The sequence below is a fragment of the Pollutimonas bauzanensis genome (assembly GCF_900129885.1).
Taxonomy (GTDB): domain Bacteria; phylum Pseudomonadota; class Gammaproteobacteria; order Burkholderiales; family Burkholderiaceae_B; genus Pollutimonas; species Pollutimonas bauzanensis.
The window spans coordinates 512837-562909 of the sequence record NZ_FQXE01000003.1 but is presented as its reverse complement, the minus strand read 5'-3'; the positions used below and the strand labels follow the sequence as shown (position 1 = coordinate 562909).

48 protein-coding genes and 1 tRNA gene (1 of these 49 running past the window's edge) are annotated in these 50073 nt (G+C 63.1%); 20 read left to right on the top strand and 29 right to left on the bottom strand.

Annotation, left to right across the window (positions count from 1 at the left end; all coding sequences use genetic code 11):
• Positions 1-120: 120 nt before the first annotated feature.
• Complete coding sequence (locus BUB23_RS08515; protein WP_218598908.1) at positions 121-1272, top strand: ISL3 family transposase; 1152 nt, start codon at positions 121-123, stop codon at positions 1270-1272.
• 115 nt (positions 1273-1387) lie between these two features.
• Here the strand turns inward: BUB23_RS08515 and BUB23_RS08510 are convergent.
• The 8 genes from BUB23_RS08510 to tyrS all read right to left on the bottom strand — a co-directional run bounded on the left by BUB23_RS08510 (position 1388) and on the right by tyrS (position 7384).
• Positions 1388-1478 (bottom strand) — tRNA-Ser (locus BUB23_RS08510).
• Between the two features lie 73 nt (positions 1479-1551).
• Positions 1552-1719: a hypothetical protein gene (locus BUB23_RS27000; protein WP_178372286.1), complete on the bottom strand. Its 168-nt coding sequence runs from the start codon at positions 1717-1719 to the stop codon at positions 1552-1554.
• A gap of 79 nt (positions 1720-1798) precedes the next feature.
• Positions 1799-2470: a riboflavin synthase gene (locus tag BUB23_RS08505; RefSeq protein ID WP_073102648.1), complete on the bottom strand. Its 672-nt coding sequence runs from the start codon at positions 2468-2470 to the stop codon at positions 1799-1801.
• Positions 2471-2482: 12 nt separating this feature from the next.
• Positions 2483-3631, bottom strand: coding sequence for a bifunctional diaminohydroxyphosphoribosylaminopyrimidine deaminase/5-amino-6-(5-phosphoribosylamino)uracil reductase RibD (ribD, locus tag BUB23_RS08500; RefSeq protein ID WP_281255549.1), 1149 nt, complete (start codon positions 3629-3631; stop codon positions 2483-2485).
• Complete coding sequence (nrdR, locus tag BUB23_RS08495; RefSeq protein WP_073102647.1) at positions 3628-4089, bottom strand: transcriptional regulator NrdR; 462 nt, start codon at positions 4087-4089, stop codon at positions 3628-3630. Before nrdR ends, ribD begins: the two co-directional genes overlap by 4 nt.
• 39 nt (positions 4090-4128) lie before the next feature.
• The gene (gene glyA, locus BUB23_RS08490; RefSeq protein WP_073102646.1) at positions 4129-5373 is read right to left on the bottom strand and encodes a serine hydroxymethyltransferase; all 1245 of its coding nucleotides are present in this window, start codon (positions 5371-5373) and stop codon (positions 4129-4131) included.
• Between the two features lie 119 nt (positions 5374-5492).
• Positions 5493-6128: a YbhB/YbcL family Raf kinase inhibitor-like protein gene (locus BUB23_RS08485; protein ID WP_073102645.1), complete on the bottom strand. Its 636-nt coding sequence runs from the start codon at positions 6126-6128 to the stop codon at positions 5493-5495.
• 26 nt (positions 6129-6154) lie between these two features.
• On the bottom strand, positions 6155-7384 hold the full coding sequence (gene tyrS / locus BUB23_RS08480) for a tyrosine--tRNA ligase (RefSeq protein WP_073102704.1): 1230 nt from the start codon (positions 7382-7384) through the stop codon (positions 6155-6157).
• A 249-nt stretch (positions 7385-7633) separates the two neighbouring features.
• Between tyrS and BUB23_RS08475 the strand changes: the two genes are divergently transcribed.
• Entirely contained in the window at positions 7634-9007 is a 1374-nt protein-coding gene (locus tag BUB23_RS08475) for a M23 family metallopeptidase (protein WP_073102644.1), read from the top strand.
• A 27-nt stretch (positions 9008-9034) separates the two neighbouring features.
• Complete coding sequence (locus tag BUB23_RS08470) at positions 9035-10141, top strand: anhydro-N-acetylmuramic acid kinase (RefSeq protein ID WP_073102643.1); 1107 nt, start codon at positions 9035-9037, stop codon at positions 10139-10141.
• Positions 10142-10186: 45 nt separating this feature from the next.
• On the opposite strand, the gene erpA is transcribed toward BUB23_RS08470, so the two are convergent.
• The 7 genes from erpA to pmbA all read right to left on the bottom strand — a co-directional run bounded on the left by erpA (position 10187) and on the right by pmbA (position 16588).
• Positions 10187-10555, bottom strand: a complete 369-nt coding sequence (gene erpA, locus BUB23_RS08465; protein WP_073102642.1) for an iron-sulfur cluster insertion protein ErpA — start codon at positions 10553-10555, stop codon at positions 10187-10189.
• Positions 10556-10615: 60 nt separating this feature from the next.
• Entirely contained in the window at positions 10616-11401 is a 786-nt protein-coding gene (locus BUB23_RS08460; protein WP_143160913.1) for a DUF6776 family protein, read from the bottom strand.
• 72 nt (positions 11402-11473) lie between these two features.
• Positions 11474-12538, bottom strand: a complete 1065-nt coding sequence (gene argC / locus BUB23_RS08455) for an N-acetyl-gamma-glutamyl-phosphate reductase (RefSeq protein WP_073102641.1) — start codon at positions 12536-12538, stop codon at positions 11474-11476.
• A gap of 176 nt (positions 12539-12714) precedes the next feature.
• Entirely contained in the window at positions 12715-13107 is a 393-nt protein-coding gene (gene rpsI / locus BUB23_RS08450; protein ID WP_073102640.1) for a 30S ribosomal protein S9, read from the bottom strand.
• Between the two features lie 9 nt (positions 13108-13116).
• Positions 13117-13545: a 50S ribosomal protein L13 gene (gene rplM, locus BUB23_RS08445; protein ID WP_073102702.1), complete on the bottom strand. Its 429-nt coding sequence runs from the start codon at positions 13543-13545 to the stop codon at positions 13117-13119.
• 469 nt (positions 13546-14014) lie between these two features.
• On the bottom strand, positions 14015-15115 hold the full coding sequence (locus tag BUB23_RS08440) for a TRAP transporter substrate-binding protein (protein ID WP_073102639.1): 1101 nt from the start codon (positions 15113-15115) through the stop codon (positions 14015-14017).
• A gap of 105 nt (positions 15116-15220) precedes the next feature.
• The gene (gene pmbA, locus BUB23_RS08435) at positions 15221-16588 is read right to left on the bottom strand and encodes a metalloprotease PmbA (protein ID WP_073102638.1); all 1368 of its coding nucleotides are present in this window, start codon (positions 16586-16588) and stop codon (positions 15221-15223) included.
• A 60-nt stretch (positions 16589-16648) separates the two neighbouring features.
• On the opposite strand from pmbA, the gene yjgA reads away from it, so the two are divergent.
• Together yjgA and BUB23_RS08425 are read left to right on the top strand one after the other, a co-directional pair.
• A complete protein-coding gene (gene yjgA, locus BUB23_RS08430; RefSeq protein ID WP_073102637.1) occupies positions 16649-17218 on the top strand; it encodes a ribosome biogenesis factor YjgA in 570 nt (189 codons plus the stop codon).
• Complete coding sequence (locus tag BUB23_RS08425) at positions 17215-17886, top strand: alpha/beta hydrolase (RefSeq protein WP_073102636.1); 672 nt, start codon at positions 17215-17217, stop codon at positions 17884-17886. Before yjgA ends, BUB23_RS08425 begins: the two co-directional genes overlap by 4 nt.
• 3 nt (positions 17887-17889) lie before the next feature.
• Here the strand turns inward: BUB23_RS08425 and BUB23_RS08420 are convergent, their stop codons facing one another.
• Entirely contained in the window at positions 17890-20361 is a 2472-nt protein-coding gene (locus BUB23_RS08420) for a bifunctional acetate--CoA ligase family protein/GNAT family N-acetyltransferase (protein WP_073102635.1), read from the bottom strand.
• Positions 20362-20470: 109 nt separating this feature from the next.
• Here BUB23_RS08420 and gltX point away from each other — a divergent pair, with 109 nt between their 5' ends.
• On the top strand, positions 20471-21880 hold the full coding sequence (gltX, locus tag BUB23_RS08415; RefSeq protein ID WP_073102634.1) for a glutamate--tRNA ligase: 1410 nt from the start codon (positions 20471-20473) through the stop codon (positions 21878-21880).
• A gap of 15 nt (positions 21881-21895) precedes the next feature.
• Here gltX and BUB23_RS08410 read toward each other — a convergent pair whose 3' ends face one another.
• Positions 21896-22393, bottom strand: a complete 498-nt coding sequence (locus BUB23_RS08410; protein ID WP_073102633.1) for a hypothetical protein — start codon at positions 22391-22393, stop codon at positions 21896-21898.
• Positions 22394-22653: 260 nt separating this feature from the next.
• On the opposite strand from BUB23_RS08410, the gene BUB23_RS08405 reads away from it, so the two are divergent.
• On the top strand, positions 22654-23094 hold the full coding sequence (locus tag BUB23_RS08405) for a CopD family copper resistance protein (RefSeq protein ID WP_073102632.1): 441 nt from the start codon (positions 22654-22656) through the stop codon (positions 23092-23094).
• Here the strand turns inward: BUB23_RS08405 and BUB23_RS08400 are convergent, their stop codons facing one another.
• Positions 23095-23547: an Lrp/AsnC family transcriptional regulator gene (locus BUB23_RS08400; protein ID WP_073102631.1), complete on the bottom strand. Its 453-nt coding sequence runs from the start codon at positions 23545-23547 to the stop codon at positions 23095-23097. It lies immediately after the preceding gene.
• 114 nt (positions 23548-23661) lie between these two features.
• On the opposite strand from BUB23_RS08400, the gene BUB23_RS08395 reads away from it, so the two are divergent.
• From BUB23_RS08395 to BUB23_RS08375, 5 genes are all read left to right on the top strand, one after another.
• On the top strand, positions 23662-27153 hold the full coding sequence (locus BUB23_RS08395) for an indolepyruvate ferredoxin oxidoreductase family protein (RefSeq protein WP_073102701.1): 3492 nt from the start codon (positions 23662-23664) through the stop codon (positions 27151-27153).
• Positions 27154-27448: 295 nt separating this feature from the next.
• Positions 27449-30364, top strand: coding sequence for a ribonucleoside-diphosphate reductase subunit alpha (locus BUB23_RS08390; protein WP_073102630.1), 2916 nt, complete (start codon positions 27449-27451; stop codon positions 30362-30364).
• 22 nt (positions 30365-30386) lie between these two features.
• Positions 30387-31553 carry a ribonucleotide-diphosphate reductase subunit beta gene (locus tag BUB23_RS08385; RefSeq protein ID WP_073102629.1) on the top strand — a complete coding sequence of 389 codons (1167 nt, stop codon included), beginning with the start codon at positions 30387-30389 and terminating at the stop codon, positions 31551-31553.
• Positions 31554-31708: 155 nt separating this feature from the next.
• Entirely contained in the window at positions 31709-32449 is a 741-nt protein-coding gene (locus BUB23_RS08380; RefSeq protein ID WP_073102628.1) for a histone, read from the top strand.
• Between the two features lie 197 nt (positions 32450-32646).
• Positions 32647-33210 (top strand): YggT family protein, encoded by a 564-nt coding sequence (locus BUB23_RS08375; protein ID WP_073102627.1) that lies wholly within the window; start codon positions 32647-32649, stop codon positions 33208-33210.
• Positions 33211-33226: 16 nt separating this feature from the next.
• On the opposite strand, the gene BUB23_RS08370 is transcribed toward BUB23_RS08375, so the two are convergent.
• The 8 genes from BUB23_RS08370 to BUB23_RS08335 form a co-directional block, all read right to left on the bottom strand.
• On the bottom strand, positions 33227-33652 hold the full coding sequence (locus BUB23_RS08370) for an outer membrane lipoprotein (RefSeq protein WP_245801209.1): 426 nt from the start codon (positions 33650-33652) through the stop codon (positions 33227-33229).
• A 134-nt stretch (positions 33653-33786) separates the two neighbouring features.
• Positions 33787-34728 (bottom strand): carbohydrate kinase family protein, encoded by a 942-nt coding sequence (locus tag BUB23_RS08365; RefSeq protein ID WP_073102625.1) that lies wholly within the window; start codon positions 34726-34728, stop codon positions 33787-33789.
• An 8-nt stretch (positions 34729-34736) separates the two neighbouring features.
• Entirely contained in the window at positions 34737-35975 is a 1239-nt protein-coding gene (locus tag BUB23_RS08360; RefSeq protein WP_073102624.1) for a zinc-ribbon and DUF3426 domain-containing protein, read from the bottom strand.
• A 24-nt stretch (positions 35976-35999) separates the two neighbouring features.
• Positions 36000-36932 (bottom strand): 50S ribosomal protein L11 methyltransferase, encoded by a 933-nt coding sequence (gene prmA / locus BUB23_RS08355; RefSeq protein ID WP_073102623.1) that lies wholly within the window; start codon positions 36930-36932, stop codon positions 36000-36002.
• Positions 36933-36994: 62 nt separating this feature from the next.
• On the bottom strand, positions 36995-38341 hold the full coding sequence (gene accC, locus BUB23_RS08350; RefSeq protein WP_073102622.1) for an acetyl-CoA carboxylase biotin carboxylase subunit: 1347 nt from the start codon (positions 38339-38341) through the stop codon (positions 36995-36997).
• A 3-nt stretch (positions 38342-38344) separates the two neighbouring features.
• On the bottom strand, positions 38345-38776 hold the full coding sequence (gene accB / locus BUB23_RS08345) for an acetyl-CoA carboxylase biotin carboxyl carrier protein (RefSeq protein ID WP_073102621.1): 432 nt from the start codon (positions 38774-38776) through the stop codon (positions 38345-38347).
• 85 nt (positions 38777-38861) lie between these two features.
• Complete coding sequence (gene aroQ, locus BUB23_RS08340) at positions 38862-39296, bottom strand: type II 3-dehydroquinate dehydratase (RefSeq protein WP_073102620.1); 435 nt, start codon at positions 39294-39296, stop codon at positions 38862-38864.
• Positions 39297-39475: 179 nt separating this feature from the next.
• A complete protein-coding gene (locus tag BUB23_RS08335; protein ID WP_073102619.1) occupies positions 39476-39985 on the bottom strand; it encodes a TlpA family protein disulfide reductase in 510 nt (169 codons plus the stop codon).
• Positions 39986-40101: 116 nt separating this feature from the next.
• On the opposite strand from BUB23_RS08335, the gene mpl reads away from it, so the two are divergent.
• The 8 genes from mpl (at position 40102) to BUB23_RS08295 (ending at position 48593) form a co-directional block, all read left to right on the top strand.
• Positions 40102-41466 (top strand): UDP-N-acetylmuramate:L-alanyl-gamma-D-glutamyl-meso-diaminopimelate ligase, encoded by a 1365-nt coding sequence (gene mpl / locus BUB23_RS08330; protein ID WP_073102618.1) that lies wholly within the window; start codon positions 40102-40104, stop codon positions 41464-41466.
• A 9-nt stretch (positions 41467-41475) separates the two neighbouring features.
• Positions 41476-42069, top strand: a complete 594-nt coding sequence (locus BUB23_RS08325; RefSeq protein ID WP_073102617.1) for a YqiA/YcfP family alpha/beta fold hydrolase — start codon at positions 41476-41478, stop codon at positions 42067-42069.
• Positions 42070-42130: 61 nt separating this feature from the next.
• Positions 42131-44017, top strand: coding sequence for a ribonuclease catalytic domain-containing protein (locus tag BUB23_RS08320; RefSeq protein WP_073102616.1), 1887 nt, complete (start codon positions 42131-42133; stop codon positions 44015-44017).
• 25 nt (positions 44018-44042) lie between these two features.
• The gene (locus BUB23_RS08315) at positions 44043-44924 is read left to right on the top strand and encodes an energy transducer TonB (protein WP_073102615.1); all 882 of its coding nucleotides are present in this window, start codon (positions 44043-44045) and stop codon (positions 44922-44924) included.
• Positions 44921-45775 (top strand): shikimate dehydrogenase, encoded by an 855-nt coding sequence (gene aroE, locus BUB23_RS08310; RefSeq protein ID WP_245801202.1) that lies wholly within the window; start codon positions 44921-44923, stop codon positions 45773-45775. The genes BUB23_RS08315 and aroE overlap by 4 nt, the downstream gene beginning before the upstream one ends.
• A gap of 3 nt (positions 45776-45778) precedes the next feature.
• Positions 45779-46501 carry a monofunctional biosynthetic peptidoglycan transglycosylase gene (mtgA, locus tag BUB23_RS08305; protein ID WP_073102613.1) on the top strand — a complete coding sequence of 241 codons (723 nt, stop codon included), beginning with the start codon at positions 45779-45781 and terminating at the stop codon, positions 46499-46501.
• An 80-nt stretch (positions 46502-46581) separates the two neighbouring features.
• The gene (lptG, locus tag BUB23_RS08300) at positions 46582-47760 is read left to right on the top strand and encodes an LPS export ABC transporter permease LptG (RefSeq protein WP_073102612.1); all 1179 of its coding nucleotides are present in this window, start codon (positions 46582-46584) and stop codon (positions 47758-47760) included.
• Positions 47757-48593 (top strand): symmetrical bis(5'-nucleosyl)-tetraphosphatase, encoded by an 837-nt coding sequence (locus tag BUB23_RS08295; protein ID WP_073102611.1) that lies wholly within the window; start codon positions 47757-47759, stop codon positions 48591-48593. The genes lptG and BUB23_RS08295 overlap by 4 nt, the downstream gene beginning before the upstream one ends.
• Before the next feature lie 42 nt (positions 48594-48635).
• Here BUB23_RS08295 and BUB23_RS08290 read toward each other — a convergent pair whose 3' ends face one another.
• The 3 genes in view from BUB23_RS08290 to BUB23_RS08280 are tightly spaced (at most 30 nt apart) and all read right to left on the bottom strand, a layout consistent with a single transcriptional unit that may run on beyond the window.
• Complete coding sequence (locus tag BUB23_RS08290; protein ID WP_073102610.1) at positions 48636-49397, bottom strand: lysophospholipid acyltransferase family protein; 762 nt, start codon at positions 49395-49397, stop codon at positions 48636-48638.
• A gap of 30 nt (positions 49398-49427) precedes the next feature.
• Positions 49428-49832 carry a Holliday junction resolvase RuvX gene (gene ruvX, locus BUB23_RS08285; RefSeq protein WP_073102609.1) on the bottom strand — a complete coding sequence of 135 codons (405 nt, stop codon included), beginning with the start codon at positions 49830-49832 and terminating at the stop codon, positions 49428-49430.
• Positions 49825-50073, bottom strand: the end of a protein-coding gene (locus BUB23_RS08280) for a YqgE/AlgH family protein (RefSeq protein WP_073102608.1). It continues 345 nt past the right edge of the window; 249 of the gene's 594 nt are visible here — the last part of the coding sequence; the start codon falls outside the window, past its right edge; its stop codon occupies positions 49825-49827. Before BUB23_RS08280 ends, ruvX begins: the two co-directional genes overlap by 8 nt.

Sequence of the window (50073 nt, the reverse complement as noted above, 5' to 3'; positions counted from 1 at the left end):
GGCTCTTCATCATTAACGGGGGACACCGACATTCATTAGACTTGTTTTTGCGACGAAACACGTTTAATGGAAGCAATGCCGATGTCCCCAGTAAATTCTATCCTAGGAATCAGAGATTTATTGATTGATCGAGTGGAAAGAGGCCGAGAGATTCATGTCTGGGCCAGGCCAGCCAAGCGCTTGGCGTGCGTACATTGCCAGCAAGAGTCGGTACGTATTAAAGCCACGCACCAGCGAACGCTCAAGCACACGCGCCAGGGCAACCAGTTGATGGTGCTGCACCTGCGCGTGCCCAAGTACCACTGCACCGATTGCAATCGCTATTTTCGCCACCGCTTCGCGGGCATCCGGCCGCGGCGCCGAGCCACCGAAGCGTATCGCCTGGAGGTCTTCGAGGCCCACGACGGGGGCGTGAGCCAGCACCAACTAACTCGCACGCATCGGATCGGCAGCGCCACCGTCGAGCGCTGGTATCAATCGTTTGTCAAGCAACGGGTCTCGGAGCTGTCGGGTCGAACCTGCCCCCAGGTGCTGGGCATTGATGAGCACTTTTTCAGTCGTAAAAAGGGCTACGCCAGCACGCTGGTCGATTTGAAGCATCACAAGGTGTTCGATGTGGTGCTGGGGCGCTCAGAAGCCAGCCTGCGCAGCTATTTGAAGCGTTTGCCGGGCAAGGAGCACGTACGGGTCATTGTGATGGATCTGTCCGAGACCTATCGTCGTATTGCACAACAGTACTTTCCCAACGCCATGATCGTGGCCGACCGCTTCCATGTCGTTCGGTTGGTGAACCAGCATTTGCTCAAGCTGTGGCAGCAGCACGACCCTGAGGGGCGCAAGAACCGAGGATTACTGAGCCTGATGCGCCGCCATCACTGGAATCTATCCTCGGTGCAAAAGGAGCGACTGCACCAGTACCTGGCACAGTCGCCCGTGCTGGGGGCGTTGTATTTCGCCAAACAGCAACTGAACGGCTTTCTGGTCATGAAGCACTTGAAGGCTAAGCGAGCCAAACAGATGTTGCCCAAGTTCCTGGCATTGATCCGCCAGTTTGAACAAAGCCCGGCCAGGGCGTTGGCCGCCACGTTAACATCATGGCTTGAGCCCATCGTACGAATGTGGCGATTCACCAAATCAAATGGGATCACCGAAGGATTCCACACCAAAATGGAAATGCTCTCACGCAGAGCGTACGGATTCAGGAATTTTGAGAATTACCGTATGCGGGTCTTGGCCCAGTGCGGTTGGAACGGTGTGATTAACCGAGTGTGATGAGTGCCGATCCCCCGTTAATGGGGAAGAGCCTGAGATTTTATGAGCCGAACGGTGTGATTAACCGTGTTTGATGTATGCCCTTCCCCCGTTAATGGGGAAGAGCCGCTGTTCTTGGCGGACAGAGGGGGATTCGAACCCCCGATACGCTATAAACGTATACACGCTTTCCAGGCGTGCGCCTTCAACCGCTCGGCCACCTGTCCTGATCTGGGCTTTATATTTACAAAAGCGAAGTCCGCCATTCTAACAGAATCTTTTTGTCTTGGTTTTTGCCGCTCAGCCGAAGACTTCGATGGCCTTGTTGATGATGGCGAACAGGGTGGCGAGGAAGCCTATGCCCATGAGCACCATGCCCGGATTGTGGTCGCGCAGGCCGAAGCCTATGATGGAAAAGATAATGCCGATGACGAACATCACCAGCAGCGTGGTATTGCCGAAGAACATGGCTATCTCGGGCTGTCAAAAGCCCACTATAGGCCGGAGGCGGCCGCGGCAAATTGATATGGATCAATGCTGATCCTTGTCAGCTATCGATGCGCCCCACAGCGCCATCGCGGGCATCCGGGACGGGCGCCGCCACATGCTGCAGTCCGACCATGCGCTCCACATACCTGGCGATCATGTCGATCTCCAGGTTCACCCGGTCGCCGGCCTCGATATGCTTGAGCGTCGTCACCTGCACGGTGTGCGGGATCAGGTTGATGCGGATTTCGCAGCCGGCGGCGTGGTCGTCCACCTGGTTCACCGTAAGACTCACGCCATTGACGGTGATGGACCCCTTGTAGGCAAGATATTTGGCCAGGTTCGCCGGGACATGGATGCGCAGGTCCCACGATTCGCCTGCGGGCTCAAAGAGGCGGACTGTGCCGAGGCCGTCCACATGGCCCGACACCAGGTGGCCGTCCAGCGTATCGCCCATGCGCAGCGCGTGCTCCAGGTTGACTTCGCCAGGGGCGTCCAGGCCGGCGGTGAGATTCAGGCTTTCGCGCGAGACATCGACGCCGAAGCTGTCCGGGCCCAATTCGACAACAGTCATGCAGGCCCCTTGTATGGCGATGGAATCGCCCAGCTTGGAGGAGCCGCGCAGAAAGCCATCCGCCTGGATGACAAGGTGAACGCCGGAATCTTCCCTTCCGTGGTTGAAGGGGGATACGCTGACGATTTTACCGACCGCGGCGACGATGCCTGTGAACATTTCAATGTTTCCTCATTCGATATTCCCTGTCTGCACGGTTTGCAGCAAGGCTTTCCAGCGCTCTATGTGCCGGGCGCGCAGGCGCAGGTCAGGGGCGACGCTTTGCGTGTCGATGAATTCGAAGCGCTGCGCCTGGGCCAGGTCTTCCAGGGCCGGCAGGCAAGCCATGCCCATTCCGGGGCCCAGCAAGACCGGGGCGGTGTACACCAGCAGTTCATCGACGCATTGCGCCTGCAGCAAGGCGCCGCTGAGCCGCGAGCCGGCTTCGACGTGCACTTCGTTGACCTCATGCTCGCCCAGCCAGCGCATGACGGACGGCAGGTCGACACGCCCGCCGCTTGCGGGCATCTCGACGACCTGGACATTGCGATCGGCCAATCGCGCCGCCTTGGCCTTGTCGGATAGCTTGGTGAAAACCCAGGTTTTGGTGCCGTCGAAGATCCGGGCGTTTTCGTCGACTTCGAATCGCGTATCGATAATCGCCTTTGCCGGCGGGCGCGCTGTGTCGACGTGGCGTACATTCATCTGCGGGTCGTCGGCCCTTACCGTGCCGGACCCCGTAAGCACCACGCAACTGCGGGCGCGCCAATGATGGCCGTCGGCGCGCGCCGCCGGGCCGGTGATCCACTGCGACTGTCCATTGTCCAGCGCTATCCTGCCATCGAGGCTGGCGGCCAGCTTGAGCCACAGCCATGGGGTCTTGCGCGTCATGCGCGCCACAAAGCCAGGATTCAGCGCCAGGGCCTGCGCGGCGCAGACCATGGTCGTCACCTCGATGCCGGCGGCGCGCAGCTTGGCGATGCCCTGCCCGCCGACCAGGGGGTTGGGGTCGCGCATGGCCACCACGACACGAGCCGGCCTTGCCGCGATCAGGGCGTCGGCGCAAGGCGGCGTGCGCCCATAATGGCTGCAGGGCTCCAGGGTAACGTACACCGTTGCGCCCGCCGCATCCAGGCCGCGCCCGGCCGCCTGGCGCAGGGCCATGACTTCGGCGTGCGGGCCGCCCGCCACCTGGGTGGCGCCCGATGCCAATAATTGGCCGTCGCGCACGATCAGGCAGGCGACGCGGGGGTTGGGGGCCGTGATGTACATGACGCTTTCGGCCAGCGCCAGGGCCTGGCGCATCCAGCGTTCGTCGTCGATGGCGTTGCGGGCGTTCACGGCTTCAAGGGCACCTTGATCTCGTCTATGGCCTTGACGAATTCGCCTATGTCCTCGAAGCTTTTGTAGACGGAGGCGAAGCGCACATAGGCCACCTGGTCGAGCTTTTTGAGTTCGCTCATGACCAGTTCGCCCAGATACCCGGTACCCACTTCGCGCAGGCCGCTGACCAGCAGGCGCTCCTGCACGCGGGCAACGGCGGCGTCGACGTCTTCGGTGCTGACCGGGCGCTTGCGCAATGCCAGGTTCAGGCTGCCCCGCAGCTTGTTGACGTCGAACTCGACGCGGGTGCCGTTGCGCTTGACGACGGCCGGCATGACGAGCTCGACCCGTTCGTAGGTGGTAAAGCGGCGATCGCAGGCCGCGCAGCGGCGGCGGCGACGTATGGTGTCGCCCTCTTCCGAAACCCGGGAGTCAATAACTTGCGTATCGAAGCTGCTACAGAACGGGCATTTCATGTTTGGCAGGCCCCGGGCGCAACCGGGGCTGTCCCTGTATTAACTGTAAACCGGCAAACGCGCCGTCAGTTCATTGACGCGCTTGCGGACATCGGCAATGGCCGCCTCGTTGCGCGGGTTGTCGAGCACGTCGGCGATAAGGTGGCCAGTGAGTTCGGCTTCGGCTTCCTTGAAGCCGCGCGTGGTCATGGCCGGCGTGCCCAGCCGTATGCCGCTGGTGACGAAAGGCTTTTCCGGATCGTTGGGAATGGCGTTTTTATTGACGGTGATATGCGCCTGGCCGAGAACCGCTTCCGCTTCCTTGCCGGTGATGCCCTTGGCGCGCAGATCGACCAGCATGAGATGGCTTTCGGTGCGGCCGGAGACAATGCGCAGGCCGCGTTCGACCAGAGTGCGGGCCAGGACATCGGCGTTTCTGACCACCTGCGCCGCGTAGGCCTTGAATTCAGGTTCCAGGGCTTCCTTGAAAGCCACGGCCTTGCCGGCGATGACATGCATCAGCGGGCCGCCTTGTATGCCGGGGAAGATGGCCGAGTTGACGATTTTCTCGAATTCGGACTTCATCATGATGACGCCGCCGCGCGGGCCGCGCAGGGACTTGTGGGTTGTCGACGTGACGAAGTCGGCGTGCGGCACGGGGTTGGGGTAGGCGCCGCCGGCCACCAGGCCGGCGTAGTGCGCGATATCGACCATGAACAAGGCGCCGTTGTCGTGCGCGATGCGCGCCATGCGTTCGAAATCGATGCGCAGCGAATAGGCGGAGGCGCCGCCTACGATAAGCTTGGGCTTGTGCTCTTTGGCGAGCTTTTCAAGCTGGTTGTAATCGAGTTCTTCGTTGGCATCCAGGCCATAGGACAGGAAGTTGTACAGCTTGCCCGATGCATTGACCGGCGAACCGTGCGTCAGGTGGCCGCCTTCGGCCAGGCTCATGCCCAGCACCGTGTCGCCGGGCTTGAGCACCGCCATGTAGACGCCCTGGTTGGCCTGGGAGCCCGAATTGGGCTGGACGTTGGCGGCCTCGGCGCCGAAGATTTCCTTGAGGCGGTCGATGGCCAGCTGTTCGACGATATCGACGTATTCGCAACCGCCGTAATAACGCTTGCCGGGATAGCCTTCGGCATACTTGTTGGTCAACTGCGTACCCTGAGCCTGCATGACGGCGGGGCTGGTGTAGTTTTCAGAGGCGATCAGTTCGATATGCTGTTCCTGGCGGACGTTTTCTTTTTGAACGGCGGCCCATACTTCGGCATCGACTTGATCAAGGGTACGTGAACGATCAAACATTAGCTATCCTGGTGTGTGGAAGGTGGCGATTGGGACAAACGCGCCTATTCTAGCGCGAATACGCCCTTATTTACCGGAGCACTGGAGCGGCCGCGCTGGCCCGCTCCAGGCAATGCGCCCTATGACTGCTTGATAAGGCGCGGGTTCAGGGTGTAGGTGCCGGTAATGGACGCCTGCGCCAGCACGTGGCCTTGAATGGCGCTGATGACATCGCCGCCGGTGAACTTGCCTTCGAAGGGCAGCTCGGCGATATCCAGCGCATACACGGTGAAGATATAGCGGTGGACCAGGGCGTCGTTCCAGGGCGGGCATGGGCCGTCGTAGCCGAAGTAATCGCCGTTCATGTCGTGGTCGGCGGCAAACCAGCTGGTGTAATCGTTCACGCCCTGGCGCGTGCCATCGAGGGCGAGCGGGCCGGCCTTGCCGCGCGGGGTGATGCCATTGGAATAGGCGCCTTCGGCAATTTCGGTGGTGCCCGCCGGGACATCGACCAGCACCCAGTGGAAGAATTCGCTGCGGGGCAAGTCGGCCGGCACCTCGCGGTCTTCCTGGTTGACGTCGTCGGGCTTGCTGGGTACGTCGGGGTCGAGGCAAATGACCACGAACGATTGCGTGGCGCCAGGCGCATCCGACCATGCCAACTGCGGGTTGGCATTGCCGGCAAGCATCACATGGTTCTGTCCGTCGGGCTTGGCGAACGCATAGCGTTCGGGGATGCGCCCCTGATCCGTAAACGACTCACTAGTAAGCTTCATAACAAACTCCTGCCGGGAAACGGCTGTCAACCTGTTAATGTGACTCGGGCAAACTTGCGCTTGCCCACCTGTACAACGTAAGTGCCTGCTGAAAGCTGCAATGATTTATCGTCGATGCGATCGCCATCGACCCGCACGCCGCCCTGCTCGACATTGCGCTGGGCCTCGGCGCCCGACACCACCAGGCCGGCCTCGCGCAAGACCTTGAGTATGCCCAGGGGGCCGGCGCCAAGCTGGACCTCGGGCATGTCCTCGGGCATCGCGCCATCGCGGAAACGCGCTTCGAAGGTGGCCAGGGCGTCGCGCGCCGCCTGCTGCGTATGGAAACGCGCCACGATTTCCTGCGCCAGCGCGACCTTGGCGTCGCGCGGATTCATGCCGTCTTTTACCTGCCTTTGCAATAGCGCAATATCGTCCATGGAACGGAACGACAGGAGTTCGAAGTACTTCCACATCAGCGTATCGGAAATCGACATCAGCTTGCCGAACATGGAATCGGGGGCCTCGGTGATGCCTATGTAATTGCCCTTGGATTTGGACATCTTGTCGACGCCATCGGTGCCTTCCAGCAAAGGCATGGTCAGGATGCACTGCGGCTCCTGGCCGTATTCCTTCTGCAGCTCACGGCCGACGAGAAGGTTGAATTTCTGGTCGGTGCCGCCAAGCTCCAGGTCGGCCTTGAGCGCCACCGAATCGTAGCCTTGCATCAGGGGGTACAGGAATTCGTGCACGGAAATGGGGACGCCGCTTTTGAAGCGCCGGGTGAAGTCCTCGCGCTCCATCATGCGTGCGACCGTGTAGCGCGACGCCAGCTGTATCATGCCGCGCGCGCCGAGGGGATCGCACCACTCCGAGTTATAGCGGATCTCGGTCCTGGATGGGTCCAGCACCAGGCTGGCCTGGGCGTAATAGGTCTTGGCGTTGCCGTGGATCTGTTCGGCGGTGAGCGGCGGGCGCGTGGCGTTGCGGCCGCTGGGGTCGCCTATCATGGAGGTAAAGTCGCCGATCAGGAAGATGACGGTATGGCCGAGATCCTGCAATTGGCGCATTTTGTTGAGCACCACCGTGTGCCCCAGGTGGATATCGGGCGCGGTGGGGTCCAGCCCGAGCTTGATCCGCAGCGGCTTGCCCGTGGCATGGCTGCGCGCAAGCTTGCCGACGAATTCGGACTCGACCAGCAACTCGCTGCAGCCTCGCTTTACAACGCGCAGATCCGCTACGATTTGAGGGGTGGTTGGGGCTTCGGTGGACGACATATAACAGCGCTTTATAAGAAAAAATACAAAAAAATGCTCGAACATTTGGCTCTGATACGCTAGCATAACGTGCGAGCGCGGTCCCTGCACGGTTAATGGGCCCATATATAAACGATGCACAGCATCATCTTATCAGAGCGCTTGCCTCCCCAAAAAGGGGTACGCATTTTCCGGCAGCGGCATTATTGGCAGCATCATCCGCCGGATGGATTCTTCAAATAAAGCAGCGCATTTCTAGGTTTTGGTTTTATGTTCAAAAAAGGGACAACTGGCACTCCCTCGTATCGTGACACCCTCCGGGCACATCGCAAACCCCACCATATTTTTCGCAACGGCGTGGCCTTTGTCGCGCTTGCCCTGTTCGCCGGCGCAGCCGCGCTGGCCGTGGTCAAGCCGTCGGAAGCCCCGATTGTGTACCAGGCCCAGCAGCGCCTGGCCCTGCCCGACCCCTTTCCCCAGCCGCTGGCCGACTCGGCCACACCGTTCATCAGCGAAACCCAGATCCGCCGCGGCGATACCCTGGCCGCCCTGCTGCAGCGCCTGCGCGTGCAGGAACGCGGACTGCAGCAATTCCTGGTCCAGGACAAGGACGCCCGCTCCATCTACAAGCTGTATCCGGGGCGCACCATCCAGGCTGCGCTCGACCAGGACGGCAGCCTGGTCTGGCTGCGCTACAACCATACCCCCGGCGCCAGCGAAAACGGCGAGTTTGTTTCCAAGTGGCTGGAAGTCTCCAGCGACGGCAAGGGCGGCTTTGCGGCGGCCGAGCACAGCCAGGCCGCGGACACCCAGGTGCGCATCGCCGAAAGCGAAATCAAGAGCTCCCTGTTTGGCGCCACCGACGCCGCCGACATACCGGAAGCCATTACGCTGCAAATGACCGAGATCCTCGGCAGCAAGATAGATTTCATGCAGGACCTGCGCCAGGGCGACCGCTTCCGCATCATCTACGAGTCCTATTCGCACGATGGCCGGGAAATCGGGGTCGGCAAGATACTGGCGCTGGAGTTCATCAACAAGAACAAGGCCTACGAGGCGGTCTGGTATGCGCCGGACAAATCATCGGGCAGCTATTACGACTTTGACGGCCGCAGCCTCAAGGGCGCCTTTTTGCGCACGGCGCTCAAGTTCTCGCGCATCAGCTCCACGTTCGGCATGCGCAAGCATCCGGTGCACGGCGGCTGGCGCGGCCACAAGGGCGTGGACTATGCCGCGCCCGCCGGCACGCCCATCCATGCCACGGCGGACGGCGTGGTGGAATTCGTCGGCCAGCAGAACGGCTATGGCAACACCATCATCCTGAAGCACCACAGCAATTTCAGCACTTTGTACGCGCATCAAACCAGGTTCGCCAAAGGCCTCAAGAAAGGCGATTCGGTCAGCCAGGGCGACCTCATCGGCTATGTCGGGTCGACGGGCTGGGCGACCGGGCCGCATTTGCATTATGAATTCCGGGTCGACAGCAAGCCGATAGACCCGCTTTCGGTGGACCTGCCCGTCGCCCGCACGCTGGACGGGCGGCAGCGCAAGGAATTCGAACGCAATGTCGCGCAGTACCGCGAACACATCCAGTTGCTGGCCACCCTGCAAAGCGGCAGCGACGCTCAAGTCGCAAGCCGCTGACGCCAGCTTCCGGATTTGCCGACCATCATGCCGCAGACCTTATTCATTGGCCTGATGTCGGGCACCAGCACCGACGGCGTGGACGCCGTGCTGGCCGACTTCTCCCGGCCCGGGCGGCCAGCCATCCTGGCCGCCGCCTCGCTCCCCATGCCTGCCTCCCTGCGCGAGGAATTCCTGGCGCTGAACATCCCGGGGGCCGATGAACTGGCCCGCGCGGCGCTGGCGGGCAACGCCCTGGCCGAGCTGTACGCCAGCGCCGCGCAAAGCGTGCTGGCGCAGGCGGCCGCCGGCCCGGCCCAGGTGTGCGCCATCGGCGCGCATGGCCAGACCGTCAGGCACGACCCGGCCGCCGGCTACACCATACAGATCAACGCAGCCGCCTTGCTCGCCGAGCGCAGCGGCATAGATGTCATCGCCGATTTCCGTTCGCGCGACGTGGCGGCGGGAGGCCAGGGCGCGCCATTGGTGCCGGCCTTTCATCACGCCATGTTTGCCAATGGGCGCGCGCGCGCCATACTGAACCTGGGCGGCATAGCCAACGTGACCCTGTTGGGCCCCGCGGGAGAAATCCGCGGCTTTGACACCGGGCCGGCCAATGTCTTGCTCGATTTGTGGGTACAGGCCAAAACCGGCCATGCCTATGATGCGGGAGGCCGCTGGGCGGGCGCCGGCCATGCCAATGCCGGCCTGCTCGAGTTCCTGCTGGATAGCGAGCCCTGGTTCGAGCGCGCGCCTCCCAAGTCCACCGGGCGGGATTTGTTCAATTGGGAATGGCTGACCCGGCGCCTGGCGGCTTTCAACGGTGAGGCGCTGGCCGACAGCGACATACAGGCAACCTTGCAGCAGCTGACCGCCGTAACGGTAGCCCGGGCGATCGCCCGCCATGCGCCCGACACCGAGGATGTGCTGGTTTGCGGCGGCGGCGCGCTCAATGGCGGCCTGATGCGCGAGTTGCAAGACGCCATGCCCTGCCCGGTGTCCCCCACCTCCGCCGCGAACGTGCCGGTGCAGTTGGTGGAGGCCTTGGCCTTCGCTTGGCTGGCATGGGCGCATATCCATGGCCACCGGGCGGGACTGCCTGATGTCACGGGCGCGCGCCACGCAACCATATTGGGATGCAGATACCCCGCCTGAATCCGGCATGCTGGCGGCCAAACAAGGCCGCCGCCGGCGGAACAATCAAGGCGAGAACGAGGAACCGCAGCCGCAGGTGGAGTTGGCGTTGGGATTGCGGATCACGAACTGGGCGCCTTCGAGATCGTCCTTGTAGTCGATTTCGGCGCCGACCAGATACTGGAAGCTCATGGGGTCGACCAGCAGCTGCACGCCTTCCTTGTCTATGGTCGTGTCGTCGTCGTTGATGGTTTCGTCGAAGGTGAAGCCGTACTGGAAGCCGGAACAGCCACCACCCTGCACGAAGACGCGCAGTTTAAGTTCAGGGTTGCCTTCTTCGGCCAGCAGATCCTTGACTTTGGCGGCCGCCGCGTCAGTGAAGAGGATGGGCGTCGGGGGCGCCTGCAGGTTGACAGATTCGCTAAGGGTATTCATTAAGGCACTCCATGGCAGCCATAAGGGCTGCGCTAAAAACAACTATAACATTCGCGCGGACTAATCGGCCGCCGATAAATTGACCGTGCGCGACACTCGCACCGCGCTGCCTTCCAGCACATTGAGCGTAACGGTTTGCGGCGTGAAGCCTTCGGGCAGGCTCAGAAAACCGCCGGCGCGCTGGAACTGGTCAAAGCTCAACTGCAGGGCGTCCTCGGACGCGTTGGCGCCGGGCGGGACATCGCCAGCCGGCGCTTGCGCCGGCTGCAGAGTCATTTTAACCGCTTTGCCTTGCCTGTTTCCTCTGACCACGAATTGCATGAGGCCTTTGAAAGGCTTGTCGTCCGCGCCGTTGCGCATCAACAGCACCCTGTACTGCAAGGTGGGGCCGTGCTGCTCGATATCAAGGGCCCTTATGCCGATGGAGCCCGCCGGGCCGGGCGGCAAGAGCTGATCGAAGAATGCCAGCTTGTCGCTGACCTGGCCGAGTTCGGCCTGGGCGGCCTGCAAAGAAACCTCCAGCCCCTTGCGGGTGGCTTCCTCGACCATCAGTTGCCCTTGCAGGGCGTCGGCCTGCGCATGCGCTTGCGCAAGCCCGGCCCGGCTTTCGTCGAGCGCCAGTTCCAGCTTTTGCCGCTCGGCATCGTGTTGCCGGCCGGCCTGATCATCGAACCATAACCCGCCCCCCGCCGCCCCAAGCGCGGCGCCAAGCGCCAGGCCCAGCAACAAGGCAAGCCCAACTGGCCAGCGCGCCGCGGACCCGGCCGCGGCAGGCGGCCGCGCCGATGCTGAAGAGACCTGCCGCGGCGCCGGGATGCCATCCGCTGACACTTGGGTGCTATCCACTGACACTTTCTTGTTCATGATGAACAGACCCGGCGCGAAGCAATCAGTTCCGCGCAGCCGCGCCAGTCTTTGTTACGGCAATATGGCCAGGTGCTCCAGGCCGGTCGATTCGGGCAGCCCGAACATCAGGTTCATGTTCTGCACAGCCTGGCCGGAAGCGCCCTTGACGAGATTGTCTTGCGCCACCAGGATGACCAGCTGGTCGCCGCCGTCGGGCCGATGGATGGCGATGCGCAGGTAATTGGAAGCGCGCACCGATCGCGTTTCGGGCAGGCTGCCCGCTGGCATGACATCGATGAACGCCTCGTCGGCATAGCGCTGCTCGAACAAGGCCTGGAAGTCGGTATCCAGGGCCTGGGGCAGAATGCGGGCGTAAATGGTGGAAAACATGCCGCGTATCATGGGCACCAGGTGGGGCACGAAAACCAGCCCTACCGGCGCGCCGGCCAGCGCCTGCAATTGCTCGGAGATTTCGGGATGATGCCGATGCCCCGCCACGCCATAGGCCTTGAAATTGTCGCTGGCCTCGGAGAACAGCGTGCCGACTTCGGCCTTGCGCCCCGCCCCCGACACGCCGGATTTGCAATCGGCGATGATGTGGGTGGTGTCAATGAGCTGGCGGCCGCCGCCGATGAGCGGCGCCAGGCCCAGCAGCACCGTGGTGGGGTAGCAGCCTGGGTTGCCGATGACCCGGGCGCCGGCGATTTTGTCGCGGTTGAGCTCGACCAGGCCGTATACCGACTGTTCGAGCACCGCCGGGCAGGCATGCGGCATTTTGTACCAGCGTTCGAAGACCTGGGTGTCCTGCAGCCGGAAATCGGCCGCCAGGTCTATGATGCGGACATCGTGCCCGAGCAGGCTTTCGGCCTGGCTCATGGCTACGCCGTGAGGGGTGGCGAAAAACACCACATCGCATTGTTCCAGGGCAGCCTTGTCGGGGGATTGGAAGCGCAGGTCGACGCGGCCGCGCAGGTTGGGGAACATGTCGGACACGGCCATGCCGTCTTCCTTGCGCGATGTGATCGCCGTCAGCTGCGCATTGGGATGCTGCGACAACAGGCGCAGCAGCTCCACGCCCGTATAGCCCGTGCCGCCAACAATGCCAACCTTGATGGGTGCCGCCCCTGCCGAAGTCATGATAATTCCGTTCCTAAAACAATCGTCAACAATAAGATTATGCAGCAAGCTCGCCGCCAGCAGTGGGCTTGGCGGGATAAACATGCGATGCGATCAAAAAAGCCGCCAAAAAGCGCAAAACCCCGGCCGGGGCCGGGGTTTTGCTTGCCGCAGGCCGAGGCCTCGAGTACAGCGGATTAACGCTTGCTGAACTGCTTGCGGCGGCGGGCTTTGTGGAAACCGACTTTTTTACGTTCGACTTCGCGAGCGTCGCGAGTCACGAAACCGGCCTGTTTGAGCGGCGGCTTCAGTGTTTCGTCGTAGTCGATGAGCGCACGGGTAATGCCGTGGCGCACCGCGCCGGCCTGGCCGCTTTCGCCGCCACCGTGGACATTGACATGGAAATCGAATGATTCCAGGTGGTTGGTGAGCGCCAGAGGCTGGCGTACAACCATGCGTCCGGTTTCGCGGGCGAAGTACTCGTCGACGGGCTTGCCGTTGACGACAATCTTGCCCGTCCCTTTTTTCAAGAACACGCGTGCCACCGACGTTTTGCGGCGGCCTGTTCCATAATTCCAATTACCGATCATGACCTATCCTTAGAATTCCAGCGGTTTGGGCTGCTGAGCTGAATGAGGATGCTCGGCGCCGGCATAAACCTTGAGCTTCTTGGCCATGGCATAACCCAGCGGCCCTTTGGGCAACATGCCTTTCACGGCTTTCTGGATGGCACGGCCAGGAAAACGCTGTTGCATTTTCTCGAAGGTGGTTTCAGTCACGCCGCCGGGATATCCCGAGTGGCGATAATATTTCTTGTCTTGCGCCTTGTTGCCTGTGACAACAATTTCCGATGCATTGATAATGACGATGTAATCGCCGGTGTCAACGTGGGGCGTGAATTCTGGTTTATGCTTGCCGCGCAAACGACGTGCGACTTCGCTGGCCACACGACCGAGGACTTTGCCCTTGGCGTCAATCACGTACCAGTCACGTTGGACTTCCTGCGGCTTGGCCACAAAGGTCTTCATGATGGTTCCTAAATATTCAAAATAAGCCCGGCGGACATCCGCCCAGGCTGCCATTCCTGATGACAACCATGCCTAAGCGTTGTACTTCGCCCGTGCAAATCAGTCAGAAAAGCCCACAATCTTAACATACTTGGCGATTTGTCAAAAGCCCCTCGGCGGGACGGCCGCTGCGCGGCGGCGCTGCCCCTCCAAGGGGATGCTTCTTGCCTTGGGGCGGCCCGGCGGCAAAAAAAACCCCCACGCTGCGCCTATCGGCTTGCTGCCCCCCAAGGGGGCGCTTTTTGCCTTGGGGCAGCCCGGCGGCAAAAAAACCCCCACGCTGCGCCTATCGGCTTGCTGCCCCCCAAGGGGGCGCTTTTGCCTTGGGGCAGCCCGGCGGCAAAAAAACCCCCACGCTGCGCCTATCGGCTTGCTGCCCCCCAAGGCAAAAAAGCCGCGATTGCGGCTTTTTTGCTTGTGCTGGAACCGGCTATTTTTTCTGGTTGGCCAGGGCGATGCCCAGATAGTTGTCGTAAGAGCCTTCGGCGACGCGGAACCATGGCACGAGGTTGTCGCGGAAAGCCATGTAGTTGTCGTGGATCTTCTTGAACGTGGCGTTCTTGTCGGAGAATTCCTTGTAGACTTCGTTGGACGCCTTGAAGGAGGCATCCATCACGTCGCGCGGGAAGGCCTTGAGGACGGCCCCGCTGCCTATCAGGCGGCGCAAAGCTGCGGGATTGTGCGCATCGTAGTCGCCCAGCATCTTGCCGCCGGCGGCGCGCGCGGCGATGTCGATGAGGGACTGGTAGTTCTTGGGCAGGCTGTTGTAGGCCTCGTCGTTCACATACAGGGAAACCTGGGCGGAGCCTTCCCACCAGCCTGGATAGTAGTAATACTTGGCGACTTTCTGGAAGCCCAGCTTTTCGTCGTCGACCGGCCCGACGAATTCAACCGCGTCGAGCGTGCCTTTTTCGAGCGAGGGATAGATATCGCCCGGCGGAATTTGCTGGGGCACGACGCCCATGCGCGAAAGCACTTCGCCCGCGAAGCCGGCGGTGCGCATCTTGAGGCCCTGCAGGTCGGCGACAGACTTGATTTCCTTGCGGTACCAGCCGCCCATTTGCGTGCCGGTATTGCCGAGAGGGAAGTTGATGATGTGGCGCGGCGCAAACAATTCGCGCATGAGCTTGAGGCCGTCGCCTTCGTGCATCCACGAGTACATCTGGCGCGCGTTCAGGCCGAAAGGCACGGCCGTATCGAAACAGAAAGAAGGATCTTTGCCATAGTAGTAGTACGAGGCCGTCTGGCCGCATTCGACAGTACGGTTGCCGACCGCGTCCATGACGCCGAAGCCAGGAACGATTTCCCCGCCCGGATACAGGCGGATCGAGAAATTGCCATCGGAGGCTTCTTCGATCATTTTGCAGAACAACTGCGCCGTGCTGAAAAGCGCCGGTGTCGAAGGCCCGTAGGTGGAAGTCATTTTCCAGCTGATTTTGGGACTGCTTTGCGCAAATACGGGCGCGGCGACGGCGGCTGAGCCAGCCATGGCCCCCAACCCCGCCTTTTTAAGAAATGAACGACGCTGCATCAAGAGATCTCCTTTCGGCATTCGATTATTTTTCGCGGTAAAACTGCTAGCGTGAATATTACACCGTGTAGCAATGCTTGTAACGGGGGATAAGCCCCTAAGGCGCTACTGCCCTGCAATCGACATCTGTTCGATCAATATGGAGCCAGTGGTCTTGGAGCCGCGCGTGATGGTGTCGGCCCCGACGGCGACGATCTGGCGGTACATGTCGGCCAGGTTGCCCGCTATCGTGACTTCCTGGACGGCATGGCGGATTTCGCCATTCTCGACCCAGTAGCCGAAGGCGCCGCGCGAATAATCGCCGCTGACGTAATTGACGCCCTGGCCTATCAGTTCGGTCACCAGCAAGCCCGTGCCCATTTTCCTGAGCATGGCGCGGAAGTCGTCCTGCTCCCGGGTAAGGCGCGAGACCAGCCGCAGATTGTGCGAACCGCCGGCATTGCCCGTGCTTTGCATGCCGAGCTTGCGCGCGGTGTAGGTCGACAGGAAATAGCCGTTCAGGACGCCGGCGACCACGAGGTCGCGCGGCTGCGTGCGCACCCCTTCGCTGTCGAACGGCGAGCTTCCCATGGCGCCGGGAACATGCGGGTCCTCGGCGACATCGAGATGGTCGGACAGCACCGGCTTGCCCAGCGAATCGAGCAGGAAGCTGGCCTTGCGGTACAAGGCCCCGCCGCTGGTGGCTTGCACCAGCGCGCCCAGCAGGCCCACGGCCAGCGGCGCCTCGAACAGGACGGGGAAGCGGCCGGTCTTGATGCGGCGGGCCGACATCCTGGACAGCGTGCGCTCGGCCGCGTAGCGCCCTATCGCGACGGGGTCGGCCAGGTCGGCGGCGGCGCGCGCCGAGGTATACCAATAGTCGCGCTGCATATTGGCGCCGCGCCCGGCGATGGGCGCCACCGAGATGCTGTGCCGCGAATAAGGATACCCGCCCATGAAGCCGCGGCTGTTGCCCAGCACGAAGTGGCCCTCGTAGGTATCCACCGACGCGCCGTCGGTATTGGTGATCAGCGGGCTGGTGTCATGCGCGGCGCGCTCGGCCTTGATGGCCAGCCTGGCGGCATCTTCGGCCGAAATATCCCAGGGGTGGTGCAACTGCAAATCGGGATAGTCGCCGGCGAGCTGGTCGGCGTCGGGCAGGCCGGCGGCCGGATCGGCCGCGGTATAGCGCGCGATATGCCAGGCGGCTTCGACCGTTACCCGCAAGGCCTGCGCCGAAAAGTCGGAGGTGGAAGCCGAGCCGCGCCGATTGCCGGCGAATACCGTCAGGTCCAGCGAGCGGTCGCGGGTCTGCTCCACGGTTTCGATGTCCTTGTTGCGCACCGACACCGACAAGCCGCGGCTTTCGGAAATTTCAGCCGCGGCATCGGAGGCCCCCAGCGACTTGGCGTGTTTCAGGGCGTCGTTGACCAGCTCGCGGAAATGGCCCTGGTTTTCAGATATGGGTAAATAAGATGTGGATTGGTCGCTCATTGCTGCTCTTTCAGGTTAGACGGTTATCATAGCTAATTAAAGAATACTTTTTTGACTTCCATGCCAAACACCCCTGCAAATACTCCACCCGACGCCGCCGAACCCGATGACCACGGCTACGACCGGCCCAGCAAATCGCAAGTCAAGCGCGACATGCTCGCCCTGCAGGACCTGGGCAAACAGCTGGTCGAGCTGTCGACCGACAGGCTCAAGCAATTGCCCTTGTCCGAAAAGCTCTACGACGCCGTGCGACAGGCGCAGCGCACCACCAGCCGCGAAGGCCTGCGACGGCAGATCCACTATGTCGGCAAGCTGATGCGCGACGCCGATGCCGATGCGATCCGGACGCAGCTGGACATCTGGGAAAACGGTTCGCGCGAGCAGACTCGCGCCATGCACAGGCTGGAAGCCCTGCGCGACCTGCTGCTCAAGGACGACGAGGCCCTCACCGGGCTGCTCGACGCCTATCCCGGCGCCGATATACAGCATCTTCGCACACTAATACGGGCCAGCCGCAAAGAAGCGCAAAGCAATGCCGCGCTGCACGCCGGCCAGGACCCCCAGCGCAAGCATTACCGCGCGCTGTTTCAAGCCATCAAGGCGCTTAACGACTCGACGGAAAAAGAATGAGCCCGACATTACTGGAATGCATAGAAATCGAAACCGGCCCCAATCCGGGCCGCGCCGTCATCTGGCTGCATGGACTGGGCGCCGACGGCAATGACTTCGCCCCGCTGGTGCCCGAGCTGAAGCTGCAGGACGCGCCCGCGATCCGCTTCGTGTTTCCGCATGCGCCCGTGCAGCCCGTCACCATCAATAACGGCATGCCCATGCGCGCCTGGTATGACATCTTCGCGCCCGATCTCGTGCGCCGCGAAGACGAAACAGGCCTGCGCGACTCGCAGGCCGCGGTCCAGGCGCTGATCGCGCGTGAAAACGAGCGCGGCATACCGACCGATAAAATCGTGCTGGCCGGTTTCTCGCAAGGCTGCGCCGTCACGCTGCAGGCCGGCCTGCGCCTGGAACAGAAACTGGCGGGCCTGGTGTGCCTGTCGGGGTATTTGCCGCTGGCGGGCCTGCTCGAGGCCGAACGCCGGCCGGCCAACCAGGACACACCGATTTTCCTGGCGCATGGAACCATGGATACCGTGGTGACCCTGCCGCGCGCGCAAGCCTCGCACAGGAAACTGGTGGATCTGGGCTACGACGTGAGCTGGCATGCCTACGCCATGCCCCATTCGGTCTGCCTGGAAGAAGTGGCCGATATCGCCGCCTTCTTGCGCAAGGTGCTGGCCTAGCCGCTACGACTGGCGGGTTTCGCCCAGGTCCAGCCATACCCGCCGCATGGTGGGGTCCTCCGCCTCGCGGTCGTTCTGGAAGCCCAGGTGCGCCATCAGGCTCAGCATGGGGCGGTTGGTCGCCAGCACGACGCCGTCGATATAGGTCAGGCCCTGTCCCTGGGCGGCCTCGATAAGCCCGCCCATCAGTTGCGCCCCCAGCCCGCGGCGCTGCCACGCGTCGCCGATGACCAGGGCATACTCGGCGCCGCGCCCGTCGGCATTGCGCAGGTAGTGCGCGAACCCGATGATCTGTTCGCGCGGATGCCCGCGGTGTTCCGGGTTGGGCACCTGCACCGTGGCGACCAGGGCCAGTTCGCGGTCGTAGTCTATGCGCGTGTAGCGCGCCAGCATGCGCGGCGTGAGTTCGCGCAGCATGGAAACAAAGCGCATGTAGCGCGATTCGTCGGACAGGCCGCGCACGAATTCCTGCAGCGGCTCGGCGTCTTCCGGCCGTATCGGCCGCAGCAGCCAGGGCTTGCCGTCCTTGAAGGTCTTGGCCTGGACCAGGCGGCGCGGATAAGGATGGATGGCCATGTGCTGGTAGCGCGTGGTCTCGGGCAGGACCAGCATGGACTCGCTGGTGAGCTCTATGCGCACGGCGTGCGCCACCACCTGCATGTCGCCGGCGAACAGGGGATCGATGAGCAGCGACTCGAGCGCGGGCAGTTCGCTGACGAGCTCGGAGATGCGTTCGAGCGAGTCCTGCAGACGCTCGAAGGCGGCGGGCGTGGTGTGGCGCGCCAGCCCGCGCTGCCACACGCTGCTGCGCAGGACCAGCTGGCGGGCCAGGTAGCTGTTCAGGGGCGGCAGCTCTATCGCGCTGTACGATCCCGCCAGAAGGGCGTCGTGGCCGCCGGACCCGAATGTGATGTAGGGGCCGAATTTGCTATCGCGGCGCACCTGGATGGCCATGGGCAGGCTGTCGTCGTGCTGGCTGGGCGCGGGGGCGTCGTCGGGCAGCGCGTACTGCAGCGGCACGTGGAAGCAATCCAGCAGTTGCCGGCACTCGGCGTCGGTCAGGCTGCGGCGGCGCTGGCTCTGCACCGTGCGCACCAGCGCCCGGGCCTCTTCGAGCCGCGGAGGCTGGCTCAAGGGTTCGGGCGGCAGGGTCTGCTGGGACAAGGTCTGGTTGTAATGGTAGGAAGCCAGGATGCCAAAGGCATTGGCCGCGGATTCCGGCGTCCGGAATGCCGGCGTGCCCACGCTGTCGAGCACATGGCGCAAAGGCCGCATAGTGGCGTCGCCCATGAAGCAGGTGACGATGGGCTTGCGCGACTCGGGCGATATGGCGGCCAGTTGCCGGGCCACGCTGTGCAGGTCCGATAGCGGATCGGGGGCCAGCAGGACCAGCACCCCGTCGACGCCCGGATCGGCCACCAGGACGCCGATGATCTGCTGCGTATTTTCGGGCGTCAGGGGCGCGTAGGTGATGACCGGATTGCGGCTCTTGGCGCCTTCTTCCAGCAGTTCGTCCAATGACTTGATACTGGCCAGCGCCAGGTCCGCCCGGAACACCTCCGCCGTATCGCCCATGACGTCCAGGGCCAGCTGGGCGGCGCCATCGCCGTTGGAAAAAAGCGCGATCCTGCGCCCGCGCGGATGGCGGGTATAGACCAGCACCTTGATGGCGGAAAACAGCTGCACGAAATAGCGGATGCGCACCGCCCCCGCGCGGCGCAGCATGGCATTGAACACCGCGTCTTCGGTCGACGCCGCGTCGGCGTTCTGACCCACCTTGAGCACTATCACAGGCTTGACGCTGGCGGCGGCGCGCAGCGCGCTGGTGAACCGGCGCGAGGACGAGGTTTCTTCCAGGTACAGGGCAATGCTGTCGGTGCGCGGATCCATGGCCAGGTAGTCCAGCACATCGGACACATCGACGGTGCTTTCGTCGCCCAGCGACACCACCGCGGAAAACCCCAGCCTGACGTCTTCGGCCCAGTCCAGGACGGACGCGGTAATGGAGCGCGATTGCGCCACCAGGGCAACCCGCCCTCCCAGCCCCACATGCGGCTCGTGGCTCAGATTGATGCCCAGATGCGGCCGCTGCACGCCAAAAGAGCGCGGACCGAGAATCATGCAGTCGTTCAGTTCGCCCCAGGTCCTGCAATAAACCATGTCTTCGATGGGATCGGCCGAGGGGCTGCTATGGGGCAGCACCGTCAGGCATCGGGGCCGGCACGCCTTCAAGGCGGCGAGCGTGTCGGGCAGGCGCCCGGGCGCCACGCAGACCAGGGCCTGGTCCACGCGCGAGCCGGCGGCCACGCCGTTGAGCGGATCGGGCAGGATGACGGGGCCCTGCGGGCTGGCGTCGACTATCGTTATCGTATTTTGCAGTGAACGCGGCACGCTGTGCGCTATGGGCAGGGAGCGGTCGGAAAGCACCACCAGCGTGCGGGGTTCGAACAATGCGGCAAGGCGATGTCGCGGCATACTTGATCCGGTTTAAACGAAAATTGATGTGTACTCTAAAATAGGCCTCTTGCTACTTTCCTGCGCATGCGCGCCTCAACCGGCACATGCCTAAGCCTAACGACTAACCATGACCACGTCCACTCCTTCCGCTGTCCGCACACGCTTCGCGCCGTCCCCCACGGGCTACCTTCACCTGGGCGGGGCCAGAACCGCCCTGTTTTCATGGGCCTTTGCGCGCCACCACAAAGGGACCTTCGTGCTGCGCATCGAAGACACCGACCTGGAACGCTCCACTCCCGAAGCCGTACAGGCCATACTCGACAGCATGGCATGGCTGGACATGCAGCCCGACGAGGGGCCGTTCTACCAGATGCAGCGCATGGACCGCTACCGCGAGGTGGTCCGGAAAATGCTTGCCGACGGCACCGCCTACCACTGCTACAGCAGCCCCGAGGAAGTCGAGGCCATGCGCGAAAAGGCGCGGGCCGCCGGCCTGAAGCCCCGCTACGATGGCAGCTGGAGGCCCGAACCCGGCAAAACCCTGCCGCCCGTCCCGGCGGGCCGCAAGCCGGTCGTGCGCTTCAAGAACCCGCTGGAAGGGGCCACCGGATGGAACGACCTGATCAAAGGGCACATCAGCTTCGACAACAGCGAACTGGACGACCTGGTCATTGCGCGGCCCGATGGCACACCCACCTATAATTTCTGCGTGGTGGTCGACGACTGGGACATGAAAATCACCCATGTGCTGCGCGGCGACGACCATGTCAACAACACCCCGCGCCAGATCAATATTTTACGCGCATTGGGCGCGGCGCTGCCCGAATACGGGCACGTGCCCATGATACTCGGGCCCGATGGCGAGAAGCTTTCCAAGCGCCATGGCGCCGTCAATGTCATGGAATACGACAACGAGGGCTACCTGCCCGAGGCCATGGTCAATTACCTGGCGCGCCTGGGCTGGAGCCACGGCAACGACGAACTGTTCACGCGCGAACAACTGGTTGAATGGTTCGATACACGCAACCTGAGCAAATCGGCCGCGCAATGGGACCCCAAAAAGCTGAACTGGGTCAACGCCCATTACATTAAAGCCAGCGGCAACGCCGACCTGGCCGAACGCGTCGCGCCGCGCATACTCAAGCGACAGGGCAATCCGCAAGCGGTGGATTTGCCGGCGGTGATGGGCCTGCTCAAAGACCGCGCCGAGACGCTGAACCAGCTCGCCGACGGCGCCATGCTTTTTTGCGGCCCCTACACGCCAGCCAGCGCCGAGCTGCGCGCCGAGCACCTGGATGAACAGGCTCTTGCCCTGCTCTCCAGCTTCGAGCGCCAGGCCCGGGCCCTGCCCGCCTGGACCGCCGAAGCCCTGGACGCGCTGATCAAATCGATGCTGGCCGAACACGGCGTGAAGATGCCGAAGCTGGGCCTCCCTTTGCGCCTTGCGGTAACCGGCCAGAAGCAGACTCCCGCCATAGGCGCCGTGCTGGCCATTCTTGGCCGCGACCTGGTGCTGGAGCGCCTGGCCGCGGTGTGAGCAAGCGCAGTCCCGCTAGAAGGGCAGCCGGTAGCCGGGCGACATGCGCTTGGCCTTGATCGCCACGCCGTCCGGCCCTTGCAATGTCAAGGCATTGCCGCTGGCCGAAATGATGGTGTAGCGATTGGTGTAGATAGGGTCGTCCAGGCTGACGGGAGCGCCATTGGACAATAGCGTCTGCAGCACCAGCGTTTGCTTGTCGCGCTGCCAACAGCCCGTCTCGTCCAGCCCCTGCGACGGGTTCTTGCCGCGCTTGAGCTGCTCGGTATAAGCCATTGCGCCATCGGGATGCAAAGTGAACAGGGTGCGCAGCTCGCCGGCCACGCCTTTTTGCCTGCGCGCGCTGAGCCAGTTGCCCACCAGCGCGTCGCCGGCCGCGGCCGCCTGGCATTTGGGCGCTTCTTTCTTGGCCGGGGGCGGCGGCGCAACGACCGGCGCGGCGCAGCCCGCCATAAACACGGCGGCGGCGAGCCCGGCGGCAAGGGCGCGCGGACGGAGCAGGAAATCGTACATGGGAGGCCTTCCTTAAAACGCGAAACGTGAACGATTTTAGCCGCAACACCGGATATGCAGGAAGCTGCCCGCGCACGCGCGCGCCCGGCCGGCCGCAAGCGGCGCGGCCTGGCGTAAAACCACAAGCGCCGTGAGGAATCGCAAAGAAAAATCCGGAGGCGGACCTACAATAGCCGCAGCCGATTGCTTTCGGCCACAGACCTTGCCCGCGGCGCCTCTGGCGGGCACGCAACCCTTAGACGCCGGAGCCCTTCCCCGCCATGAGCTATTCCATCCTGATCACCCTGCACCTGTTTGCGGCCTTCATATTTGTCGGCACGGTGTTTTTCGAAGTATTGATCCTCGAAGGAATACGCAAGAACGTGGCGCGCGACGCCATGCGCGAAGTGGAACGCGCCATCGGCAGGCGGGCGCGCCAGATCATGCCCTGGACGCTGCTGGTTCTATATAGCGCCGGCATAGGCATGGCGTGGAACTATCGGGCCATCCTGGCCCACCCCCTGGACAGCAGCTTTGGCACGCTGCTCACGATAAAAATCGTGCTGGCCCTGAGCGTGCTGGGCCACTTCATCACCGCCATGGTGCTGGGCAGCAAAGGCCTGCTCAAGACCCGGTATGTGCAGCGCATACACATCAGCGTTTTCACCCATATGGTCGGCATCGTGCTGCTGGCCAAGGCCATGCTCTACCTGAAATGGTAATTACAGGGGCAGCTTCACATCGTGCTTGATTTCGCGCAGGGCGACGATGGTCCGGGTTTGCCGCAGGCCGGGCAGGTTGAATAGAAACCGGTGCAGGAAGCTGTCGTAGGCTTCCGGGCTGGGCACCACTATTTTCAGCAGGAAGTCGGAATCGCCGGTAACGGCATAGCATTCCAGGATCTCCGGCGCGTCGCGCACCGAGCGCTCGAAATTCTCGACGATTTCAGCGGAATGCCTCTCCAGGCTTATCTGGGCGAACATGCAGCCTTGCAGGCCGACCTTGTGGCGGTCGACCTTGGCGTAATAGCCCTGGATCACCGCGCTGGCCTCGAGGGCCTTTACCCGCCGCCAGACCGGCGCGGCCGACAGGCCCACGTGCTCGGACAACTGCTGGGCCGACGAGCGCCCTTCTTTCTGCAGCTGCTGGAGGATTTTTATATCGGTTTTATCCATTTCCGCCCATTCACGAAATGCCTGTTTCGATAACTAGGGATTTTACGCTATGAAAACGCAATAAAAACAGGGACGCAAGTATCTATCATGGGGTGCAACAGCGGAGTTTTCATCATGGCCACCCCCATTATCGATGCGCAGTACCAGCTCGCCGACAACCTGACGGCGAGCTCAGGCCGTGTTTTCCTGACCGGCACCCAGGCCCTGGCGCGCATGCTGCTTGCGCAGCGCCGCGCCGACCAAAGGCGCGGCCTGAATACCGCCGGCTTTGTCACCGGCTATCGCGGCTCGCCGCTGGCAGGCGTGGATATGGCCATGTGGCGCGCCCAGAATCTGCTCGACGAGCACCAGATCACCTTCCTGCCCGCCATCAATGAAGACCTCGGCGCCACCATCGTCATGGGCACTCAACAGGCCGGCGTGCGCGCGGACCGCCGCGTCGACGGCGTCTTTGCCATGTGGTACGGCAAAGGCCCGGGCGTGGACCGCGCCGGCGACGCGCTGCATCACGGCAATGCCGCCGGCGCCTCCAGGAATGGCGGCGTGCTGCTGGTGGTCGGCGACGACCATACGGCCGCCTCGTCCTCGATTCCGCACGCCAGCGAAACCTCTTTGCGGGCCTGGAGCATTCCCATCGTCCATCCGGCCTCGGTCCAGGAGTATGAGCTGTTCGGCCTGTGGGGCTGGGCCCTGTCGCGTTATTCCGGCGCCTGGGTCGCCTTCAAGGCGGTCACCGAGACCGTGGAAAGCGGTCGCTCCTACACCCTGCAGGCCGTCCCCGATTTTTCCGGCGACGACGGCGACCCGCACAAGGGCGCGCTGGAATACAGCGCGCGCGAATTCCTGACTCCCGCCATTGAAAGCCGGATGGCCGACCGCCTGCTCGCCGTCAAGGCCTTTTCACGCCGGCATCCGCTGGACCGCATGCTGGCCGAGGCGCCCGGATCGCGCCTGGGCATAGTCACGACCGGCAAGGCCTGTCTGGATGCGCTGGATGCGCTGGAGCAATTGGCCGGCGAGCACCCCGGCATGGCGCTGCCCGCCTTGCGCCACTACAAGGTGGGCCTTAGCTGGCCGATGGACGAGCCCGGCTTCGCCCGCTTTGCGCAAGGGCTGGACCACATTCTGGTCATCGAAGAAAAAGGGCCGCTGATCGAAAGCCAGATCAAGGATCTGCTGTTCAATCGGCCCGCGCGCCCCAGCGTCGCCGGCAAGCGCGACCTGGAAAATGAAGTCCTGGTTCCGGCTACCGGGCAACTGCGCCCGGGGCTGGTCGCCGCCATCCTGCGCCGGTGGCTAAGGCAGGCGGCGGGGCTTGCGCTGGACGATCCCGGCGGCGCGGCGGCGCCCGGGCCGCCGGCCCGGCCCGCCGGCCTGAGCCGCCGGCCCTATTTCTGTTCCGGCTGTCCGCACAGCAGCTCGACCAAGGTTCCCGCGGGCAGCCAGGCGCTGGCCGGCGTGGGCTGCCACTATATGGCGACATGGATGGACCGCGACACCAGCGGGCTGACGCAGATGGGCGGCGAAGGCGCCGACTGGATAGGCCTGTCGCGCTACACCAGCATGCCGCACATTTTCCAGAACATGGGCGAAGGCACTTATTTCCATTCCGGCTACTTGGCCATACGCCAGGCCGTGGCCGCCAAGGCGAACATCACCTACAAGATCCTGTTCAACGACGCCGTGGCCATGACCGGCGGCCAGCCGGTGGACGGCTCGCTGTCGGTGCCGCAGATCTGCCAGCAGATGCTGGGCGAAGGCGTCAAGCGCGTAGCGATCACCACCGATGAGCCCGATAAATACCGGGGCGTCGAACTGCCCGCCGGCGTCGTCGTGCGCCATCGCCATGAGCTCGACCGCTTGCAGCGCGAGCTGCGCGACATCGAAGGCGTCAGCGTGCTGATACACGACCAGGCCTGCGCCGCCGAAAAGCGCCGGCGGCGCAAAAAGAAGACGCTTGCCGATCCGGCGCGCCGCCTGTTCATCAACACCGCCGTGTGCGAAGGCTGCGGCGATTGCGGCAAGCAATCGAACTGCCTGTCGCTGGTTCCGGTGGAAACGCCTTTCGGCCGCAAGCGCGCCATCGACCAATCCAGCTGCAATAAAGACTATTCCTGCGTCGACGGGTTCTGTCCCAGCTTCGTGTCGGTGCTAGGCGGGGCGCCGCGCAAAGGCAACAATGCGGCCCTTGCAGCCGGGCGCGAGCGCCTGCGGGCCTTGATTTCCCAGTTGCCCGCGCCTTTGCCGGAGCCGGGCGACGGGCGCTGCAATATCCTGGTGGCGGGCATAGGCGGCACCGGCGTCATCACCCTGGGCGCGATTCTATCGATGGCCGCGCATCTTGAAGGCCGCGCGGCATCGGTGCTGGACATCACCGGCCTGGCGCAGAAAGGCGGCACCGTGATCAGCCACATACGCCTGTCCGGCACCGCCGAGCCGACCGGCGCCGTGCGGATAGATGCGCAGCAGGCCGATGTCGCCATATTCTGCGATGCCGTGGCGGCAACGGGGCCCGAGGCCCTGCAAGCCCTGCGCCGCGGCAAGACCCGGGTCGCCGTCAATACCTACCTGGCGCCAACCGCGGAATTCACCCGCGACCCGCAGATAAGCCTGGATCCGCAGCCGCTGATCGATACCCTGGCCGCGGCCGCCGGCGCCGCCGGCATCCGCCTGCTGGATGCGCACGCCGCGGCGCAACAACAGTTTGGCGACAGTATCCTGGCCAATATGATGATGCTCGGCTTTGCCTGGCAGCATGGCGGCATCCCCTTGAGCGAGGACGCCATCATGCGAGCGCTGGCGCTCAACGGCATTGCGGTCCAGGCCAATCAGGAGGCGTTCCGCATGGGCCGCCTGGCCGCATGGCAACCCGCCGCCTTGCAGCCGCCCGTCCCGCCGGCGGAAGAAACGGCGGCCGCGCGGGGGCCCGAATCGCTGGAAACCGTGGTCGATCGCTGCCGGGCCTCGCTGATCGCCTACCAGGACGCCGCCTACGCCAAGAAATACACCGACGTCGTCAACGCGGTGCTGGCGGCCGAGCAGGCCTTGCGGCCGGGAGCCAAGCCGCGGCTGGCGGTGAAAGTGGCGCAATCCCTCCACAAGCTGATGGCCTGCAAGGATGAATACGAAGTCGCCCGCTTGTTCACCGACGGCGAATTCCGCAGGACGCTGCACGAACAGTTCGAAGGGGATTTCACCCTGCAGTTCCATCTGGCGCCCCCCTTGCTGGCCAGGCGCGATCCCCTGACCGGCATACCCAGGAAAATCACGCTGGGCCCCGGCACCGAGAGAATATTCCGGCTGCTGGCCCGCTGCAAGGCCGTGCGGGGCACATGGCTGGACATTTTCTCGTATACTGCCGAGCGCAAAATGGAACGGCGGCTGCTGCGGGATTACCGCTACGCCATTCTGGGCATGCTGGGGAAGCTGAACGCGGGCAATTTCAACATAGCCCTCGAATTGGCCGAGCTGCCGCAGATGCTGCGCGGCTTCGGCCATGTCAAAGCGGCCAATGCCGAGAACTATCAGCGCAAGCTGGAGCAACTGCTGGCGCAGCTCCAAGGCCCTGTCATGAACGCTAACAATATTTTGCGGGCGCCCGCCTGAACCGGCCGAAACCCCGCAGCGCCAGAGCTGTCGGGCCTGACGTCCCGGCGACTTTTCCCGGCGGCGAAAAAATCATAAATAAATAAAAAATCAAGCCCCTTGCGGGCTTGATTCAGATCAGATCAATCACTACAATTAGTGTTCAATATAAAGTGAACCACAAGATATAGTGGTCGCCATCGATAACCGCTAGGCCCTCCAGGGGCTTTCCCTCACTAGCCATTTGCAGTCCACCATCACTGAAAATGCTGTTCAACGCGCTTTAACCGCAAGCTAATCACGCTCAGGAGCATCCATGCAGACGACCCAAACCGCTGAGACCAGATCCGAACCCGCCCACCAGAATCCGCCCTCCGCGACGGCCGGCAATGCCGCCGGCGAGCAATGGCTCAATTTCCATATCATCCGGCGCAACGGCGCCGTGGTCGGCTTCGAGCCCGGCAAAATCGCCATTGCCCTGACCAAGGCCTTCCTGGCGGTCAAGGGCGGGCAAGGCGCGGCTTCGGCGCGCATACGCGAACTGGTGGAAAATCTCACGGCCCAGGTCGCCAAGGCCCTGGTGCGCAACCGCCCCAGCGGCGGCACCTTCCACATCGAAGAAATCCAGGATCAGGTCGAACTGGCCTTGATGCGTTCGGGCGAACACGATGTCGCCCGCGCTTATGTGCTGTACCGGGAAAAGCGCTCGCAGGAGCGCGCCGTCAAGGCGACCAGCCAGCCGGTCATCGAACAGGCCGTCCTGAATGTCAATGACAACGGCGTCAAGCGTCCCCTGGACCTGGCGCAGCTGCGCGCGACCATCGCCGAAGCCGGGCTGAACCTGCCGCACGACATCGATGCCGACGCCATCCTCAAGGAAACCGTCAAGAACCTCTACGACGGCATCCCGGTCGATGAAGTCTTCAAGTCCGCCATCCTGTCGGCGCGCGCCATGGTGGAAAACGACCCCTCATACAGCCAGGTCACCGCGCGCCTGCTGCTGCATACGATCCGCAAGGAAGTCCTGGGCGAGGAAGTCTCGCAAGCCGCGATGGGCACCCGCTATGCCGATTACTTCCCGCAGTTCATCAGGGTCGGGATCGAAGCCGGCCTGCTCGACGGCAAGCTGGAACAGCAGTACGACCTGGCCAAGCTGGGCGGCGCCCTGAAGGCCGAGCGCGATCAGCAGTTCAACTACCTGGGCCTGCAAACGCTGTACGACCGCTATTTCCTGCATATCCGCGGCCGCCGCATCGAGCTTCCCCAAGTGTTTTTCATGCGTGTCGCCATGGGCCTGGCGCTGAATGAAACCGATCGCGAAACCCGAGCCATCGAATTCTACGAAATCCTGTCGTCGTTCGACTTCATGAGCTCCACGCCCACGCTGTTCAACTCCGGCACCATGCACTCGCAGCTGTCGTCGTGCTACCTGACGACCGTGTCCGACGACCTCGCCGGCATCTACGACGCCATCAAGGAAAACGCCCTGCTGGCCAAATACGCCGGCGGCCTGGGCAATGACTGGACCCCGGTGCGCGCGCTGCGCAGCCACATCAAGGGCACCAACGGCGAAAGCCAGGGCGTCGTGCCTTTCCTTAAAGTCGTCAACGATACCGCCGTCGCCGTGAACCAGGGCGGCAAGCGCAAGGGCGCCGTCTGCGCCTACCTGGAAACCTGGCACCTGGACATCGAAGAATTCCTGGAACTGCGCAAGAACACCGGCGACGAGCGCCGCCGCACCCACGACATGAACACGGCGAACTGGGTGCCCGACCTGTTCATGAAGCGCGTCATGGAAAACGGCGACTGGACGCTGTTTTCGCCATCCGATGTGCCCGACCTGCACGACAAGTACGGCCGCGCCTTCGAAGAGGCCTACATCGGCTACGAAGCCAAGGCCGCCAGCGGCGAGTTGCCGCTGTTCAAGAAGATTCCCGCCAGCGCGCTGTGGCGCAAGATGCTGTCCATGCTGTTTGAAACCGGCCACCCCTGGATCACTTTCAAGGATCCGTGCAACATCCGTTCGCCGCAGCAGCACGTCGGGGTGGTGCACAGCTCCAACCTGTGCACGGAAATCACGCTCAACACCAGCGATACCGAAATTGCCGTTTGCAACCTGGGCTCGGTCAACCTTGCCGCCCACCTCAAGCAGGACGCCAGCGGCCAGTATGTGCTCGACCACGAAAAGCTGGAGCGCACCATCACCACGGCCATGCGCATGCTCGACAACGTCATCGACATCAATTACTACGCCGTGGAAAAGGCGCGCAACTCGAACGTGCGCCACCGCCCCGTAGGCATGGGCGTCATGGGCTTCCAGGACTGCCTGCACATGATGCGCGTGCCTTTCGCTTCGGACGCCGCCATCGAATTCTCCGACCGCTCCATGGAAGCGACCTGCTATTACGCCTACTGGGCCTCCAGCAAGCTGGCCGCGGAACGCGGCCACTACGAAAGCTTCAAAGGCTCTTTGTGGGATCGCGGCATATTCCCGCAGGACACGCTGGCCATGCTGCGCGAGGAGCGCGGCGGCTATGTCGAAATCGACGACAGCAGCACGCTGGACTGGGACAGCCTGCGCTCGCATATCAAGCAGCACGGCATGCGCAATTCCAACTGCGTGGCCATCGCCCCGACCGCCACGATCTCCAATATCATAGGCGTGTCGCCCTGCATCGAGCCCAACTACCGCAATCTCTACGTCAAGTCCAACCTCTCGGGCGAATTCACCGTGGTCAATGACTACCTGGTGCGCGACCTGAAGGCGCGCAAGCTGTGGGACGAGGTCATGGTCGCCGACCTGAAGTATTTCGACGGCAGCCTGGCGCGCATCGACCGCATCCCCAACGACCTGCGCGAGCTCTATGCGACGGCCTTCGAGGTCAACCCCAGGTGGGTGGTCGAATGCGCGGCGCGGCGCTCGAAATGGATAGACCAGGCGCAGTCGCTGAACATCTTCATGACCGGCGTATCGGGCAAGAAACTTGACGACACGTACAAGCTGGCATGGGTGCGCGGCCTCAAGACGACCTACTACCTGCGTTCCAACGGCGCGACCAATGCCGAGAAATCCACAGGCCGCGGCGGCGAGCTCAACGCCGTCGCCAACGACACCCACTCCGCAATCGCCGCGGCGCCAGCGCCGGCATTGCCCGAAGCCGAGGTGATGGGCGCCGCATGCACCATGCGCCCCGGCGACGAGGGCTTTGAAGAATGCGAAGCCTGCCAATAAATCTGATACGGACATTCAAATTATGTTGAACTGGGAAGACACCCCCGCCACCTCGCCCGCAGCCACCACCGGCAATGCCGGGGCCGCGGCCCCGCGCGCCGCGCACGACATGGACGACACCGCGATCGCCGCGCCGGCGGCCGCGTCCGGCGCGGCGGCGGCCGACACCGGCGCGCGGGTCCGCGCGGCCGACAAGCGCATCATCAACGGCAAGACCGATGTCAATCAACTGGTCCCCTTCAAGTACAAATGGGCCTGGGAAAAATATCTGGCGACCTGCGCCAATCATTGGATGCCGCAGGAAATCAATATGTCGCGCGATATCGCCCTTTGGAAGAATCCCAACGGGCTCACCGACGATGAACGGCGCATTGTCCAGCGCAACCTCGGCTTCTTCACCACCGCCGATTCGCTGGCCGCCAACAACATCGTGCTGGGCACCTATCGCCATATCACCGCCCCCGAATGCCGCCAGTTCCTGCTGCGCCAGGCCTTCGAAGAGGCCATACACACGCATGCCTACCAGTACATCGTCGAGAGCCTGGACCTGGACGAAGGCGAGATCTTCAATGCCTACAACGAAGTGCCGTCGATACGCGCCAAAGATGAATTCCTGATCCCGTTCATCGATGCGATCGCCGACCCGCACTTCGTGACCGGCACGCCCGAAGCCGACCAGACACTGCTCAAATCGCTGATCGTGTTCGCATGCCTGATGGAAGGTTTGTTCTTTTATGTTGGATTTACGCAAATCCTTGCATTGGGCCGGCAAAACAAAATGACGGGCGCCGCGGAGCAGTATATGTACATACTGCGGGACGAATCCATGCACTGCAATTTCGGCATCGATCTGATCAACACGATCAAACTCGAGAACCCGCATTTGTGGACGGCAAGCTTTCGCGAAGAGATGCGCGAATTGTTCCGTCGGGCTGTAGACCTTGAATATGCTTACGCTGAGGACACCATGCCGCGCGGCGTGCTCGGTCTGAACGCCTCGATGTTCAAGTCCTATTTGCGTTTTATCGCCAATCGCCGCTGCCAGCAAATCGGTCTGGAAGCGCTGTTTCCGCAAGAAGAAAATCCCTTTCCGTGGATGGCCGAGATGATAGATCTGAAGAAAGAACGCAACTTTTTTGAGACACGAGTCATCGAATATCAGACCGGCGGTGCATTAAGCTGGGAATAATGCTTGGAATAGAGCAAGAGCTTACGTTAGACTCTAGGCGTGCAAAGCACTTGGTGCTTTGCACGCTTGCGCCATTTGAGATGGGTCGCACCCGAGGTGGGGGCCATATCAAATGGGTGGACGTTCTCTTCGACTCAATCTCAAGGAGCATTACTATGGCAACAGCCAAAAAGGCCGCAACGAAAACGGCTACCAATAAAGCTGCACCCGCCAAGAAGGCAGCACCAGCAAAAAAAGCTGAAGTGAAAAAACCTGCAGTCGCCAAAAAAACGGCACCCGCCAAGAAGTCCACCGCTGTAGCAAAAAAGGCAGTCGCCAAAAAAGCAGCGCCGGCCAAGAAAGCAGCAAGCAAGACCGTAGCCAAGAAAGCGGCGCCCGCCAAGAAAGCCGCCGCCAAAAAAACCGTAGCCAAGAAAGCAGCGCCAGCCAAGAAAGCGGCGCCGGCAAAAAAGGCCGCGGCGGCTAAAAAAGCGGCGCCTGCCAAAAAGGCAGTGCCGGCCAAAAAGGCGACCAAGGCTGCTGCCAAAAAGGCGGCTCCCGCGAAAAAGGCCGTAGCAAAGAAAGCCGTGGCAAAGAAGGCGGCGCCGGCCAAAAAAGCGGCGGCAAAGCCAGCGGCAAAAAAAGCCGCAGCCAAGAAAGCCGTGCCCGTCAAAGCTCCAGCCAAAAAGGCCGTAGCGAAAAAGGCAGCGGCGCCGGCAGGCAACGCGGCGCCAGCCAAAGCTGACGCGCCCGCCAAGAAAGCCGCAAGCAAGCCCGCAGCCAAAGAGGCCGCGCCAAAAAAAGCTAGCGTCAAGGCAGCAGCCAAAGCCACCAAGGCCGCAACTGCCGCTCCCGCCAGCAAGAAAACGGTCAATCCGGCTGCTTCATGGCCTTTCCCGACCGGCGGCCGTCCTTGATGGCATGACCTCGTCCCCCCGCGGTTTCATCGCCGCGGCGGGACAGGTCGACGCATCATGTATTGCGCATCAAAGATGGCCTGGCCATCCATGAAATGGCCCGACGACGTCGGGCCATTTCAGTTGGCAATCAGCCGCTTTCATGCCGTGGGCTCTCGTGCGACAATGGCCCTTCTGAAATCCCCTGTGGCCCAACCATGTTCAGCGAAGTCTTGCACTTTCTCATCAATATCGTTTTTTCCCTGTTCGGGATCGCGCTGATTGTGCGCGCGTGGATCTTTGCCATCCGCCTGCATCCATTCAACCCCTATTCGCAAGCTGTCCTGCGCGCTACCGACTGGCTGGTCCAGCCCATACGCAAAGTCGTGGCGCCAGGCAATCGCATCGACTGGCCCAGCCTGCTGGCGTGCTGGCTGACCGCTCTGGTGTTCCTGCTTCTGACCGTCCTGACATTGAGCGGACAACTGCCGCCGCTGGCCAGCCTGCCGCCCATCCTGCTGACAGCGCTGCTGACCATGCTGAAATGGACCTTCAACCTGATTCTATGGATCACGCTGATACAGGCCGTTTTGTCGTGGGTGAATCCGCTGGCGCCCGTCATGCCTGTGCTGCAAACCCTGACGGCGCCGCTGCTCGACCCCATACGGCGCATATTGCCCAATATGGGCGGGCTGGATCTATCACCCCTGGTGCTGCTGGTGCTGGCTCAAGTGGCCATGATGTTCCTGCAGCACTTTACCTTCGCGCTATTTGGGGTGTAGCAAGGCGTAGCGGCGATTACATAGGCACGACGCGCGTGGGGCCGTTGCCGCTGATCAGGCGCACGCGCTGGCCCACGCCTATGGCCACATCGGCGGCTTGCGCGATGACGCGCGTTTCGCCATTATCGAGGCGCACGGTGATTTCCAGGCCCTGGGTCTTGCCAACCTGGTTTTCCACGGCGTTGCCCGCCACCGCGCCCAGGATGCCGCCGCCTATCGTGGCCAATATATTGCCACGCCCGCCGCCTATCGTGTTGCCCGCCACGCCGCCCAGCGCGCCGCCGGCAAGGACGCCGGCGCCGCTGGAGCTGTCCTTCTGGATGACGACATTGCGGACTGCCTCAACCGTGCCTGTACGCACGATTTGCTCGCGTTGCGCCTGCCCATAGCTGTAGACGGAGCCTGAAGCGGTATCGTTTGCGCAACCCGCCAACACCGCCATCGAGGCAGCCAATACGGTGATGGCCGCGATGCGTGCCGGACGCGCGCCTGAACGCTGCAAATAAGTTGAAATCATGAAAAACTCCTTGTAAGACAGTCCGCCCGGCAAATGGCCGGCAGTAGACGATATACAGCTTAGCCCAATAAACTCAAACCATAATGCTGATCGAGCGCCGCGCTGATATCGACGCGGGAGGGGCGATGGTTCTGCGGGCCCCGTGAAGCAATTTTAAAGCCACCCATCACGTTCGCCAAGCGACATGCGTCGATCAGGCTCCAATTCTGTGTAAGGCCATATAACAATCCCGCCCGGTGGGCATCGCCGCATCCGGTGGGATCGACCACGTGCTCGACCTTGATCGCGTCTATCGTGGTTTGGGCGCCGTCGGCGTAAAGCGTCGCGCCTTCGCCACCGTGCGTGACGATGACCGCCCGCATGGACTGCGCGATCTGCTCCATGCTGCGTCTCGTGCGCTGGGCCACGATGCTGGCTTCGTAATCGTTGGCCGTGAGCACCTGCGCCAGCTCCAGCATCTGGTTTATGTCATCGCCGGAAAACAGCGGCATGGCCTGGCCAAGGTCGAAGACGAAAGGGATGCCTTGCGCATGCAGGCGCCGGGCGTGGGCGAACATGCCGTCCTTGGAGTCCGGCGCCACGATGCCCCAGGCCGCCGCATGGCCGGTCAGGTCATTCTCGGCCGAAAGCATCATGGCTCCCGGGTGGAACGAGGCTATCTGGTTGTTGTCCAGGTCGGTCGTAATGAAACACTGCGGCGTGAACATATCGGGCAAGACACGGATCAGGCTGGTGTCTATGCCCAATTGCCGCATGTAGACCAGGTAGTCGGTCGCATCGGCGCCCACCGTGCCCACAGGCACCGGATTGCCGCCGAGAAGGCGCAGGTTGTACGCGATATTGCCGGCGCAACCGCCGTATTCCTTGCGCATGCTGGGGACAAAGAACGATACGCTCAGCGTATGTATGTTCTCGGCCAGGATATGTTCCTTGAAATGCCCCTCGAATACGGCAATGGTGTCAAAGGCCACCGACCCGCAAACCAAAACTTTGTCAGACATGACTTCCCTTATGGAAAAAATTTACCCAGTTGATAACCATTGACCTTCAGGCCATTCAAGACTATCGGCACGCCGACGGTGATTTCGCTGGACGCGGCGAAAGGCTGCCGCAAAGCCGCGGGCGGCAAATAGCTTGCCGGCGCCAGATTCTTCCTGACCACCAGCGTGCCGGAGAAATCCGTCAGATCCAGCACCAGCGTTGGCCATTCCTGCGCCTTGCCATAGTTGTTGCGCATGGTCAGCTGCAGCGTCATCGAATCGGCGGCCGCGTCAGCCGCGGCGCCGCCCGCCCCGGTCGAAGCCCGCAAAGACGAGCTCATGATGGAAATCTGGTCGATATGCCGCGAATATGCCACTTGACAGTTCAACGATGCGCAAGCGCGAACCAGGGCCGGCCGCAAAGCCGGGATCTGGTTGGCGATCTGGGATCGGTACACATAGGCCAGTTGCGCCAGCAGCAGCAACAGCCCCGCGGCGATCAGCGCGCCCCAGAACATTTTCACCACGCCCTGATAGCGCGGCGCTTCGCCGTCCAGGAAGTCGGGCACGGACCTGCCGTCGCCGCCTTCGGTGGGCCGCGCTTCGACATAGATTTGCGGCGGCGGGCCATGCGGGCCGCTAGCCGGCGGCGCGCCCGCGCGGGCAGCGGCAATGTGCGGCTCGTCCGGCCGGCCGGGCGGCGCCGGGACGGCCATGCGGCCGCCTCCAATGACGGGCTCGGGCCTCGATCCCGCGGCGGAATCCGGCGTCGCAGGAGCGGCGGCGTCGATGCGAAAGACCGGATCCTGGCGCAAGGCGCGCCCGGCATTGCGATCGCCGCTTGAAATGCTGAAGGCGGGATGCGCCGGGCCGGCAGGCGCGGCACGAGCGGACGCAGGCGCGGGCGCCGCGGCGAATCGCGGCTCTTCCTTGGGGCGCCGTTGACGCAGCACACTGGGCATGGCCGCCGGCGCGGCAGCCGCGCCAGCCTCGGAGCCGCGCCCCGCGATCGGCGCAGCCGGCGGACGCTGCGCAGCCGGGGCAGCCGGGGCAGCCGGGGCCGGCCGCGCAGTCGGCGCGGCCGGAACCGCGGCAGCCGCGCCGGCGGGCTTCCGGGCGGCATCGCCGGCGCCGGAAACGACGGCATCGTAGCCGTCGAAAATATGCGCGCAATTGATGCAGCGGATATAGCCCTTGCGCAACTGCAGCTGTTCCAGGCTAGCCGAAAAAATGGTGCCACATTGCGGGCAGCGCGTGGTCAAGTCCATATGCGTAAAAAGATCTTCTGGCCCTCAGGCCGTTCTTTGGCCATGCAAACAGACCCATCCTTCCCGGGCGCGCCATACGTCCATGGCCAGCCAGGGGGCATAGGCCTGCGCGACCTCCGCGGCCTGCCGTTCGAGCACCCCCGACAGGACCAGGTGGCCTCCCGGCAACACACGATGGGCCAGCATGGGGGCAAGCACCTTCAAAGGATTGGACAGAATATTGGCCACGACCACCTGCGTCTGTCCCGCAGGCAGTTCATCGGGCAGCATGGCAAGCAGCCGGACCCGATTGACCTCTGCATTGTAGCGGGTCGACTGCACTGCCTGCTCGTCGATGTCGACCGCCTGGGTATCGCCGGCCCCGAGCAGCCTGGCGGCAATGGCCAGGATGCCGGAACCGCAGCCGTAGTCCAGCAGCGTTTCCCTGCCGCGCAGGTTCTCGGCCAGCCATTCCAGGCACAAATGCGTCGTCGGGTGGCTGCCGGTTCCAAATGCCAGGCCGGGGTCCAGCTCGATGTGTATGACGCCCTCGGCGTTCGCAAGCCGGCGATCGGCCGCGGCCGGCACGCCGGGATCGTCGCGATGCCAGCTGGGAACGATCCAGATCCGCTTGCCGACCTGGATCGGGCCGAACTGGGCCTGCGTCAGGCGCACCCAATCGGCGTCGGGGACATCGCGCAATGACCATTGGCCATCCTGGTAGTCGGCGATGCCCGCCACGCGCAGCTGCTCGAGGATATGCCGCGGGTCCAGCCCGTCGGGCAGCAAGGCCACGACGCGGTTGCGGTTCCAGGCCTGCACTTGCGGCTCCATGCCCGGTTCGCCGAACAGGGGATTCTCGACCTCGGTGTCGCCATCGGCGTCTTCCACCGACACCGACAGGACGCCGGCTTCCAGCAAAGCGTCCGAAAGCGCTTCGGCCTGCGCCTCGGGGCAAATCAGCACGAGTTCGCGCATAGTCATTTCCGTGAATGAAACAGGGGCCGCGCCCCCGTTCGTAAAGCCGCGGCCGCGAGCGCTCAAGGGCGTTGCGACAGCTTGTGCTCGAGGTAGTGGATGCTGGTGCCGCCTTCGACGAAGCGCGCGTCCTGCATCAGCTCGCGGTGCAGGGGGATGTTGGTCAGCACCCCTTCGACGACCATTTCCGACAAGGCGATTTCCATGCGCGCAATCGCCTGCTGGCGGGTATCGCCGTAAGTAATCAGCTTGGCTATCATTGAATCATAATTGGGCGGCACAGTGTATCCGCTGAATACATGCGAATCCATGCGCACGCCCGGACCGCCGGGGGTGTGCCAGTTGGTGATGCGCCCGGGACTGGGCGTGAACTTGAAAGGGTCCTCGGCGTTGATGCGGCACTCGATGGCGTGGCCCTTGATCTGCACATCGCGCTGGCGCAAGGTGAATTTCTCGCCGGCGGCGACGAGGATCTGCTGCTGCACGAGATCTATGCCCGTGACCATTTCGGTGACGGTGTGTTCGACCTGTATCCGGGTATTCATCTCGATAAAGAAGAATTCGCCATTTTCGTACAGGAATTCGAAGGTGCCGGCGCCGCGGTAATTGATTTTCCGGCAGGCCTCGGCGCAGCGTTCGCCTATCCGTTCGATCAGGCGGCGGGCGATGCCGGGGGCGGGGGCCTCTTCGATGACTTTCTGGTGGCGCCGCTGCATCGAGCAATCGCGTTCGCCCAGCCAGACCGCGTTGCGCCCGCCGTCGGCCAGGACCTGGATTTCGATGTGGCGCGGATTCTCGAGGAATTTTTCAAGATAGACCTCGGGATTATTGAATGCCGCGCCGGCCTCGGAGCGCGTCATCGTGACGGCGTTCAGCAAGGCCGCTTCGGTATAGACCACCCGCATGCCGCGGCCGCCGCCGCCGCCCGCGGCCTTGATGATGACGGGATAGCCGACTTCCAGGGCTATGCGGTGGATCTCCTGCGGATCGTCGGGCAAGGCGCCTTCGGAACCGGGAACCACGGGGACGGCGGCCTCGATCATGGCGCGCTTGGCGCTGACCTTGTCGCCCATCAGGCGTATGGATTCCGGACGCGGGCCGATGAAGACGAAGCCGCTTTTCTCGACGCGCTCGGCAAAGTCGGCGTTTTCGGCCAGGAAACCGTAGCCGGGGTGTATGGCCTCGGCGTCGGTGACTTCGGCGGCCGAGATGATTGCCGGCATATTCAGATAGCTGTCGCGCGCCGGCGCCGGACCGATGCATACCGATTCATCCGCCAGGCGCACGTATTTGGCGTCGCGGTCGGCTTCGGAATGAACCACCACCGTTTTAATGCCCAGCTCGCGGCAGGCCCGCTGGATGCGCAGCGCAATCTCGCCGCGATTGGCAATAAGGATTTTTTCAAACATGAATTAGCCAATAACAAACAGGGGTTGACCGTATTCGACGGGCTCGCCGTTCTCGACCAGGATTTCCTTGATCACGCCGGATTTGTCGGCTTCGATTTCGTTGAGAAGCTTCATCGCCTCGATGATGCAAAGCGGCTCGCCCTCTTTGACGGACTGGCCGAGTTCGACGAAAGGCGAGGCGCCCGGATTGGGCGCGCGGTAGAAGGTGCCGACCATGGGGGCTTTCACGGTATGGCCGACCGGAGCCGCGGGCGCGGCGGGGGCTGGCGCCACAGGCGCCGCGGCGGGCGGGGCCTCCGGGACATAAGCCACGGGCTGCACAGCCTGGGAAAATTTGACGATTCTGACCTTGCCCTCGCCCTCGGTGATTTCGAGTTCGGCTATACCCGACTCCGCAACGAGGTCGATCAAGGTTTTCAGTTTTCTTAGGTCCATACGAACTTCCCGTGACATTACTCTGCTGCCATCGCACAGAGCGAACGTAATGATTAAAGGTTAAAGGAGGATACCCTGCACCTGCCTAATTAGCCAAAGCATAGCGCAGGGCCGCTTCGTATCCGAAGGGCCCCAGCCCTGCCACGACCCCTAGCGCCGTATCGGACAGATAAGAGTGGTGGCGGAATGGCTCCCGCTTGTACACATTGGACAAATGCACTTCGATAAAAGGGATGCCGACAGCGGCCAGCGCGTCTCGCACAGCCACGCTGGTGTGGGTATATGCCGCCGCATTGATAAGAATGAAATCGGTCTGATCGTCGCGGGCGGCCTGGATGCGGTCAACGAGCCCACCCTCGTGATTGGTCTGGAAAGCGGTACAACTGGCGCCATTTTCTGTTGCCAACTGCTGCAAACGCTGATTAATGTCGGCCAAAGTATGCCGGCCGTAGACCTCTGGCTCGCGAGAACCGAGCAGATTGAGGTTGGGACCATGCAAAACAAGAATGTGCTGCGCCATTGGGGATATTTTATGAAGACAGACCGCCTTTTTACGCTAAAAAGGCGTATTTGTCCATTAAAGACGGGCTATTACAACTTGTCCGAAACACCCCGGCCCCTGCGGCGCGGCCGGCGCGGCCAGCGAGGCCAGCGAGGCCGGGCTTGCGCCGGGAGGCGGCCCTGGCGGGAGGCCCGGGCTCAGGCCATGCCGTTCAGGAGGGCGTCGAGCTCGTCCGGCTTGACCTGGCCGAGTATCCGGCTGGCCACTTGCCCCTGGCCGTCGAACACCACGGTAAAGGGCAGGCCGCCCTGCTTGTTGCCCAGCGCGCGCATGGACTGGATCGCGCCGTGCCCGGCAATCAGCAGGGGGTATGAGACCTGCACTTTCTTGCCGAATTTTTCGACATTGACCAGGGTGTCGACCGCCAGGCCGACGAAGTTCACGCCGCCGTGTTTTTTATGCAGCATGTCCAGGTCGGGCATTTCCTTGACGCAAGGCGCGCACCAGGTGGCCCAGAAGTTCAGCACCAGGGGCTTGCCCAGATACCGGGTGAGCTCGACCTCGCGGCCGTCGATATCCGGGAAACCGTTGGCGTAAAAAGGATCGGGGGGCAAGGCGCCGGCCTGCGCCCACCGCAGCGGCAGCAGCGCGCAGGCCGCGGCGCCGCCCGCCAGCGCCGCCTGACGTAAAAAATCTCGCCGTTTCATATCGTCCAGTCCAGAGAAAATCGTAAGCCAGTCCATCATAGCACCGGCCGCGGGCCCCCGCCCCCGCCCCCACTCGCGGCGGCCCAACTGACTACAATGAGCGCCGGAGGATAAAAATGCATTTACACATTCTTGGCATCTGCGGCACATTCATGGGCGGCCTGGCGCTGATCGCGCGCGCGGCGGGCCACACCGTCACGGGCTGCGACGCCGGCGTCTATCCCCCCATGAGCACCCAGCTCGAAGAGCAGGGGATCCGCCTGATAGAAGGCTTCGACGCCGCGCAGATCGGCCTCAAGCCCGACCTGTTCATCATCGGCAATGTGGTTACGCGCGGCAATCCGCTCATGGAAGCCATACTGGACCAGGGCCTGCCCTACACTTCCGGCCCGCAATGGCTGGGCGAACAGGTATTGCAAGGCCAGCATGTGCTGGCGGTGGCGGGCACCCATGGCAAGACCACCACCAGCTCGATGCTGGCATGGATACTCGAACACGCCGGCCTGCAGCCCAACTTCCTGATCGGCGGCATCGCCGCCGACCTGAAAGTATCGGCGCGCTACCTGGCCGGCCGCAAGCTGTTCGTCATCGAAGCCGATGAATACGACACGGCATTCTTCGACAAGCGCTCCAAGTTCGTGCATTACCGGCCGCGCACGGCGATCCTGAACAACCTGGAATTCGACCATGCCGACATCTTCCCCGACCTGGCGGCCATCGAAACCCAATTCCATCACCTGGTGCGCACCATACCGTCCCGTGGGCGCATCATCACCCCGGCGCGCTGCGAGCCGCTGGAGCGGGTGCTGGCGCGCGGCTGCTGGACGCCGCGGCAGACCTTCGGCGCCGACGGCCAGTGGCAGGCGCGGCCCGGCGCGCATCCGTCGGATTTCGAGGTGATGCGCGACAACGCGCCGGTGGGCGCCATACGGTGGGCGCTCACCGGCGAGCACAACCGGATGAACGCCCTGGCGGCGCTGGCCGCCGCCGACCACCTGGGCGTCCCGGCGCCGGCCGGCATAGAGGCGCTAAGCGCCTTCGGCGGCGTGAAACGGCGCATGGAACTGCGCGGCACCGTCGGCCAGGTCAAGGTTTATGACGATTTCGCGCACCACCCGACCGCCATCGCCACCACTTTGCAAGGCTTGCGCAAGCTGGCCGGCAGCCAGCGCATTCTTGCCGTCATCGAACCGCGCTCCAACACCATGAAGCTGGGCACCATGGCGGCCCGCCTGCCCGAGGCCCTGCAGGAAGCCGACCTGACGTTCTGCTTCGGCGCCTCCAGCGGCAAGCATGCCCTGGGGTGGAACCCGGAAGTGGTCCTGGCGCCCCTGGGAGGGCGCGCGTCGGCCTATGACGATATGGATAAAATGGTCGATGCCATATGCTTGTCGGCCAGGCCGGGAGACTCTATCCTGGTAATGAGCAATGGAAGCTTCGCGGGCATACACCAGAAGCTTCTGGACCGTCTACAACCCTGAAGGCGCGCCATGATCCTCTATCTGCACGGTTTTCGTTCATCGCCCAAGTCGCACAAGGCCGCGCTCATGGCGCAGGCCATGCAAGAGCGCGGCCTGGCCAGCCAGTGGGTATGCCCCCAGCTGCCCGCCAGCCCGGGGCGCTCCATGGCGCTGGCCAACCACCTCATCGAACAAGCCGTGCAAGCCGGCGGCATGCAGCCCGAGCGCGACCTGGCCATTGTCGGCTCCTCGCTGGGCGGCTATTACGCCACCTGCCTGGCCGAACACTGGAAGTGCCGGGCGGTCGTGCTCAACCCGGCGGTATACGCGGCGCGCGACCTGGCCACGCAGGTCGGCGAACACACGCTGTATCATTCGAACGATCCATTCATTTTTTTACCCGAGTATGTCGATGAACTGGCTGAAATGGCTGTAGGAAGGCCGGCCCGGCCCGAGCGTTATTATCTGCTTGCGGCCAAGGGCGACGAAGTGCTCGACTGGCGGGAAATGGCCGACTGGTTCGCCGGCAGCCGCGGCCATATCCTGGAAGGCGGCGACCATGGCTTGTCCGGCTTTGAGCAATGGCTGCCCGAAGTCCTGGCGTTCGCGCTCGAAGCCGGCTAGGGACGGCCCCTGAATACCTCACACAAACCGACACGCCTGGCGCGTGTCCCGACGGAAAATTATGTACGTTCTTTACGAAGACAGCGGCAATTTCAAGGCGGAAAAGATTTTTTCGCAAAGCGACTCCACCATGCAGGTCGAGTCCGAATCCGGCAAGCGCAGCAAGATAAAGAACGCCAGCGTCCTGTTCAGCTTCGAGCAGCCCGCCCCGGCCGCCATGCTCGAGCAGGCGCACGCCCTTGCGGGGACGCTCGAAATCGATTTCCTGTGGGAATGCGCGCCCCAGGAAGAGTTCGATGCCGCCGCATTCGCGCAGGATTATTTCGGGCACGCGCCCAGCGCGGTCGAGAAGGCCGGGCTGATTTTTGCGCTCAACAGCGCGCCCGCCTATTTCCACAGGCGCGGCAAGGGCCGCTACCGGCCCGCTCCGCCCGACATTCTGGCGGCTGCCCTGGCCGCCATCGAAAAGAAGCGCAAGCAGGCCGACCAGCAGCAGGAATGGACCGGCAAAATGGTCGCGGGCGAGCTTCCGGAAGAAATCGCGCAAGTCGCCAGCACCTTTCTTACCCGCCCCGACAAGAACACCCTGCAATGGAAAGCGTTCGAAGCGGCCGTCGAGCAACTGCGCACCACCCCCGAAAAACTGCTGCTCCAGCTCGGCGCCTGGCCGCATGCCCTGGCCCTGCACCAGCACCGCTTCATGGCGACGAACTTCCCCAGGGGCACGCAGTTCGCTCCGGTGCAATTGGGCGGCTTCGGCGCCGATCTGCCTTTGGCCGACGTCATTGCCTATTCCGTGGACGACAGCAGCACGATAGAAGTGGACGACGCCCTGTCGGTCACCCAGTTGGGCGGCGGCATCGTCCGCATCGGCATACACATTGCCGCCCCGGGGCTGGCCGTGACGCGCGGCAGCGAATTCGACAAGCTGGCCCGCGCGCGCATGTCGACCGTCTATATTCCCGGCCTGAAGATTCCCATGCTGCCCGGCGAGCTGATCACGGCGTTTTCGCTGGATGCCGGCATACCCAAGCCGGCGCTGTCGCTGTACGTCACCGCGAACCTGGCCAGCGGCGAACTGATTTCATCGGAAACCAGGATAGAGCGCGTGCAAGTGCGCGAAAACCTGCGCCACAACCTGCTGGACGAACTGATTACCGAAGAGGCCCTGGCCGATCCGCAATCCGACCTGCCCTACGCCGAATGGCTGCGGCCGTTATGGTCCTTCGCCCAGCATCTGTCGGCGCAGCGCGACCAGGTGCGCGGCAAATCCGAAAACAACAACCGGGTCGAGTATTCCTTCGTGCTGGACGGCCCCTACGACGACCCCGATACGCCGGTGCAACTGGTGCCGCGCCGGCGCAACGCGCCGCTGGACAGGCTGGTGGCCGAATACATGATACTGACCAATAATATTTGGGGCGGGCTGCTGGCGCAGCATGGCGTGCCGGGCATCTACCGCTCGCAGCAGACAGGGCGGGTGCGCATGTCCACCCACGCCCTGCCGCACGAAGCCATAGGCGTGCCCCAATATGCCTGGTGCACTTCGCCCTTGCGCCGCTATGTCGACCTGGTCAACCAATGGCAGTTGCTGGCCACGGTCGAACACGGCGTATCGGCTCGCCTGGTGGCGCCATTCAAGCCCAAGGATGCCGATCTGTTCGCGATCATCGGCGCCTTCGAATCGCAATACATGGTATGGAGCGACTATCAATCCGCCATGGAACGCTACTGGTGCCTGCGCTGGCTGCAGCAGCAGGGCTTGCGCACCGTCAAGGCCAGCGTCTTGCGCGAAGACCTCGTGCGCCTGGACTGCGCGCCACTGGTAACCCGCATCCAGGGCCTGCCGGAACTTGAACGCGGCCGGATCGTCACCCTGGATATACTGGGATTCGATGAATTAGCCCTTGAGCTGGATTGCCGACTGCGCGAAACTGCAATAGCCTGATCCTTTTCTTCCCTCCGGGCCCGACATGTCCATGCTTTCCGCCCTGCTGCTACGGGTGCGCGCTCCCCGCAACGACTATTTGCGCATAGCGATGGTATTGTCGCTGGCGATACACGCCGCCGTCCTGGCGCTGCATTTTTCCGGCCCCGCCGCGCCCAGGGCCCAGGTCAGCATGCTTGAAGTCACCCTGGTCAATGCGCGCAGCGCGGCGGCGCCCATGAACCCGAAAATGCTCGCCCAGGAACAGCTCAACGGCGGCGGGCAGGCGGAATCGGGGCAGGCCAGCTCGCCCCTGCCGCGCACGGCGGCCGAATCGCCCGATGAAGTGGTGCTGGCCGCCCTGCGCAAGCGCCAGGAAGAACTGGAAGCCGAGCAACTGCGTCTTTACACCCAATTGATGGCGCGGCAGAAAGTGCTTCCCGAACGCAAGCAGCCCGATCTTTTCGAGGAATCGCGCGAACCCGGCAGCGATGCCAGCGAGCAGGAAAGCCTGGTGCTCAATGCGCAGATCAGCGCGCTGAAGGAACGCATAGCGCGCTACAACGCCCAGCCCCGGCGACAGTTCTCGGGCCCGAGCACCAAAGCCGTGGACTATGCCGAATATGTCGAGGCCTGGCGCCAGAAGATCGAATTGGTGGGCACCGAGCACTACCCCGAGGAAGCGCGCGGCAAAGTGTACGGCAGCTTGCAACTGACCGTGTACATACGCAAGGACGGCGCATTGGAGCGCGTCGAGATCGACCGCCCCTCGGAGCACGCCATATTGAATCTGGCCGCCATGCGCATCGTCCACCTGGCCGCGCCGTTCGCGCCGCTGCCGCCGGCCCTGGCGAAAAACACCGATGTGTTCGCGATTACGCGGACATGGAACTTCATGAACCAGCAACTGGAAACCACCACGCCGTGACCAGCGCCACTCCGCCCAAACGCTACGCCGTCATCGGCAATCCTGTCGAGCATAGCCGCTCGCCTTTCATACACGAACAGTTCGGCCGGCAAACCGGGCTGGCCCTGCGCTATGACAAGATCAAGGCGCCGCTGGACGGCTTTGCGGGCGCGGTGGCGGATTTTTTCGCGCAAGGCGGCCACGGCCTGAACGTGACGGTGCCATTCAAGGAAGAAGCCTTTGCGCTGGCGCAAGCGCATCTGAGCGAGCGCGCCAGGCTGGCCGGCGCCGTCAATACCCTGTGGATGGAGCAGGGCCGGCTGCATGGCTGCAATACCGACGGCGTCGGCCTGCTGCACGACCTGCGGCGCCTGAGCCATGCGCCCGCCGGCAAGAATATATTGCTGGTGGGCGCCGGCGGCGCCGCCCGGGGCGTGGCCTTCCCCTTGCTCGACGCCGGCTGCGCACGGCTGCATATCGTCAATCGCACGGCGCAGCGGGCGCAGCAACTGCGCCAGCAGGTAGCCGGCCATATGCCGCGGCTGGCGGCCAGCCTGTCGGCCGGCTCCCTGGCCGAAGCCGGCGGCCCATGGGACATAGTCATCAACGCCACGTCCAGCAGCCTTGGGCAGACGCCGCCCGATCTGCCCGCCGGCCTTTACGGCCCCGGCGCGCTGGCCTACGACATGGTGTATGCGCCCCGGCCCACTCCCTTCATGGAGCAGGCCCGGCGGCAGGGAGCCCGGCAGACGGCCGACGGGCTGGGCATGCTGGTGGGCCAGGCGGCGGCCAGCTTCGCCATCTGGCACGGCGTCAGCCCCGACATGGAGCCGGTGCTGCATGCCTTGCGCCAGCAGCTTCTTTATACTTAGCCCATGGCTGCCAAGAAAATAAACAAGGTAAAAGTGGCGGGCGCCGCCCTGCTGATCGGCTTCGCGGCCCTCCTGCTGTATCAGTTCGGCCTGTTCGTCATGGTGCTCTGGTTCAGCGTGCGCAACCCCGGCAGCAGCGCTTTCATGGACGCCACCCTCAATGAGCTGAGGGTGGCCAACCCCAAGGCCGCCCTGAAATACCAATGGGTGCCCTACAAGAACATCAGCAGTTCGCTCAAGCGCGCCGTCATCGCTTCGGAAGACGCCAACTTTACCGGCCACGAGGGCGTCGAATGGGACGCCATACGCAAGGCCTGGGAATACAACCAGCGGCAGGCCGATGGCGGCAAAAGCCGGATCCGCGGGGGCTCGACGATCACCCAGCAACTGGCCAAGAACCTGTTCTTGTCGGGGTCGCGCAGCTACTGGCGCAAGGGGCAGGAATTGGTGCTCGCCTACATGATCGAGTTCGTGATGAGCAAGCAGCGCATCCTGGAGCTGTACCTGAACGTCGCCCAGTGGGGCAGCGATGTGTTCGGCGCCGAGGCAGCCGCGCGCCACTACTACGGCGCGAACGCCGCGAACCTGAGCGCATACCAGGCCGCGCAATTGGCCGCCATGCTGCCCAATCCGGCCTATTACGACGCCCATCGCAATACCTCCTACCTGCGTTCGCGCACCGGCACCATACAGAAACGCATGCGCCTGGTGGAAATCCCGGACTAAAGCCGCCCTGACGGGCGCCCGCAAATGTTAAGCTTCTGCTTTCGTCAGCTACTTACTCGTTTCAGGCATCAAGCAATTTCATGCGCACCGCCCGCCGTTATCTCGCCAGCGAAATCTATCGCTCCAGCGCCGTAGTCCTTCTGGCGCTGATCGGGCTGTTCACGTTTTTCGCGCTGATCGAAGACCTGGACAATGTGGGCAGCAAATTCACGCTGCTCAATCTGTTTTATATGCAGGCGCTGGCCATGCCCACGCGCCTGTACGACTTGCTGCCCATAGGGCTGCTGATCGGCGCCATCCTGGCCCTGGCCGGCCTGGCACAGCGCAATGAGCTGGTCATCCTGCGCGTGTCGGGCGTCAGCGGCATGAAGCTGTTGACCATGCTGTGGATCGTGACCATCCCGCTGGTCGTGGGCGCTTTCCTGCTGTCGGAAATCATCACGCCCGCGGCGGAAATCAAATCCAGCGAGGCCAGCCTGACGCTGCTGGGGCGGGCCGGCGGCGGCCGGCTCAACAGCGGCTACTGGTTCAAGGAGTCCGATGACGCCGATGGCACGCGCATCATCAATATTGCCCAGCTCAAGTCCAGCGGCGACGTGGCGGGCGTCACGCTGTATGAATTCCACAAGGGGCAGCAGCTTGCCGCCTTTTCTCAGGCGGAGCAAGGCCATTTCACCAATGGCACCCTGGTGCTGCGCCAGGTCACCCAGACGCTGATCGATGCCAGCTCGGTCTCCGCGCTGGCCAATGCAAAAAAGCCGGACGCCCCGCTGACCCGGATCCAGACCCTGCCCAGCCGGGTGCTTCGAACCAGCCTCACGCCCGAAAGGCTGATCGCGCGCGTCCTGACTCCCGAACGCATGTCCATCCTCGACTTGCTGGACTACATCGACTACCTGAAAAGCAATCAACTGCAAACCGACCGGCAGATCGTGGCGCTATGGCGCAAAATGGCCTACCCCTTCACCCTGCTCGTCATGATCACCATTGCGGCGCCCATCGGCTTCATGCAGACGCGCCGCGGCGGCGTCGGCAGCAAGGTTTTCATCGGGATATTGCTGGGGGTCGGGTTCTTCATGCTCAACCAACTGGCGCTGAATGTGGGCATGCTGAGCAAATGGGCGCCATGGGTCACGGCCCTGGTCCCCAACCTGGGCGCCCTGGCGCTGGCCCTGGGGGCCCTGATCCTGATGGAAAACCAGCACAATGTACGGCGTTTCAACCAAACGCGTTGGCCATGGAGTAAATCGGCAGCATGAAATCCAAGCCCGGAATCTGGATGATAGGCGACTTGCAAGGCTGTTATGAGCCCTTGCGCGAACTGCTGGCGCACCCCGACATCCAGTCCGACCCCGACGCCCAACTCTGGTTCGCGGGCGACCTCGTCAATCGCGGGCCCGACTCGCTGGCTACGCTGAAAGCCGTCATGGCGCTTGGCGACCGGGCCATCTCGGTGCTGGGCAACCACGACCTTCATTTGCTGGCGGTGGCCGCCGGTGTCCGCAAAGCCGGAAAATCCGACACCCTGGACGACATCCTGAATGCGCCCGACGCCCAGGAAATGATCGATTGGCTGCGCCACTGCCCCCTGGCGCATTATGAGCAGCGCCACTTGCTGGTCCACGCCGGCGTACTGGCCAAATGGGATGTCGAAAAGACGCTGGAGCTGGCCGCGGAAGTGGAAGCCGCGTTGCGCGGGCCCGACTGGAAAGCCATGCTGCAGAAAATGTACGGCAACGAGCCCGTGTACTGGAAAGATGAGTTCGAAGGCGGCAAACGGCTGCGGGTCATCATCAACGCCCTGACACGGATGCGCATGTGCGACAGCCACGGGCATATGGAGTTTTCATTCAAAGGCGCCCCGATCAACAACGGCCAGCTGATGCCATGGTTCGATGTGCCCAACCGGGCCATCAGGGACGATACCGTCGTATTCGGCCACTGGTCGACGCTGGGCCTGATGATACGGCCCGACGCCATTTGCCTGGACTCGGGCTGCGTATGGGGCAGACAGCTGACGGCCATGCGCCTGCAGGACCACAAGCTGGTCCAGATTTCCTGCCAGCAGTACCGGAACCCGCAAGGCAGCTAGGCGCGCCCTGAACAGATGGCGGCGCAGGCCAGCCGCAGGCTTCTAAGAAGGCCTTACGCCATGCCGGCGCGCGACCGCCTGGCGTATCAGGTGATGGGCGTGAGCGGCGACCTTGCTGCGGCCCTGCTCCTCGCATTGCGCGCTGGCCATGGCCGGCAGGAATTCAAGTTCCACGGCCACCCCTGTGGCGCCCAGCAGGCGCCAGAGATTCTGCAGCAGATTCTGCTTGCCCACGAAAGCGATGTAATCGCTGCGCCGGCCGCGATGGAAAAAAAGCAGGGCCACGGGCTGAATATCGACATGCGCGCGGATCGCCGCGTCGAACAGGCTGGAATGGAAAGGGGCGACATCCAGGCCCGGCGAGGTCGTGCCCTCGGGAAACAGGCCGACGACTTCGCCCTGCGCGAAACGCGCTTTCATCTCGTGGCCGACCCGGCGCACCGCATGGCGATGGCCGCGTTCAATGAACACGGTGCCGGAGCCGGCCACCAGCCAGCCCAGGACAGGCCAATAGCGTATCTCGCTCTTGGCGATGAAAGACGCCGGCCTGACGCTGTTGAGCACGAAGATATCGAGCCAGGAAACGTGGTTGGACACCCATAGGGCGGGGCCTCGCAGCCTGGGCTCGCCGCGGACCGTCACCTTCACGCCGCACAGGAACAGCAGGGCGCGGGACCAGCGATAATTCACGGCGCTGCGGCCCGGCAGGGCAAGAAAAGGAAAGAACACCGAAACCAGCAGCAGACCCAGCAGGATCCAGAGGGCAACAAAGACGGCCCGCGACAAAAACAATACAGCGCTCAAATTATTCTCTTGATGGGATTTGGCGGGCGCTTACAGCGGCGGATCGAGCGCATCGAGATAGCGCTGCAGGACTACGGCGGCGGCCACGGCGTCGTCGGGGGCGTTCGAGCCCAGCAATTCCTGGGCTTCCACGCTGGAACCGCGCTCGTCGACGAGTTCCACCAACAGCCCGAAACGGCCGTGCAGCTGATTGGCAAAGCGGCGGCAGCGCAAGGTGGCGTACTGGACGCCGCCGCTGGCGGTCAGCGGCAGCCCTACCACGACCCGGTCGGGCTGCCAGTCGTCCAGCAGCCGCGCTATGGCCGCGAAACGCTGTTCGCGCGTCACCGGCGTCAGGATTTCGAGCGGACGCGCCAGCCGCGTGAGCGTATTGCCTATGGCGACGCCGATCTTCTTCGTGCCGTAGTCGAAGGCCAACAGGGTTTCTTCAGGCATGGCCCGCGTCGCCCGCCAACATGAGCGGATCAATTCCCAATTGGGCCAGGGCGGCCTCGTAGCGGTTCTCGGAAGGCGTGTTGAACAGGATATCGGTGTTGGCCGCCACATTGAGCCAGGCGTTCTGCGACATCTCGCTTTCCAGCTGGCCCGCGCCCCAGCCGGCGTAACCCAGCGTGATCAGCAGCATGGCCGGGCCGCGGCCGTGCGCGACGTCCTGCAGCACGTCGCGCGAGGTGGT

Coding starts and splice junctions, on each gene's coding strand:
- BUB23_RS27000 (WP_178372286.1), bottom strand. CDS start 1,719: ATGTTCTTCGGCAATACCACGCTGCTGGTGATGTTCGTCATCGGCATT.
- BUB23_RS08505 (WP_073102648.1), bottom strand. CDS start 2,470: ATGTTCACAGGCATCGTCGCCGCGGTCGGTAAAATCGTCAGCGTATCC.
- nrdR (WP_073102647.1), bottom strand. CDS start 4,089: ATGAAATGCCCGTTCTGTAGCAGCTTCGATACGCAAGTTATTGACTCC.
- glyA (WP_073102646.1), bottom strand. CDS start 5,373: ATGTTTGATCGTTCACGTACCCTTGATCAAGTCGATGCCGAAGTATGG.
- BUB23_RS08485 (WP_073102645.1), bottom strand. CDS start 6,128: ATGAAGCTTACTAGTGAGTCGTTTACGGATCAGGGGCGCATCCCCGAA.
- tyrS (WP_073102704.1), bottom strand. CDS start 7,384: ATGTCGTCCACCGAAGCCCCAACCACCCCTCAAATCGTAGCGGATCTG.
- BUB23_RS08475 (WP_073102644.1), top strand. CDS start 7,634: ATGTTCAAAAAAGGGACAACTGGCACTCCCTCGTATCGTGACACCCTC.
- BUB23_RS08470 (WP_073102643.1), top strand. CDS start 9,035: ATGCCGCAGACCTTATTCATTGGCCTGATGTCGGGCACCAGCACCGAC.
- erpA (WP_073102642.1), bottom strand. CDS start 10,555: ATGAATACCCTTAGCGAATCTGTCAACCTGCAGGCGCCCCCGACGCCC.
- argC (WP_073102641.1), bottom strand. CDS start 12,538: ATGACTTCGGCAGGGGCGGCACCCATCAAGGTTGGCATTGTTGGCGGC.
- rpsI (WP_073102640.1), bottom strand. CDS start 13,107: ATGATCGGTAATTGGAATTATGGAACAGGCCGCCGCAAAACGTCGGTG.
- rplM (WP_073102702.1), bottom strand. CDS start 13,545: ATGAAGACCTTTGTGGCCAAGCCGCAGGAAGTCCAACGTGACTGGTAC.
- BUB23_RS08440 (WP_073102639.1), bottom strand. CDS start 15,115: ATGCAGCGTCGTTCATTTCTTAAAAAGGCGGGGTTGGGGGCCATGGCT.
- pmbA (WP_073102638.1), bottom strand. CDS start 16,588: ATGAGCGACCAATCCACATCTTATTTACCCATATCTGAAAACCAGGGC.
- yjgA (WP_073102637.1), top strand. CDS start 16,649: ATGCCAAACACCCCTGCAAATACTCCACCCGACGCCGCCGAACCCGAT.
- BUB23_RS08425 (WP_073102636.1), top strand. CDS start 17,215: ATGAGCCCGACATTACTGGAATGCATAGAAATCGAAACCGGCCCCAAT.
- BUB23_RS08420 (WP_073102635.1), bottom strand. CDS start 20,361: ATGCCGCGACATCGCCTTGCCGCATTGTTCGAACCCCGCACGCTGGTG.
- gltX (WP_073102634.1), top strand. CDS start 20,471: ATGACCACGTCCACTCCTTCCGCTGTCCGCACACGCTTCGCGCCGTCC.
- BUB23_RS08410 (WP_073102633.1), bottom strand. CDS start 22,393: ATGTACGATTTCCTGCTCCGTCCGCGCGCCCTTGCCGCCGGGCTCGCC.
- BUB23_RS08405 (WP_073102632.1), top strand. CDS start 22,654: ATGAGCTATTCCATCCTGATCACCCTGCACCTGTTTGCGGCCTTCATA.
- BUB23_RS08400 (WP_073102631.1), bottom strand. CDS start 23,547: ATGGATAAAACCGATATAAAAATCCTCCAGCAGCTGCAGAAAGAAGGG.
- BUB23_RS08395 (WP_073102701.1), top strand. CDS start 23,662: ATGGCCACCCCCATTATCGATGCGCAGTACCAGCTCGCCGACAACCTG.
- BUB23_RS08390 (WP_073102630.1), top strand. CDS start 27,449: ATGCAGACGACCCAAACCGCTGAGACCAGATCCGAACCCGCCCACCAG.
- BUB23_RS08385 (WP_073102629.1), top strand. CDS start 30,387: ATGTTGAACTGGGAAGACACCCCCGCCACCTCGCCCGCAGCCACCACC.
- BUB23_RS08380 (WP_073102628.1), top strand. CDS start 31,709: ATGGCAACAGCCAAAAAGGCCGCAACGAAAACGGCTACCAATAAAGCT.
- BUB23_RS08375 (WP_073102627.1), top strand. CDS start 32,647: ATGTTCAGCGAAGTCTTGCACTTTCTCATCAATATCGTTTTTTCCCTG.
- BUB23_RS08370 (WP_245801209.1), bottom strand. CDS start 33,652: ATGGCGGTGTTGGCGGGTTGCGCAAACGATACCGCTTCAGGCTCCGTC.
- BUB23_RS08365 (WP_073102625.1), bottom strand. CDS start 34,728: ATGTCTGACAAAGTTTTGGTTTGCGGGTCGGTGGCCTTTGACACCATT.
- BUB23_RS08360 (WP_073102624.1), bottom strand. CDS start 35,975: ATGGACTTGACCACGCGCTGCCCGCAATGTGGCACCATTTTTTCGGCT.
- prmA (WP_073102623.1), bottom strand. CDS start 36,932: ATGCGCGAACTCGTGCTGATTTGCCCCGAGGCGCAGGCCGAAGCGCTT.
- accC (WP_073102622.1), bottom strand. CDS start 38,341: ATGTTTGAAAAAATCCTTATTGCCAATCGCGGCGAGATTGCGCTGCGC.
- accB (WP_073102621.1), bottom strand. CDS start 38,776: ATGGACCTAAGAAAACTGAAAACCTTGATCGACCTCGTTGCGGAGTCG.
- aroQ (WP_073102620.1), bottom strand. CDS start 39,296: ATGGCGCAGCACATTCTTGTTTTGCATGGTCCCAACCTCAATCTGCTC.
- BUB23_RS08335 (WP_073102619.1), bottom strand. CDS start 39,985: ATGAAACGGCGAGATTTTTTACGTCAGGCGGCGCTGGCGGGCGGCGCC.
- mpl (WP_073102618.1), top strand. CDS start 40,102: ATGCATTTACACATTCTTGGCATCTGCGGCACATTCATGGGCGGCCTG.
- BUB23_RS08325 (WP_073102617.1), top strand. CDS start 41,476: ATGATCCTCTATCTGCACGGTTTTCGTTCATCGCCCAAGTCGCACAAG.
- BUB23_RS08320 (WP_073102616.1), top strand. CDS start 42,131: ATGTACGTTCTTTACGAAGACAGCGGCAATTTCAAGGCGGAAAAGATT.
- BUB23_RS08315 (WP_073102615.1), top strand. CDS start 44,043: ATGTCCATGCTTTCCGCCCTGCTGCTACGGGTGCGCGCTCCCCGCAAC.
- mtgA (WP_073102613.1), top strand. CDS start 45,779: ATGGCTGCCAAGAAAATAAACAAGGTAAAAGTGGCGGGCGCCGCCCTG.
- lptG (WP_073102612.1), top strand. CDS start 46,582: ATGCGCACCGCCCGCCGTTATCTCGCCAGCGAAATCTATCGCTCCAGC.
- BUB23_RS08295 (WP_073102611.1), top strand. CDS start 47,757: ATGAAATCCAAGCCCGGAATCTGGATGATAGGCGACTTGCAAGGCTGT.
- ruvX (WP_073102609.1), bottom strand. CDS start 49,832: ATGCCTGAAGAAACCCTGTTGGCCTTCGACTACGGCACGAAGAAGATC.